We start from the raw sequence: 54,462 nt of genomic DNA, 5'->3' as shown, positions 1-54,462 counted from the left end.
TCTGCGCGCGGCGGTTGTGGTCGTCCCCACTCCGGGGGCCGGGTAAAGTGCTGGGGGGCGCGGGGGGGGCCGGGCCGGCCGTGACGCGGGCGCCCCCGACCGCGGCGGCGACGGCGGCGAGCCATCGCTTCATGCCTACCTCATCCGAACAGTTCGACGTGGACGGCGAACGCGGTCGCGATGTCCGACTGCGCCCAGAACCGGTGGTAGGTGAACGTGGGCGCGGGCCCGCCGTTCAGGTAGGACTGGACCTTGGACCAGTCCGGGTCGTTCTTGTAGAAGGACCGGATCGACAGGAACGTGGAGTTCGAGTTGATCGGGTCGCCGTTGGGCATCGTCCCGGTCCAGCCCGGCGGCACGTACAGGCCCTGGTCCGCGGCCGCGTCGTAGGTGTCGTCGAAGCGGTTGTAGTCGGTGCGGGTCTCGGGCACCGCGATGCCCAGGCTGTCCTCGTGCGCGGTCAGCGCCGTCAGCAGCCCTTCGGCCACGGTCCTGGACTTCGTGTCACCGGAGCCGGCCGCGTAGTACATCAGCGTCTTGGCCAGCGAACCGGCGACACCGACGTCCTGGGTGTAGTTCTTCACGGCCACGTGCAGCCCGGTGTTGCCGCCCAGGCTGGTGGCGTTCCACGTGTCCGGGGCGCCGGTCCAGGTCAGGTCGGACGGGATCTGGAACGAGCCCCCGGCGCCGACGGTGGTGTTGGCGATCGCCCACGGCACCCACTTGTCCAGCACCTTCTTGGCCCGCGGGTCCTTCGTCGTCTGGTAGTACTCGGCGACCCGCTCCATGCCCCAGGTCTGGAAGCCGAACCACTGGTTGCTCGGCGGGTCGTGCCAGACCGGCTGCTGGTCGTAGTACATGCCGTAGAAGGTCGGGTCGCCGGACGGCGGCGTGCCGTACTGGCCGTCCCAGCTGTTCGTGGCGCCACCGGCGATGCCGCCCTCGCTGGACTGCAGCCACTGCAGGAACTCCAGCTGCCGGCCCAGGCTGGTCGCCCAGTCGCTGGAGCCGGTCGCCGACAACGGCTTCAGACCCGGGTCGGTCGACAGCGCGTACGCCGCCAGGGGGTTCTGGTAGCCCTGATGCGCCGCGCCGTCACCGATCCGCCACGCCCACGCGTTGGAGGTGTCGGCCGAGCCGCCCCAGGCGTAGTACCAGGAGATCAGGTAGTGCTCGCTGTCCTTGCCGCTGCCGGCCGGGCAGGTGCTCGGGCCGACACAGTTGCCGATCTTCTTGAAGTACTTGTCGAACAGCGAGTAGCGCAGGTAGTCGCCCATCTTGGACGCCTTCTTGACGACGTCGGCGACGGCCGAGGACTTGCCCTGGGCCTTGGCCCACTGCTCGGCCTGGTAGGCCACCTGCACGGCGCGGGCGTCGGCGTCCGGCGCGTCGGTGTACTTCCACTGCTTGGCGTAGCTGGAATCCCCGGTGAACAGGTCCAGGTAGCCGTTCTTGCCACCGTATTTCATCATGTCGCAGGACGGCTGCGTGACGGTCTCCCACACGGACTCCTGCGAGCCGCGCTGGAAGGTGTTGATGAACGCCGGCGTGGTGTTGGCGCCGTCCTCGCAGTGGCCGAAGCCGTAGATGTTGTCCACGTCGAACAGCCAGTGCATGCCGTAGACACTGCTGGTGCCGTAGGTGGACTTCAGCTCGCCGGCGATGGGGTCGCTGCCGACCGCCACACCGGACTGCAGCTGCGACGGGTACTTGGTCGGGCTCGGGTACTCCGCCGCGTAGGTCGCCGGCTTGCTGGCGTTGTAGCCGGAGTTGGTCGGCTGGTCGGCGTCCGACGGGATGGCGAAGGTCTCCAGCGAGGTCCAGGCCGCGTTGAACGGGGCCCAGTCCTGGGTGATCCGGCCGTAGGAGGCCTCCAGCCACAGGTAGTAGCTGAACGCCTCGGAGGTCGTCTCGTGCCCGTAGTCCGGGGCCTCCACCATCAGCGTCTCCACCGAGTGGTAGGGCACCAGCAGGTTGCCGAACTTGCGGAAGTAGCCGCTGTTCGGATCCTTGATCTTGTTGTACTCCTTGAGGAACTCCACCTGATAGTCCGAAGTGGACTTCGAGACCTCGGTCACGGTGACCGTGCCGGCCGCGTACCCGGTCGACGTCGCGGTGAACACCGCGGAGCCGAGGTCGCCCCCGTTGTCGGCCGAGGTGACGGTCACGTTCTGCGCGGTCTGCCAGTTCGACGGCGTGAACGTGAGGCTGCTCGGGGACGCGGTGAGGTCGGCGCTGCCGGAGGTCCTGGCGACGCCGACCGTGACGGTGCCGGTCGGGGCGCTGGCCAGGCTCACGCCGAAGGTGGCGGTGGCGCCCTGTTTGACGTTGACCGCCGCCGGCGAGGCCACGATCGTCGGTCCGGACAACACCTTCACCGACACCGGGCTGCTGGAGGTCGACGCGCCCTTGTCGTCATACGCCTTGGCGGTGATGGAATACGTGCCGGCGGGCACGGTCGTCCAGCTGCCGGCGTACGGCGCGGTGGTGTCGGTGGCCAGCAGCGTGTCGCCGGCGTAGAACTCGACCTTGCTGATCGTGCCGTCGCTGTCCGACGCCGTGGCGGCCAGCGGAATCGTCGCCGGCGCGTTGTAGGAGTCGGTGGACTTCGGCGAGGTCAGCGACACCGTCGGGGCCTGGTTCGCCCCGGTGCACGCGGTGCCGTTCACGGCGAAGTCCGTGGGCGGCCGGTTGGCCGAGCCCTTGCTGGCGTTGAAGCCGAAGGACGTGGACGCGCCCGTCGGCAGGTTTCCGTTGTAGCCCAGGCTGTTCGCCGTGACCTTGGTGCCGGACTGGGTGACGGTGGCGTTCCAGCCCTGCTGGATCTGCTGGCCGTCCAGGAACGTCCAGCCCAGCGACCAGCTGGTCAGCGCCGGGCCGTTGTTGGTCAGGGCGACGTTGGCGGTGAAGCCGTTGGACCAGTCGTTGGTGGTGTAGACGACCGTGCAGGCCACGGCCGCCGCGTTGGCGGGGGTTGTCGGGGTGATCATGGCGGCGATCAGCGCCGCCGCGGTGCCGAGGGCGACCCGCAGTCGTCGACGCATGCGCAGGGATTCCTTTCCGGGAATGGAAACTCCCGCCCCGGGGTCCGCCCGGGGCGGGAGCGGTCTCTACTGCACGGGCGGATAGGCGTTGGTCACCAGTTGCGCGAACTGGTCCTGGAACCAGTGCCCGGACAGCGGCGCGTTGGGCAGGGCCCCGGTCAGGTTGCCGCCGTTGGCCTGCTGGCTGCCGTGGAAGGTCGGGTCGCACATCGGGTCCGCGCCCTTGCCCTCGTCGTTCGGGATCGAGGCGCTGGCCCCGTCCGACTCACCCGGCGGCTTGATCCACACGTAGGCGTCGAAGTGCGGCGCGGGGCTGGCGGTGGGTCGCTGGCCGAGGCCGGCGCCGTCCTGGTTGCACCAGTTGCCGCGGGCCAGCCGCCGGTCGATCCGCCCGGAGTTGACGTAGGAGTCCACGGTGGACCCACTGGCGCCGGTCGGCCGGGCCGAGCCGCCCCAGCCGTTGCGGGAGGTGTCGATCAGCATGCCGATGCTGCTGGGCATGCCGGCCGCCACGAACGCGTTGTACATCGCGGTGTCGTAGTGGGACTCGTCGAAGTACGGGTTCCACTGGTAGAAGGTCGACGACTTGAGCGGCTGCCCGCCGACGTTCAGGTTCGGGTCGGTCAGGTACGGCTCGGTCACCGGCGTGTCGTTGGCGGTGTCGCTGATGAAGCCGTCCACGCTGTTCACACCGGCCGTGGTGCCCCTGATGGTCTGCGTGATCAGGTTGACCGCCGGCTGGAGGTTGCTGTCCCAGCCCAGCCAGGCCGAGTGCGCGATGTCGATGTAGTTGTAGACGTTGTTGACCGCGTGCAGCTTGTTCAGCGCGTACTGGATGCCCTGCACGTAGGCGCCGCTGGACTGGGCCTCCGCGCACTTGGCCATCGACGTGTTCGTGACCAGGTTGGGCAGCGAGTCCGGCTCGACGATGGCCACGATGCGCAGGGCGGCGTACTTCGGGTCGGCCATGATCGCGGCGATCGGGTCGATGTACTGCGACTTGTACTTGTTCAGACCGTCCTGGGTGACCTGGAGTTCGCCGTTGGACGCCAGGGCCGCGCAGTCACGGTCGGGCAGGTCGTAGATCACGAACTGGGCGACCACCGGAGTGCCGCCGGTGGCCTGCGCGAGCGCCGCGTCCAGGTGCGCCCGCAGACCGCGCTGCGTGTCGGTGCCGGCGATGGCCGCGATCCGGTCCAGCCACACCGCCGTGGAGGTGGTGGCCACCTTGGCCATCTTGCCGCCGAGCGTGCCGCCCGTGGTCGCCGCGGCGGCGGTGACCTCGCCCGACCAGTCCGGGTTCACGTAGCCCTTCGCGCCGGCGTAGGGGTTGTCGACGTGGGTTCCGGGCGGCGGCGGGTTGCCGGTCGTCGTGGTGGTTGTCGTGGTGGTGGTCGTCGTCGTCGTGGTGGTGGGTGGCGCGGTTCCCGTGCAGGTGGTCCCGTTGAGCGTGAAGGACGCCGGGGCGGCGTTCGTGCCGGAGTAGGCGGCGTTGAAGCCGAACGTCGCGGACGCGCCGGTGGCCAGGGACTTCGCCCAGTCCGGGCCGACGGCGGTGACGTGCTGGCCGGACTGCGTGACGGTGGCGCTCCAGCCCTGTTGCACCTGCTGGTTGCCGGCGAAGTCCCAGCCGACGGTCCAGCCGTTGCCGATCGCGTCGCCGAGGTTGGTGACGGTGACCGAGCCGGTGAACCCGGTGCTCCACTGGTTGACCGAGTAGTCGACCTTGCAGGCGGTCGCGGCCGCGGCCGCGCCGCCGGTGGCGACCAGGAAGCCCGCGGTGAGTCCGAGTGCCGTGAGCGCGGACAGTCCGGAGATCAGGCGGGTGCGACGGGAGCCGGGTGATGCGGTTGCAGGCATATGCGGAGTACTCCTCGCGGCGTTGAGGGAGTGCTGACCGATCGCTCTGGAAGCGCTTCCAGTCGGAGCCGACTGTAACGAGCAAGCAACCTGATCGCCAGATTCCGAGCTCACATTCACCACACATACCGCAGACTTCCGTCATTCGTCGGCCCCGTTTTACGCCGTCCGGCCGAGATTCGTTTACAGCCGGTCGTGCCAGCGTTACGCTCTCGCTACTCTGGAAGCGCTCCCAGTCGGTGTCCCCCTGCCACCGAGGAGCAACAATGCGATTGGGCACCACCGCGACAACCCTGCTCGCCGCGACCTTCGCACTGGTCGGCATCTCCGCGCCGACCGCCGGCGCCGACGGCACGCCTGCCTGCAAGGTCGACTACACCGTCAACGACTGGGGCGCCGGCTTCACCGCCTCGGTGACCATCGGCAACCTGGGCGGCTCGCCGATCAACGGCTGGCGGCTGACCTACTCCTACGCCGGCAACCAGACCCTCCAGCAGGGCTGGAACGGCACGTGGTCACAGTCCGGCCAGGCGGTGACGGTCGCCGGCCTGCCCTGGAACGCGACCGTGCCGCCGAGCGGCTCGGTCACCACCGGCGCGAACTTCGCCTACAGCGGCAGCAACGCCGAACCGACCGACTTCGCCGTCAACGGCAGCCCCTGCAACGGAACCACCCCTCCCCCGCCGCCGCCTCCGCCCGACGGTCCCGCCCCGGCGCTGCAGGTGTCCGGCAACCACTTCGTGGACGCCGACGGGAAGACCGTGACGCTGCACGGCGTCAACCGGTCCGGCGCCGAGTTCGCGTGCGTGCAGGGCAACGGCATCTTCGACGGCCCGGTGGACGCGGCGTCGGTCGCGGCCATCAAGAGCTGGCACGCCAACGCCGTCCGGGTGCCGCTCAACGAGGACTGCTGGCTGGCGCTGTCCGACGTGAAGCCCCAGTACGCCGGCGCGACGTACCAGAACGCGATCAAGGACTACGTGAACCTGTTGCACCAGAACGGGTTGGCCGCGATCGTCGAGCTGCACTGGACCCATGGCCAGTACACCGGCAACTCCGCCGGCTGCTCGGACGTCAACGCCACCTGCCAGAAGCCGATGCCGGACGCGCAGTACGCGCCGACGTTCTGGAGCCAGGTCGCAACGGCCTTCAAGGGCGACGACTCCACGGTGTTCGACCTGTTCAACGAGCCGTACCCGGACCGCGCCACCGCCAACGGCTGGACCTGCCTGCGCGACGGCGGAACCTGCCCGGGCATCACCTACTCCGTCGCCGGCACCCAGTCCCTGGTCAACGCCGTGCGGGCGGCGGGCGCCGACAATGTGATCATGGTGGGCGGCCTGGCGTACACCAACGACCTCTCCCAGTGGCTGACCTACGCGCCCACCGACCCGCGGCACAACCTGGCCGCGTCCTGGCACTCCTACAACTTCAACACCTGCTCGTCGTCGTCCTGCTGGGACAGTCAGATCGCGCCGGTGGCGGCCCAGGTGCCGCTGGTCGCCGGCGAGATCGGCGAGAACGACTGCGGTCACTCCTATGTGGACGGTCTCATGAGCTGGCTGGACCGGCACGCCGCCTCCTATCTGGCGTGGACCTGGAACACCTGGGACTGCTCGACCGGTCCGGCGCTGATCACCTCGTACGACGGCACGCCCACGGCGTTCGGCGCGGGCATCCGGGCCCACTTCGCCTCGTTCTGAGCGGGACCGGCCCCGACCGCGACGGTCGGGGCCGAATCCCGTTCAGGCGCAGCGAGTTCCGTTCAGGGTGAAGTCGCCGGGCGCGGAGGTGTTGCCGGTGTGAGTGGCCTGGAAACCGAACGAGACGGAGGCCCCGGGGGCCACGGACCCGTTGTAGCCCACGTTCTTCGCGGTCACCTGGCCGCCGGCCGGGCTGATCGTGGCGTTCCACGCCGAGGTGACCGTCTGGCCGCCGGCCAGGGTGAAGGCCAGCGACCAGCCGCTGATCGCCGCGGAGCCGGTGTTGGTGACCGTGACGCTCTCGGTGAGGCCGGTGTTCCAGGCGTTCACCGAATCCGTGACCGTGCACGTGGAGTTCGGCGGTGGCGAGGTCGTCGTGGTGGTTGTCGTCGTGGTCGTGGTCGAGCCGCCGAGGGCGGTCGACGTCGCATCGTAGGCCGGCTTGGGCTGGTAGTTGTTGTCGTACATGGTCGCCGCGCCCTGGCCCGGGAAGGTCCCGGGGATCCACGAGTCGGCGTCACCGACGCCCCACTGGGACACGCCGACGCACCGGCTGACCGCGAGGCAGTTGTTCACCACCGCCGCGTAGTCGGTGGCCTGCTGGGCCAGGGTGCCGCTGTTGGCCGGCAGCTGGATGCGGTCGTCCAGCTCGGTCACGGCGACGTCGAGGCCCAGCGCGGTGAAGCGCTGCATGTTGGCCCGCATGCTCGACGGCACCTGGCCGACGATGAAGTGGCTCTCCAGCCCCACGCCGTCGATCGGCACGCCTTGGGACTTCAACTGCGACACCAGCCGGTACATGGCGTCGCTCTTGGCGTTCTGGCCCTCGATGTTGTAGTCGTTCAGGTACAGCTTGGCATTCGGGTCGGCGGCATGCGCGGTGCGCAACGCGTCGGCCAGGTAGCCGCTGCCCATGGCATTGGTGAACGCGTCGGACCGCAGGCTGCCGTCCTCGTTGAACGGCTCGTTGACCACGTCCCAGGCGTAGACCTTGCCCTTGTAGTGGGTGGCCTCGGTCGTGATGTGCGCTTCCATGGCCGCCTGCACCTGGTTGCTCGGCAGGCTGCTCACCCAGCCCGGCAACTGGCTGTGCCACACCAGGTTGTGCCCGCGCACCCGCATGCTGTGCGACTGCGCGAAGGAGACGATCTGGTCGCCCGGCCCGAAGTTGTAGCTGCCGTTGGACGGTTCGGTGGTGTCCCACTTCATCTCGTTGCCGGGCGTCACCATGTCGAACTGGGCGCCGGCCACGGCGGTGAGGGTGCTGTTGCTCAGGTTGGACTGGGTGAGCGCGGTGCCGAAGTAGATCCCCTTGGCCTCGGCCAGGGTTTTGAGTCCGGTGCCGGCCGCGCCGGCCGGGTCGGTCACGCCGGCGAGCAGCAGCCCGCCGACGGCCAGCACCGCCGTGGCGGCAAGCACATTGCTGGTTTTGGACACAGTGGTCCCCTCATGCGTGGCGGGATGACGTGGTTATGGGGCGACGGCGCGGCCGGTCTGCGGCGAGATCCGCCCGGCGCACAGGCTACGGCCGGTGAGTCCCTGCGCGATACGGGGAATCGCGGCCAGGGTGTTGGCCGGCCATTCGTGCATCAGGATGATCTGGCCGTTGGTGAGCCGGGCGTTGGCCTGGACGATGGCGTCGACGCTCGCGCCGTTCCAGTCCTGCGAGTCGACGTCCCAGATGATCTGGGTCAGGCCGTACCTGGCCTCGACCGCCCGCAGCGTCGAGTTGCTTTCCCCGTACGGCGGGCGGAACAGCGTCGGCGTGCCCCCGCCGGCCGCGGCGATCGCCTGCTGCGTGCGGGAAAGCTCGCTGTCCATCTGCGCCTGGCTCTCCTGGGTCAGGTGCGGATGGGTGTAGCTGTGGTTGCCGATCCACATGCCGGCCGCGGCCTCGGCCCGGACCTGTGCCGGGTAGGCCGCGGCGTACTGGCCCTCGTTGAACATGGTCGCCCGCAACCCGTTCTGTCGCAAGGCATTCAGCAGGGCCGGGGTATGGGCGTTGGACGGGCCGTCGTCGAAGGTGAGCCCGACATAGCCGTTGCAGGACGCGGCGTTCGCCACGCCGGGGGTGAGCACGGCGGCGGTCAGGACCGCCGCGAGCAGCAGGGAAGTCGTCCGCATCACGGCTCAGCTCACCGTGATGGACGAGTTGCCGCTGCTCTGGTAGCCCTCGGTGGCGAGGATCATGTAGTACTTGAAGCTGCCCAGATTCATGCCGACGCGGGCCCACGCGTCGAAGTGGTTGCCGGTGGTGATGGTGCCGCCGGTCCGCCGGCTCTGCCGCACGCTCCAGTACTGGTTGAACGTGCGCGTGCCCTCGACCGACGGGGCGTTGTACCGGGTCGTCTCGTAGATGTCGTACGTGCCGCCGTCGCTGCTGACCGTGCCCTTGTGCGTGCCCGTCGGCCGGTACGAGCCCCAGTTGTCGACGATGTAGTACTCCACCAGCGGATTGGACGTCCAGCCGTAGAGCGACAGATAGGAGTTGCCGGACGGGGAGAAGCTGCCCGAGTACTGCACGTTGCGCCGGCCGCCGTTGCTCCATCCCTTGCCGGCGACGAAGTTGTTGCAGTTGCTCCAGGTCGTGCGGTAGCTGCCCCCGCCGGACAGTGTCATCGCGACCGAGCCGCCGCCCGCGGTCCAGAACGAGTAGTAGTAGCCGTTGTTGGTGCCGGTCTGGTTGGTGGTGATCGTGGTGTCGGCGTTCGCGGTGACCGGCAGCGCCAGCGCGGAGACGGCCAACAGCGCCCCCGAGGTGAGCACGGCTCGGCGACCGATCGGAAACGGAGGGGTGTGGTCCATGGGCGATGTTCCTCCTCAGTGAGGAAACCGTGTGGTGTCGAGCAGTGTCGACCCGGCCACGTCGCGTGGGCAACAACTTTCGTTGATATTTCGGTAATCCAGCTTTCGTCCACACTGGACTCTGATCGTCCGGCTGGTCGGGCCGGCGATCGAAAGTTTCGACGCTCGTGTCGCGGGTGTCAGCGGCCCGCCGGCGGCGCGGTGCTGTTGCGGACCACCAGCGTGGTGGCCAGGTCGACCCGGGTGACCGCTGGCCGGTGGCCCCGGCCGAGGTCGAGCGCGAGCTGGCAGGCGGTCTCGGCCATCTCCACCAGCGGCTGGCGCACCGTGGTCAGCGGCGGACCGACCCAGCGGGCCAGCGGCAGGTCGTCGAAGCCGACCACGCTGAGCTCGTCGGGGATGCGCAGCCGCAGCTCACGGGCCGCCTCGTAGACCCCGAGGGCCTGCAGGTCGTTGCCGGCGAAGACCGCGGTCGGCCGGTCCGGCAGGGACAGCAGCGCCCGGCCGGCGGCGTAGCCGGCCTCGTGGTGGAAGTTCCCCTCCCGCACCAGCACCGGGTCGACGCCGATCCCGGCGGTCTCCAGCGCCGTGCGGTAGCCGTCGACCCGCGCCCGGCTGCACATCATCCGGGACGGCCCGCCGAGCATGGCGATCCGCCGGTGGCCGAATTCGATCAGGTGCCGGGTGGCGGTCAGGCCGCCGAGCCAGTTGTTGGCGCCGACCGCGGGCACGCCGTCGGCCGGGTCGCCGGCCGGGTCCAGCACCACGAACGGGATGTCCCGGCTGGTCAGCTGGGCCCGCTGGGTCCGGTCCAGATCGGACAGCACCAGCACCACGCCGCCGGGCCGGCGGGCCAGCACTCCGTCCACCCAGGTCTGCCCCGGGGTGAGGCGGCCGGCCGACTCGGACAGCACGATGCTCATGCCCTCGCTGCGGGCCACGTTCTCCACACCCCGGATGACCTCCATCGCCCACGCGCTCTCCAGCTCGTGGAAGACCAGGTCGAACAGCTTCGACGACTGCGCGCCGCCGCGCCTGCGCCGGTAGCCGTGCGCGCGCAGCAGCTCCTCGACCCGGGCCCGCGTGGCGGGCGCGACGTCGGCCCGGCCGTTGAGCACCTTCGAAACTGTCGGCGTGCTGACCCCGGCCGTCCTCGCGATGTCGGCCAGCCTCGGGAGGCCGCCCGAGGCCGCCGAAACCTCGGCTGTGGACCCGGTTTCCTCGACACCCATGGCATCGGATGGTAGGCCATCGACGGCCGGACCGGCCCTCTTGACGCGAACCGGCGATCGGCCTAGTTTCGACGCTGTCCCCGAATCTTTCGAATCGTCCTCCCGCCCTGCCCCGCCCGGGAAGAAGACGTGAGACACGCGGTGCGGCCGCGGCCGACAGCGACTGCCGCACGCCCGACTGTCCACTTGGTACCGATCCGATCGCGGGCGATGGCGGTGCCCGCGCCAGACCTGATGGCTCGCACGGCTTTCTAGCGCGGAATGACCGGCAGCACGATGCGGCTAGGACAGGCGGCCGACGTGTGCCGCCCCAGCCGACCCGCAGCGCGAGCCGGAACGCCGCCCGCGTCGAAAGTGCCCTCCGCGGTGGTGACGAAACGTCAGTGCGGACAACGTTTCGGCCGGGATCGACCGGGGCGTGGTGGCAATGCCGGCGCGGACCGACGGGACAAGGTCCGGTTACGTGCCAGCAGGTTCATGGCCGCCGACGGCGGAGGTCCAGGCCGGTGACGAGCAGCGCGGCGGCCGACGTGGCCAGGGCGCAGATCAGCATCACGGAACCCAGGTCAAAGGACGTACGCAACGCCACCGCAAGAGACTGCGCCGCCGCGAAGGCCAAACCGGTCGCGACGAGAAGCAGAGCGATGTGCAGCCGATACGCGCTCGGCATGACCACGACACGACCGGCGCGCGCCACGAGCACGCAGATCCTGATCCCGCCGAAGAAGAGCGTCGCCCAGTAGCAGCCCACGAGCAGGACGTGCGTCACGCCGGCCGGGTGGTCGAATACGCCGAGATTGGCCAGCAGGCACAGGAAACCGAACAAGAGGGCCGGCGCGGCCAGCGTGCGGATCATGATCTTGACGAGGCGACCGAGCCCTGAGCGACGCGGGAGTGGCGTGGCGAGGGCGAACCCGGCCAAGATCGGGACCAGCCAGGCACTGCTCGCGGGCCGGTCAACGGTCGCGGACAGGGAGCCGACACCGGCCGCGCGCAACCACAGCGTCAGCACCACGCTGACGGCGACGAGCGCAGTGGCCACGACGCGGGACGTTTCCCCCTCGGCGGTCTCCGGCCAGTCACCGGGGTGCAGCCACAGCCTGCCGGCCCCGATGGCACTGTTGACCCATGATCGCGGGCCGGCGCGGCCGACCTCCTCGGCGATGGCGCTGCCCCATCGCTCACGAATCGCCGGCGGGTAAAGCCGGACCAACGCCGTCGACACGCTCATGCGAAGCCCAGTGCGCGTAGGCCGGCCTGGGCGACCCGGGCCATCTGCTCGAGTTCGGCCCGCAGCGTGTTCCGCCCGGCGTCGGTGATGCGGACGGTCCGCCGCTCGTCGGTGTCCGCCGAGTCCGGCTCGATCAGGCCATGGGATTCGAGACGGGCGAGTGCGCCGTAGAGGCTGCCCGCCCCGAGCCGGCTCCCGGTCAGCGCCTCGATCGCCGTGTTGATGGCGTAGCCGTGCCGGGGTTCCGCCGCGAGGACGGTCAGTACCAGCATCTGTGCGTCGTTGCCGCGCATGCGCCTCCTTCGTGCCGGTCCCAGCATAGTACGTGACACGTAGTACGCGGCGCGTACTATGGGTGGCATGAGGCGATGGCTGCGTTACCTGCTCGTGCTGGCACTCGCGGTCGTCCTGGCTGCCGGCGGTTATGTCGCCTACGTCGCCATCAGGTCGGCCCAACCGGTGACACTGCCGGCGCCGACCGGCCCGTATCCCGTCGGCCGAGCCACGGTCGAATGGACCGACAGCGCCCGCGTCGATCCGCTCGCCCCGCAACCCGGCACGCCTCGGCGCTTGTCCGCCTGGCTGTGGTACCCCGCAGCGCCCGGCCCCTCCCCCACTCCCGCGGCCTACGCTCCTGACGCCTGGGCCGGCCTCCACCTGAGCTGGCCGGTCGGACTGGCCGAGACCGGCTTCGACCACGTGCACGCGCACGCGTTCGACGACGCCCCCGTGGCCGAGGGCCGGTTCCCCATCGCCGTGCTCGAACCCGGCATGGGGTTTGCCGCGCCGCAGTACACCGCCCTCGCGGAAAGCCTTGCCAGCAACGGATATCTCGTCGTCGGGGTCACGCCCACCTACAGCGCGAACCTGACCGTTCTGGGCGGCGCACCCGTGTCCACCACCGAGGCCGGCAACCCGAAGGCGTTCGACGGAGCCGATGAGCACGCGGGCCAGGCTCAGGCCGCGGGTGACCGACTGATCGACGTGTGGGCCGCCGACGACCGATTCGCGGCGGTCGAGGCCGACGCCGGCCGCTTCGCCGGACACGTCGACGCCACGAAAGTCGTTTACCTCGGCCATTCCTTCGGGGGCGCCGCCGCGCTCGAGGCCTGCCGAACGGACCAGCGCTGCGTCGGGGCCGCCGACCTCGACGGCACGCAGTACGGCCCGGTCGTCCACACCGGACTGACCAAGCCGATGCTCCTCGTGGCCAGCGAGAACTCGTGCATCACGGGAACCTGCCAACCCACGACCGCATCGGACCGGTCCAGCCTCGACACCGCCCGGACCTTGGTGGCCGCCAGCAGCGGACCGACGTGGTGCTACCAGCTCAACGGCGCCGAGCACTTCAACTTCAGCGACTACGGCGCCTACTACATCGCCGCGCCCGTCCGATCACAACTCGCGCTCGGCGCCATCGACGGCGACGACGCACTGTCCATCACCAACGCCTACCTGGCCGCGTTCGTCCGGCAAGTGACCAGCGGGTGCCCCGAACCCCTGCTCGCCGGTCGGGCGACGCCGTACCCACAGGTGGTCGTCCAGCACACGCCATGACGCCAGGTCAACGTTCCTGGACGGTCCCGACGCCATCGAAAAGGGCATCTCCGGTCCGCTCGACGGCGACCGTCGTCACGGCGCTGCACATCAACAGCACGACCAGCACAGCGGCCAGCCACGGCCGGCGGCCGGGGCTCGGCGCGAGCAGCGCCCGAACCCGTCGAGGCACCTGGCCGCCAGTGGCGGCCGGGACCACCGCGGGGTTGCCGGCGTCGTGGCGGAGCAGAGCGACGCGGGCGATCGTCCGCGCGACAAGTTCGCGATTCCCGACCTCACGCGCGGCGTGTTCGTCGGCCCAGCGCTCGACAGCGTGCCGCACGACGCCAGTGGTCGGACGAAGCAAGGGGTTGACCGCCTCGGCGAGATCGGCCAGCAGCAGCCACCACGTGTGCCCGAGCCGCAGGTGCGCCCGCTCATGGGCAACCACCACCCGCCGCTCGGCCGGAGACAGCGCCTCGGTCAACGCCGAGGTGACGACGATCCGGCCGCCCGGCGAAGGCGTCGCGAAGGCGTCAGGGCGATCGCTGTCCACCACGATCACCAGGGCCGGCGCCCCTCGATGAGCACGCCGCACCTCGATGAGCGCGCGTCCACGTCTGACCGCTCGGATCAGCAGCCGCAGGCCGGCCGCCAGAAGCAGCGCCAACCCACCGACGGCGATGAACTCGGGTATCGGGCTGGAGGCGTCCAACTCGGCCGCCGACCAGTCGGCCATGGAGGCGATCAGCGGCACCTGCCCGAGCCAGGTCAGCGCGAGCACCGCGAGGACGAGCCCGGTCGACCCCGCGACGATCACACTGCCCACGGTCAGCACGACGGTGGCCGCCGCCGGTGGCAGCCGGTCGCCCAGCCTCGGGCCGACGGCCACGAACAGCAGCATCGCCGCGAGCGCGGCCACGACAGACGTGGTCATTGGCTCAGCAACCCGCGCAGCAACTGCTCGTCGTCGGGCTGAAGGCCGTGGACAAACCGGGTCAGCACCGCTTCCCGATCGGCTTCGTCGTCGAGCATCAGCGCCATCCGGCGGGCCGCCAGCTCGGCCGCGTCATACGGCGCGGTGTAGGCGTAGCCGCGGCCGAGCGTCTCGCGAGCGACCTCGCCCTTCTCGAAAAGCCGTGACAGCACGGTCAACACCGTGGTGTACGCCAGGTCGCCGCCGAGGGCGTCCCGCACCTGCCCCGGAGTCAGCGGTTGCGACGCGGCTGTCAGCACGGTGCGCACCTCTCGCTCCAGGCTGCCCTTGGTTCGACGCGGCATGGATCCACCTCCTACTCCACTGTAGTAGCTAACGGGAGGATCGCTCCTTGACCTGGCTGGCCATCGCGCTCGCGGCCGCCGGCGCGTGCTGTTTCGCGGTCGCCGCCTGGCTCCAGCACGGTGGCAGGTCGTCATCGTGTCCCTGCTCGCCGCCGGCCTCGAACTGGGGCGGGCCCGCCGACGTCAGGGCTGGACGAGCGCGAAGTAGCCGAGGCAGCCCAGGCCGGCGAGCACGCAGTAGATCGCGAACGGCGTGAGGGTGCGGGTTTCGAAGTAGCGCACGAGGAATCGCACCGAGAGGTAGGCGGCGACGCCGGCGATGACGCTGCCGACGATCGTGGGGCCGATCGCGTCGTGCATCTCGGGGCGGGCCAGCTCGGGCAGCTTGAGCAGGCCGGCGCCGGCGATGGCCGGCGTGGCCAGCAGGAACGCGAAGCGGGCGGCGTCGTCGTGGCGGAGCCCACGCAGCAGGCCGCCGGCGATGGTGGCGCCGGAGCGGCTGATCCCGGGCAACAGGGCCAGGATCTGGCTGGCGCCGATGCCCACCGCTTCCCACACGCCGAGCTTCGACAGGCGGACGTCGCTCGCGACCTCGCTGGGCACAGTGGCCATCGCCTCGGTCGGCGCCGCGGACATGACCATCGTCGCCTCCGGGTCTCGCGCCGCGCGGCGCTGGCGACGGTAGAGCCGTTCGACGGCGAACAGGATGACGCCGTTGAGCAGGAGGAACGCCGCCGCCGGCACTGGTTTGCCCAGGTGCTCGCGCATGAATTTGTCCAGCACCAGGCCGCCGATGCCGACCGGGACGGTGCCGGCGATGAGCAGCCAGGCCAGGCGTTGGTCGGGGGTGGCGATCCGTCGGTCGCGAACGGAGGTCAGCAGTCCGCCGACGATGCGGACCCAGTCGCGCCAGAAGAGATCACCAGCGCCGCGGCGGTGGCCACGTGCATGGCGACCAGCGTGTCGAGGTAGGCCGAGCCCGGCGTGGACATGTCCAGGTCGGTGGCCCAGTGGCCGCCGATCAGGGCCGGCAGCAGCACGGAGTGGCCCAGGCTGGAGACCGGGAAGAGCTCGCTGACGCCCTGGAGCAGGCCGACGACGGCCATCTCCAGGTAGCTCGGTGCGGACATTGTCCTCGCCTTCGTTCGGGACATAACTACTACATCACTGTAGTAGATCGCGCCCGACGGCGGCCGCGTTAGTCCCTTTGCCGCGTGTAACGCGCGCCCCGACGGGCACCCAGGCGGCATGAATGCCCTCCTCGTCCAAGCTGCCAGCGTCGCCGGTCAGGAGCCGAGCGACTCGTTCCTCGCGGTCATGTACGCGCTGCTGTTCGTCGGCGTGGGCTGCGGCGTCATCGCGTACATGGCGATACGGCACGCCTGGAAGCGTTAGAAGCCGGTACGGACCTCGTTCTCCGCCGCGGCCAGGGTTTCCGCCGATCGGGTTCATCCTTCCGTGTCGTAACTCCGTCGAGATCGCCCGCGATGAGACGGACGCCATCCGCCGGAAGGAGAAGTCCCTGAACACCGACGACCTGGCCGACATGCCCGCGCTGCCCGGCACGAACGACTTCACCCAGCTGGAGGTCCGGTTCGACAAGGAGCGCGCGGCGCTGTGGATGGTGATGCGGGCGCATCCGCGACCGACCTTCAACCCCGGCCTGCTGGACGAGATCCTGCGGCTGGGGCGGCTGGTCCGGGACTCGGGCCTCGACGTGGACTTCTGGGTGACGGCGTCGTCCTGCCCCGGCATGTTCAACGCGGGCGGCGACCTGCCGCTGTTCGCCCGGGCCATCAAGGACGGCGATCACGCGGTGCTGCGCGCGTACGCCCGGGCGGCCGTGGACGTGGTCTGGGAGCTGATGACCGGGTTCGGCATCGGGGCCCTGACCGTGGCCCTGGTCGACGGCGACGCGCTCGGCGGCGGATACGAGTGCGCGCTGGCGCACAACTTCCTGGTCGCCGAGGACGGCGTCACGATGGCGTTCCCGGAGATGCGGTTCAACCACTTCGCCGGCATGGGGGCGTATTCCCTGATCGCCCGGCGCGCCGGCATCTCCGCGGCCGAACAGCTGCTGGTGCACGGCGCGCGTCGGCCCGTGCGGTGGCACGCCGACCGGGGCCTCGTCGACACCGTCGCCGAGCCGGGCGACGGCCACCGCGCCACCCTCGCGCTCCTCGACCGGTTCCGGCCCCGCCTCAACAGCGTCAAGGCGCTGGTGCGCACCCGCAATCGCGTCCTGGCCATCACCCGCGCCGAGCTGATGGACATCACCGAGGACTGGGCCGACGCCGCCTTCACCGTCGGCGACCGCGGCGTCGCCTACATGGAACGCCTGGTCACGCTCCAGAACCGCCGCTTCGTCGCGAGCTGATCACCGATCGAGGCCGGTGAGCGCGGCGAGTTTGAGCCGGCCGCCCCCGTGGTATAGACCGAGCTCATCACTGTCCCGCTTCGGAGGGTGCTCATGCAGATCCAGGTCAACACCGACCACAACATCCACGGTGGCGAGCGACTGGCCGCCTTCGTGACCACCGATCTGGAGGGCAGCCTGTCCCGGTTCGATGGGTGGTTGACCCGGGTGGAGGTGCACCTCAGCGAGGACAGCGGCGGCAAGCCGGAGGACATGAAGTGCGTGATCGAGGCGCGGCCCGGTGGTAAGCAACCGGTCGCGGTCACCCACCACGCGGCCACGGTGGACGACGCGTACTCCGGGGCGGCGCACAAGCTGGGCAAGGTTCTGGACACGCGATACAGCCGGGCCCATGACCACAAGGGCAGCGACAGCATCCGTCACATGCCCGCTCCGGACGAGGTCGGCACGCTCGATGAGGAGCCGCGGGCCTGAGCTCGCCGTTTTGTGCTGGTCATCCGGCGCGCGAGGCGCATCGCTGGACGCTCGACCCAGCGGTGGCTCGCGTGCGCGGCCGACACGGTGGCGGCGAGGCCGACGACCAGCGCGCTCGGGTAGCCGATCACCGGGTACAGCACGTTCATGAGCGCGACAGCGAGCAGACCGTGCAGTAGGTACAGGGAATAGCTGCGGTCGGCCACGTATCCGATCAAGGCGATGGGGCGCAGCTTCGATTCGGCGAGCAACGCGGCCAGGAACACCGCGAAGCCGAGCGCGAGGGTCAGGTTGTAGTGGTAGACGGTGGGTTGGCGCCCCATTCCGGGCAGCCCGGCCCAGACGTACTCCGAGACGGCGACGACGCCGAGCACCGATCCCGCCCACAGGGGAATGCGGCGACTGCGCACCGCCCAGACGACCTGGCCGAGCAGGAGCGCGGGCAGGTAGCCGACGTCGACGGCGAGCAGGGCGTAGGACGGTCCGCCCAGGTGCGCCGATGCCAGCACTGCGGCGACGGCGCCGAGCTCGCCGAGGATGGCCGATGAAGTCGCCCGACGCAGCAACGGAAGGGCCACGAACAGCAGTGTGTAGAACAACACCTCGATGATCAGCGTCCAGCCGACGTCGACCAGCACGACCCGTGGCGTCATGAGGTAGTTGGCCAGCGACATGTTGGTCAGCAGGCTCATCGGGTCGACCGACGTGCCGTCCCCGGTGGACAACGGCTGCAGGCCGACGGTGAACAGCGCCGCGGACACCAGGACCGCGGCCGTCAGCATCGGGTAGATCCGCAGCAGGCGCTTGATCGCGTACTGCCGTGGACTTTCGGCGAAACCGGTGTGCGTCACGATGAAGCCGCTCACCAGGAAGAAGATCACGACGCCGAGGTTGCCGACGTTGAGCGCGACGGCCAGCGGATCGACGGCGAACCCCTCGAACACGGCGGCCGTGACCGAGTGGATGTCGTGCTGGTGCAGCCAGATGCCGACCAGGTGGCAGTACACCACCAGACACACCGCGACGGCGCGAAGCAGGTCGAGCGACCGGAATCTGCCCGGGTTCACGGTGACCTCCTCCTCGCGTGCATGGGCTGTGCCGCTTCACACGGGGCAGGCGATGACCCTGTTCAGCCGTGGGCCTCGGGCCGGCGGAAAGACCACCGAAGGTTGCCCGTGCAGCCGGTCCATCATCCGCCTCGCCGCGGGGTCAGGAGCGGAGGCTGTCCAGGACCAGGTCGAGGAGGCGGGAGGACTGGCGCTGCCCGGCGGGGGTGAGGGGGGTGCGCCAGACCGAGCTCATGAGCATGAGGACGTCGTCGGGGTCGAGGGAGGGGCGGATGGTGGAGTCGGCCTCACCGGCCTGGAGGATGAGGGAGATGGCGCCGATGACCGGAGCGTAGGTCTCGCTGGTGACGGAGTCCTTGGCGGCGGCGCTCAGGGCGTCGCCGAGGCCGTGCTTGAGGCGGATCTGGGAGGCGAGGCGCTCGAACCAGCGGCGGAGGGCGGTGAGCGGGGGCTCGGTGGCCACCAGCTCGGGGGCCCAGTCGACGAGGCGCTGGACCTCGGCGCGGTAGACGGCGAGGACCAGGGCCTCGCGGGTGGGAAAGTGCCGGTAGAGCGTGCCGGGACCGACGCCGGAGGCCTTGGCTATGGAGTTGAGCGATGCGTCGCCGTCGGAGGTCAGCAGATCGCGGGCGACCTCGAGGATCCGGGCACGGTTGGCCTGGGCGTCGCTGCGCTGGGGCATGGCCGTCATCGTACGGCCCGAGCTAGGCGGGGACGCCCAGGGCGAGCAGGCTCTCGGCGGTCTCGACGATGGTCTGCTCGATGGGCCGGGGCTGCCAGCCGAGGAGACGCCGGGCCTTGGCGGAGGTGGCGTCGAAGTTCTTGCCCAGCTGGGGAACGATGAGCCGCAGTTCGGGACTGACCCGGGCCACGGTGCGCGCGAGCCAGCTGGGGAGCTCGCGGGTGGGGACCTTGCTCGCCCGCTCCCCCAACCTTTCCCGAAGGATCCGGGCTATGTCCCGCATCCACAGGCTGGGCCCGGACTGGGCGATGAACCGCTCCCCCACGGCGGCCGGGTCGGTCATGGCGCGCAGGTGAAGGTCGGCTACGTCGCGAACGTCGACGTAGCCGGAGGCGAACTTCAGGCTGGCGGGCACCTCGCCGTCGAGCATGCGCCTGATGAGACCGAGGGACGGCGAGTAGTCGGAGCCGAGCACGGGACCGAGCACGCCGACGGGGTTGACGGCGGCCAGCTCGAGACCGTTGCCCTCGCTGGCGATGAAGGCCCAGGCGGCGCGTTCGGCCAGGGTCTTGGACTTCTGGTACGGCGGGATGCCGGCGTCGACGTCGGTCCAGTCGTCCTCGGTGAACGGTGTGGAGCGATCGGGATGGCCGTAGGCGACGGCGCCGATGGCCGAGGTCAGCACGACGCGCCGAACGCCGCTGTCGCGGGCGGCCCGCAGCACGCGGAGGACGCCGTCACGGGCCGGCACGATCATCTCGTCTTCGTGCCGCGGCACGCTGGTGAGGGTGGGCGACGCCACATGCAGGACGTAGTCGCAGCCGTCGACGGCCTCGCGCCAGCCGGCGTCGCTCTGGAGGTCGGCCGGCAGCACACGAACCGGGCCCTCGGCCCCGCCGCGCGCCAGCATCGCGCGCAGCGCGGGCTCTTTCGCGAGGTCGCGGACGGTGGTGCGCACCGAGTGCCCCGCGGCCAGCAGGTCGAGCACGCACCAGCTGCCGATGTAGCCGGAACCGCCGGTCACCAGGACTTCAGCCATGATCGCTCTCCGTTCGTGTCCACCGTGGACGCCATCAACGTTAGCGGAGAGCTCTCCGTTTAGTCAACGAGCGGCTAGAGTGGCCGGAGTGGATGCTCCCCGCCGCTGGCCGGCGTTGCTCGCGTTGGCGCTCGGCTCGGTCGGGATCGGACTGACGGAGTTCGTGCCGGCGGGATTGCTGCCCCAGATCGCCCAGGACGTGCTCGGGGCGGAGTACACCCAGGAGCCGTCCCGGGCGGTGGCCCACGCGGGCTGGATGATCACGGCCTACGCGCTGGGCGTGGTGGTCGGGGCCCCGCTGATCGCCGTGGTCACGGCGAGGGTGCGCCGCAACCGGCTGGTGATCGGACTGCTGGTGCTGTTCGTGCTCGGCACGATCGGCTCGGCGGTGGCGCCGACGTTCGAACTGGTGCTGGTGGCCAGGTTCGTGGCCGGCCTGCCGCACGGCGCGTACTTCGGCGCGGCCGGGCTGCTCGCGGCGTCGATGATGGGGCCGGGCACCGAAGGCCGGGGATTCGCGATCGTCCTGAGTGGACTGACCGTGGCCAATGTCGCGGGCGTGCCGCTGATCACCCTGCTCGGGCAGAACGCGGGCTGGCGCGTGGCCTACGTGGTGATCGCCGGGGTGTTTGTGCTGGCGCTGATCGCGGTGGCCGCCACGGCGTCGAAGGCGTCGACCGCGGGCGGGTCGCCGGCCGCGGAGCTACACGCGCTTGGAAGGCCGCAGGTGTGGCTGGTCGCCGTGACCGCCGCGCTCGGATTCTCCGGATTCTTCGCCGCGACCAGCTACATCGCCCCGATGACCACGACGGTGACCGGACTGCCGCAAACCGCGGTCGCGTGGGTGCTGGTCGCCGTCGGTCTGGGCATGACGGCGGGCAACGTGGTCGGCGGCTGGTACGCCGACCGACAGCCGCAGCGCGCCATGCTGCTCGGCTTCACGGGCATGATCTTCGCGACGGCGTTCGTCTGGCTGGCCGGCAGTCAGCCTGTGGGCTTGTTCGTCGGCGCTTTCCTGGTCGGCGCAACCACTTTGTTCTTGGCCCCGGCGCTACAGGCACGGCTCATCGCGGCGGCCCCGGGCGCGCAGTTGATGGGCGCCGCCCTGAACCAGTCGGCCACGAACGTGGCCAACAGCCTGGGCGCGGCGGTAGGCAGCGTGGTGATCGGGGCGGGCCTGGGCTACCGCGCCCCGGCGGCGGCCGGTGTCGCCTTCGGCGTCATCGGCCTCGCGCTCACGGCCGTCGGTGTCGTCGTGAACCGCCGCACTCACGACATGGCAGCTACGTAGTTCGCGTAGCGGCTCTGAGCCGGAATGCGGCCAGGGCCGTGACGCCGACGCTGATCAGGGCGGCGGCCAGGATCGCCCCGGCCTCGCCGGGGGCCAGCAGGTGTTGGTCGGTGCCGATCGTCACGGCGGAGACGGGCACGCCGAGCTGGGCGCCGGCCAGCACCGCCAGCGGCAGCGGCTGGCCGGCCAGCCGAGCGGCGGCGTGCACGGCCACCGTGCCCAGCACCAACAACCCGGCCAGAGCCAGCATCAGCGGTCGGTCGCCGAGTTCACGCAGGTCCAGCGACGCGCCCAGCCACACGAAGAACACCGGCCCCAGGAACCCGTCGGCCACCGCGAACAGCTGCCGGGCCAGCCGCCTCGGCTCGCCCTGGGCGGCCAGGGCCAGGCCGCTGACGAAGCCGGCCAGCATGACCGACACGCCCAGCAGCTGGGCCAGGCCGGCCAGCCCGAACAGGCCGATCAGCTCGATCCGCAGTTCCAGCCCGAAGTCGCGGGCCTTGCTCAAGCGGTGCAGCCGGGAGCGCACGCCGAGCACGCCCAGCCGCCGCATCCCCACGTACCAGAGGGCGCCGGCCGCGATCACCGCCAGCACGCCGAGGGCGGCGGGCCCGGCGCGAGCGGGTTCCTCGGCCAGCGGCAGCACGATGATGCAGACGGTGTCGGCGATCGCGACGTGCACGATGGTGGCCAGCGCCGCCGGGGTGCTCGGCTCGTGCTCGTCGAGCACCGGCATCACCAGCGCCGCCGAGCTGGAGGCCAGCAGCACCGCGTAGACGAGGCCGTGGCCGGTGCCGACCAGGGCAGCGATGCCCAACCCGGCCGGCACGGCCAGCACCCCGACCAGGCCCGCGAGCAGCGCACCCCGGCGCAGGCCTGCCCGCATCGCGGGGTTGCGCAGCGGCACGTGGCTGCCGGCGATGAGCATCACCAGGGCGAAGCCGAGGCTGGCCAGGAAGGTCAGCACCGGGTCCTCGGGGTGCACCCATCCGACGCCGGTGCGCCCGATGAGCACCCCCAGCAGGATCTCGCCGACCACGATCGGCAGCCGCCACCGAGTGGGGGTCGCCAGCAGCGGACCGGCCAGGCCGGCCAGCAGGACCAGCGTCAGGGCGAACACGGTCCCCGGCCCTCAGGGAGCCAGCCGTCGGGACAGCTCGGGCGCCCCGTCACCGCCGAGATCGGCCAGGAACGCCGGTCGGTGGGCCATCACCATCACCAACGACAGCAACGGACCTTCGACCTCCGGGCCGGTGCCGGTCCGGAAGTCGGCATCGGTGGCCCGCAGGGCCAGGCCCTTGACCAGGGTCTTGCTCTTGACGGCGAAGTCCCGGCCGGCGAGGAAACGTGCCACCTCCAGCAGGCCGACGGGATCGTAGGCGTGCCGGAGCCCGAGCGGCCGGCGGATGTCCTCGGCGTGCACGACGACCTCGCTCAGCCCGAACGGGGAAGACTTCGTCGGCAGCCTGATGGTCCCGATCCGCCGGAACCGTTCGAGCGTCTCCTGTGGAGTGGAGCCCCGGAACTCCGCCAGGCGCCGTCGATTGTGGACATCCGCGTCGAACCGCGCCCCGAGCATGCTCCGCAACCAGGTCACCAGGGTGAACCTGGTCGCCGCGCCGAGGTGGGCGACGACTTCCTCGACGTCCCAGTCGGCGCACAACGTCGTCGCCCGCCACTGCTGCGGGTCGAGCCCGCCCAGGTCTTCGGCGAGCGCGCCGAGTTCACGCCGCTGGATCTGCCCGAAGTCGGTCACGCCGCGACAATACCCAGCCCGTCTGACAACGGCCGCTACTTGGCCCCGTCAGGGAGGATCTCGGTGGGAGGAGTCCCCTTCGCCTTGACGTAGAACACGGCCAGCTTGGCCGGCTCGGAAGCGCTGGCGTTGCGGCTCACGACGTGGATGTCGGTCGGCGACTCGGAGAACGTCCCTCCCGTGTGGACGGTCTGGAGCCGTCCGCCCTTCAGTTGGGTCTCCACGGTTCCCGACAGCACGTAGACGAACAGGTCGCAGTTGTGGCGGTGCACCTGCGAGGCCTCGCCGGGCGCGAAGTCGACGATCTCGACCATGCCCTCCTTTCCTTCGACATCGGGCAGGCTCTGCGTGATCAGGCGTGTGACCGCGCCGGCCTTGGTCTGCGTGCCGTTGGGGGAAGCCGGCGAACCGCCGCACGCCACCACGCTCCCGAACGCCACCAGCGCAGCCAGGCCGATCTTGACCTTGAAGTTCATCGCGTCAGGCGCCCGGGGTGTAGTGGCCGGGGACCATGCGCGTGCTGACGCCGAAGCGGTTGAAGGCGTTGATGGCGGTGATGGTGGCGAGGAGGTGGGCGAGCTCGGTCTCGTCGAACTGCTCGGCTGCGGCGGCGTAGACGGCGTCGGGCACGAAGCCGTCGGTCAGCACGGTGACGGCTTCGGTGAGCTCGATCGCGGCGATTTCCCTTGCGGTGTAGAAGTGCCGCGACTCCGTCCACGCGCCGAGCTGCACGATCCGCTCGACGGTCTCGCCCTCGGCGATGGCGTCCTTGCTGTGCATGTCCAGGCAGAAGGCGCAGTGGTTGAGCTGCGAGGCCCGGATCTTGACGAGGTTCACCAGACCGGGGTCGAGGTTCTTCTTCGCGGCGGTGTCCAGGCGGAGCAGCGCCTTGAACACGTCGGGGGCGAGCTTCATCCAGTCCAGACGCTGGCTGTGCTCGGGAAGGTGCGTTGTCATGCCCTCCACGCTAGGGCGACAACGTCCCATGAGCTTGGCCCAATTCTCGGCCACGAGCTTGGGCCAATCAGCGCGGCAGCACCTGGCACAACGTGGCCAGGGCGCCGGACCAAGCGCTGTCCGACGGGGTGGCGTAGCCGACGACGAGGCCATCAGAACCCGCCGCATCCACCGAGGGATGAGTGAAGTCCCCCAAGCCATCGAGGGCCAGCCCCAGCTTGGCGGCGGCGCCGATCACGGAGCGCTCGGTGCCGGGCGGAAGGTCGAGCACGGCATGGAGCCCGGCGGCGATGCCCGACACGCGGATGCCGGGCGCCTGCGAGGCGACGGCCTCGACCAACTGGTCGCGGCGACGGCGGTAGCGCAGGCGCATGGCCCGGACGTGCCGGTCGTAGTCGCCGGACGTGATGAACTCGGCCAGCGTCAGCTGATCGAAGGAGCCCGGCGCCCAGTCGACGTGCCCCTTCGCGGCCACGACCTCCTGCACGAGCGACCGCGGCAGCACCATCCACCCGGTGCGCAGGCCCGGCGCCAGCGACTTGCTCGCGGTGCCGAAGTACACGACCTGCTCGGGGTCGAGTCCCTGGAGGGCGCCGACGGGCTGCCGGTCGTACCGGAATTCGCCGTCGTAGTCGTCCTCCAGCACCAGACCGCCGGTCGACCGCGCCCAGTCGACGACCGCGGCCCGACGATCCGGCCGCAGCGCGCCCCCGGTCGGGTACTGGTGGGCCGGCGTGAGCAGCACGGCGCCGACGCCGAGGTCAGCGAGCTCCTCGGTGCGGGTGCCGTCCTCATCGAGCGGCAACGCGGGAGTATGCAGGCCGCCGTCGGTCAACAGGTCGTAGTACTGCGGAACGCCGTAGGACTCGACGGCGACGGACCGAACGCGACGGCCCCTCAACACCGCGCTGATCAGCCGCAGGCCATGGACGAAGCCGGCGCAGATCAGGATCCGGTCGGGCGTCGCGTGCACGCCCCGAGCGCGGGCGAGGTAGTCGGCCAGGGCCGTGCGCAGCTCGATGCGACCGCGCGGATCGCCGTAGCCGAGGGCATCGTTCGGGGCCGCCGTCAGCGCACGCCGGGCGGCCGAAAGCCATTGCGCCCGGGGAAAACTCGCCAGGTCGGGGTTGCCGGGCAGCAGGCTGTACCTGGCCTCGGGCGGACGGATCGGCGTCGGACGGGCGAGCACGACACGCTCGGGCCCGCCGGCCGGCTTCCGCGGTTCGGCCCGCCGAGCGACGCGGGTGCCCGAGCCCTGCTTGGCGGTGAGCCATCCCTCGGCGACGAGTTCGGCGTAGGCCTCCGCGACGGTGTTGCGGGCGATCGACAGGTCGGCGGCCAGCGCCCGTGACGAAGGCAGCTGCACGCCGGGCGCGAGGCGGCCCGACCGCACGGCCTCGCGCAGCGCGTCCATGAGGGACGAGCGCAGCCCGTGCTGGCCGCGAAGGCCCAGGTGATCGAGGTGGAGATCGACCCCGAGCGTGCTCGGCTCTTCCGGCGAATTGGCCCGCGCTCCCGGCATGAAAATGGACCATACCCTCGATCCACTCGCGACCTAGCGTTGACCTCGTTCCCAGCACGCCGTCCTTCTCGGGGAGAGTCATGAGTTCGCTCGACGTCCGGCAGCAACCGGCCGGGATCAGCACGAGGTTCGCCGTGCTGCTGGCCGTCGCCTGCGGCATCGCGGTCGCCAACATCTACTACGCCCAGCCGTTGCTGGCGGAGATCGGCCACGACCTCGGCGTCGCGCAGGCCGACCTCGGCCTGGTCACCACGGTCACGCAGGTCGGATACTTCCTCGGGCTGATCCTGATCGTGCCGCTGGGCGATCTCGTCAACCGACGGATGCTCATACCGATCGGATCCGTCATCACGGCGGCCGCGCTGCTGGCCACCGCCGCCGCCCCGACGGCCGTGACCTTCTTCATCGCCAGCGGCGTCGTCGGGCTGGCGACCGTGGTGCAGCAGGTGATCATCGCCTATTCGGCCGTGCTGAGCAGCCCCGAGTCGCGCGGCCGGGTGCTCGGCATTGTGACCAGCGGTGTCGTGATCGGCATCCTGCTCGCCCGGACGATCGCCGGTCTGCTGTCCGACGCGCTCGGCTGGCGTTCGGTGTTCGTCGTGTCGGCGGGGCTGATGCTGGGCGTCGCCCTGGTCCTCGGCCTGAAGCTCCCGCCGGAACGCCCGGACCGGCCTCAGGTCTCCTACCGACGCCTGGTCACGTCGGTGTTCACGTTGACGGTGCGGGAGCGGGTGTTTCGCGTCCGCAGCCTGATCACGTTGTTCATGTTCGCGGGATTCGGCGCCCTGTGGGGCTCCATGGCGCTGCCGCTGAGCGGGCCTCCGTGGCACATGTCGACGTCCACCGTGGGCCTGTTCGGTCTGGTCGGGGCCGCCGGCGCGTTCGGCGCGGCACGGGCCGGGGCGCTGGCCGATCGCGGCCGGGCGCAGCTGGTCAGCGGGGTCACGCTGGTCCTGTTCACGGTGTCGTGGCTGCCGATCGCATGGTTGCCTCAGACCCTGATCCCGCTGTTGGTCGGCATCGTCGTCATCGACTTCGCGGGCCAGGCCATCCACGTGACCAACCAGCACCTGATCGTCGGCCTCGACCCGAACGCCAGCAGCCGGCTCATCGGCAGCAACATGGTCTACTACTCGATCGGCTTCGGCGGCGGCGCGGTCGCGGCGACCTTCACCTACAGCGCCTGGGGCTGGGCCGCGGTCTGCGTGCTCGGCGCCGGCTTCAGCGGGCTGGCCCTGCTCGTCTGGGCCGTCGACCGGATCTCCCCCGCGGCCAAGGCTTTCCCGTGACCGTCCACCATGGATCGGCCAACTCGACTGCCAGGCACAACGCGAAGGTCACGGGGAAGCCGACAACCGGCCGCGGCACATGATCGTCATCCCGGTGCAAGCACCCACCGAGAAGGAGATCGGATGCCTTACCGCGCAAAGCATTACGTGGTCGGCGCAGTGGCGGTCACGATGCTCGCCGGCCTGAGCGCGACGACCGCCCAGGCCGCACCCGACCGGTCCACCTGCTCGTGGACCGTTCGGACGCTGCCGCCCGCACCCGGCTTCGCCCAGTCGCTCAGCTACGGCACCGACCACGGGTCCCACGTGTTCGGCATGGCGACCAACGACAGCGGCATCACGGAAAGCCCGGCGGTGTGGAACATCGACGGCAACTCGCCGCCACGCCTGCTCGGTTCCGCCCACGGTTCACCCACCAGAATCATGGGTCTGAACGCGGCCGGGGTGGCCGCCGGCTACTACCGCGACAGCACCGGCGCCCACGCGGTGCGCTACGTCAACGGCGCCTACCAGGACCTGCCCGTTCCGGCCGGCACGAGCTACGCCGAGGCCGTGGACATCAATGCCGGCGGCGACATCGTCGGCACGGTCGACAACACCAGCATCATCGTGTGGCCGGCCGACAAGCCGGGCACGTACACCCTCCTGCCCAGGGCGGCCGGCGACAACGACGAGGCCACGGGCATCGACAACGCGCGCAATGTCGTCGGCATCGTCGCGCAGGGCGACAAGCTCGCCGGCTACATCTGGAACGCGGCCGGCAGGGCCACCGCCCTGCCGGCCGCCGAAGCGGACGCCTGGGTGGATCCCGTGGGCATCCGCAACGGCCGCGTGATCGCCACCGAGAAGGGGTTCAGCAACGACTCCGCCGTCGTCTACGACCTGACGGGCCGCCCCCAGTGGCGTCTGGCCCAGCACTACGCCGAGTCGATGAACGCCGCCGGCCTCGTGTCCGGCTTCCACGGCGTGCCCGACGGCGCGATCCAGCGGTTGCTGCGCAACGGAAAGGTGGTCGCCCCACTGCCGTCCGAGCAGGGCTTCGGCGCCACCGGGTGGCCGTCCGCGCTCACCGACAGCGGTTGGCTGGCCGGTGACATCGACTCGCACGTGACGGTGGCTCGCTGTAGCTGACGCACCAGGGTGAGGCGGCCCCGGCCGCTTCACCTGTCACTGCGCCAGAACGGACAGCCCCGATCCGTGCAGGGCGTCGAGCGCCGCCGCCAGGCGTCCGGTGGACAGCAGCAGAAGGGCGAGCGCCGGGCCGGCGACCTCCGGGCCGGTTCCGACGGTCCAGTCGGTGTCGGTGGCCGTGAGGGTGACGCCGGCCAGGCGGCGACGCGCGTGGAACGGCCAGCCCATGGCCCAGACGCGCTCCAGGCCGGCGTGGCTGAACTCGGCCGGCACGGGGAATTCGCGCTTCAGCGGCCTCGCGATGTCCTGGCTGTGCACGATGATGTCGAACAGCGAGTTCCTGGTGTCCAGGGCCTTCGCCGTGCGTCGGTCGGCCGCGTGGTCACGGATGCTCGTGACGATCTGGGCCGCGCCGCGCGAGCCGTACCTGGTGGCCAGCACGGTGTTGATGCGGTTCGGGTTGAAGCCGGCGCGCGGCCCCGCCGCGATCAGCTCCCATGTGGTGATCGTCGGCACGAGCGACAGGTGGCCGGCGACCTCTCGGACGCGCCACCCCTCACACAGGGACGGCGTCTCCCATTCGGCCGGACTCAGCGTGTCCAGCAGGTCGGCGACGGCCAGCCGCAGGGTGCGGACCGCCGTCCAGTACTCGTCTTCCCGCACGCGGCACCTCGCCCATTAGTCCGAACTTCGGACCAAGAGTAGTCCGGAGTTCGGACTTCTGCAATGGTGGGCCCATGACGCCCGACGACGAGCCGCTGAACCTGGGGCTGCTGCTGTTCATCCCCTACCGCCACCTGGAGTCGGCCGTGCTGGCCGAGTTGAAGGCGCACGGACACGACCTTCCGCTCAACCAGGCCCGCGTGTTCCAGCGGATCAACCCGGAGGGCTCGCGCCTGAGCGAACTGGCCCAGGCCTCCCAGCTCAGCAAGCAGACCGTCGGCTCGATCGTCGACCAGCTGGAGGCCGCCGGCTACGTGCGACGCGTCCCGGACCCCGACGACGCCCGCGCCCGCCTGGTCACCGTGACGGCCAAGGGAGAAAGCCTGGTGGAGATCGGCATCCCGGTGATCCGCGAGATCGAGGCGGCGTGGGAAACCGCCCTCGGCCGGGCCCGCATGCTTGAGCTCAAGGAGACCCTCGCCGCGCTGCGGGCCGTCACCGATCCGTACGGCTGAGTTTCGCCGCGGGCGTTTGTGGCTATATCTGTCGACTATGACCTCTGAGACGCCCGAAAGATCTCCCGAAGTTCTCGACTTCCGCCGGGAGACCGTTGGGCAGAGCACGGTCCTCCAGGTCATCGGAGAGATCGACACCGACACCGCTCCCCTGTTCCGCGAGCATCTGGCGGCGGCGCGCCGTGACACCACCGAGCGGCTGGTCGTCGACCTCAGCGGCGTCACCTACATGGCCTCGCCCGGCCTGTCGGTGCTCATCGAGGCCCACAACGAGCACCGGCGCCTGAACACCCGCCTGCTGGTGGTCGCCGGCTCGCGGGCGACCCGGGTCCCGATCATGACCACCGGCCTGCACGCTCAGCTGGACGTGGTCATCACTCTGGAGCAGGCGCTTCCCTTATGACGTATGCGGCCAGGTTGGCCAGCGAGGACGCCAGGCCGACGGCGTGGTCCGCCGCGGAGATGCCGTCCGGCACGTCGTCGGCGCGGATCTCCACCTTCGTGCCGTCGCCGTCGGCGGCGACCTCCCAAGTCATGATCATCGTGCCGGCGTAGGCGGGGTCGTCGGAGACGAAGTCGACCGCCTGCACCACCCGTACTCCGGGCACGATGTCGACGAAACGCGCCTCCACGACATCGGAGTCGGCCGTCGCCTTGCCCGGCGCCCGCGACGCGTCCGCGTAGGTCAGGGTCAGCCGATACGACCCACCCGGCCGCGCGTCGAACCGCTCGAACCGGCCGCTCATCCCTTCCGGCGGCAGCCAGACCGCCAGCGCCTCCGGGTCGACGAAGGCGGCGTACACGCGGTCCGGCGTGGCGGCGATGACCCGAGATGCGGCGTCGGTCCTGGGCATGGCGCCCAGGCTAGCTCAGCTCGTCGATCAGTCCACGGACCTCGTCGGCCTCGGTGGTGGCACCGGTCTGCACGAAGGCGGCGAGCGCTTGTCGCTGCCCGGCAAGGGCTTCCTCCGTCCGCCCCTGCCGAGCGTGGATCCGCCCGAGCTGGGTCAGGGTCAGGCCTTCGCCGTGCCGGTCCCCGACCTCCCGGCGCAGCGGCAGCGCCCGCAGATGGCAGGTCAGGGCGTCACCCCACCGCCCGAGATCCTGGTACGCCAACGCCATGTTGTGCAGGGCGCGGCCGGCGCGCAGCCGGTCCCCGCTCTGGAGCAGCAGTTCGAGCGCCTGCCGGTGCAAATCGACGGCCTCGGCCGCCCGTCCGGTCTGCTGGAGGACAGCGCCGAGATTGGTCAGCACGCCGCCCTCGGCCTGCGGATCGCCCAGCTCATGCGCGCAGATGAGGGCCTGCCGGTAGCGGGCCTCGGCCACCTCGTGCCGGCGTTGCTCGGCGGCGAGGAAGGCGAGATTGTTCAGGCTCCGGGAGATCAGGTAGCGATCCTCCCGCTCCGTCGCGATGGCCAGGGACTCCTCCCACGCGGCCTCGGCCTCCTCGAACCGCCCGAGGTGGTAGCCGACCGCGCCGAAGTTGTGCAGGGCCTTGGCCAGCCCGAGCCGGTCGCCGGTCTGCCGGCAGATGGACAGCACCCGCCCGTGGAAGTCGCGTGCCTCGGCGAACCACCGGAGTTCCTGGTGGGCCAGGCCCAGGGCGGTGAGGCTCTGCGCCTCGGCCGTCCGGTCGCCGAGGCGCAACGCCGCGGCCAGGCCGAACTTGGCCAGGGTGATCCACTCGTCCGGATGGTTGCGCAGCTCGAAGAACGGATGCAGCGCCGCCACGACCTCGCTGGTCAGGTTGTCGAGCCCGGTGCGGGCCGACAGGCTCACCACGGGAATCAGGTTCGGGCGTTCGCCCTCCAGCCACGCCAGCGCGTCGCCGCGCCCGGCGAACAGCCACGACCTCTGCTCGGCCGGCGTCCGGGAATAGAGATGCGTGCCCACGGCCGCGGTCGCCGCCCGGTAGTACGCCAGCAGCCGGTTGACCGCCTCCGCGCGGTCGGCCGGCCGTTCCTCGTTCTCGCAGCATTGCCTGGCGTGAAAGCGAACCAGGTCGTGGAATCGGTAGTTGTCGGGCACGATCGACGGCTCGATCAGGTGCGCTCGGCACAGCCTCTCCGCCAGCCGCTGAGCCTCCGGCTCCGGCACGTCGGCGAGCGCCGCGATCGCGCCCGGGCCGATGTGCGAGCCGGGATGCAAGGACAGCAGCCGGAACAGCCGCGACAGGGCGGACGGCAGCTGCCGGTAGGACGTGTCGAACGCGGCCCCCACGGCGATCGAATCGTTGTAGTGGAGCGGATCGAGCCGGTTCGTGGCCGCGCCGACGGTCCGCGCCAACCGACCGATGCGCTGCCCGGGTTGGTCGGTGAGCCAGTAGGTGGCGATCCGCAACGCGAGCGGCAGGCCCTCACACAGCTGCGCCAGCCTGATGGCTTCCCGCGGCTCGTCGGCGACCCGCGTGTCGCCGGGTAGCGCCGCCTCCAGCGCCTGGGCCACCAGGCCGACGGCGTCGGCATCCCGCAGCACGCCCAGCTCGACCCGGCGTGCCCCGGGCACCGGCAGGTTGTCCCGGCTGGTGGTCAGCATCCGATGCGCCGGGCTGCCCGGCCGCAGTGCCTCGACCTGCGCCGCGTCCAGGACGTTGTCGGCCAGCACCAGCACGCGCCGTCCCCGGCCGGCCAGGTCGGAAAGCAGTGAGCGGTAAAGGATCGCCCGCTCGGCCTGCCCGGCCGGCGGTCGTTCGACCCCCAGCCCGACCAGCATCGCCAGCAGCGCCGCGTTCGCCGAGACAGTGCCGTCCGGGCCGTAGCCGAGCAGGTCGATGACCAGCACCCCGCCCGGGAACCACCCGGCCGCCACCGCTTCGTGCGCCACGCGCGTCGCCAGCGCCGTCTTGCCGACGCCGGCCAGCCCGGTGATCGTCGCGACGGTCGGCTGCCCTTGGGTCGCCGGATCGAGCAGCGCGGCCAGCGCGGCGCGTTCGGCCTCCCGGTCCGTGAAGCCCACCTCGCCCGGCAGTCCGGCCATCGCCACCGGCACCTTGGACCCGAGGTTCACCACGCCGATGTGACCGGCTTGGACGACGTTTCCCTCGACATGCCCGGTGATCTGGTTGTTTACGGTGTCGTCCCGGTCCTCTTCGTGGTCGTCGGCCACGCACACCGCCTCTGCTCCGGCTCCGCTGCCCGCGGTCCCGGAGCAATAGATCGCTCGCGGCGGGAAAACGTAACCAGCCGAGCTCAGGCCGTGCGGCCGTAGAACAGTTGCTGGGTCAGCTGGTTGAGTTTCATGTCGGGGCGTTCGCCGTAGGTCAGGACCGAGTTGATCCGGGGCGTGGCGCCGCGGACCGGGGTGACCCGGTGCAGGGCGTGCTCACCGCGGAAGAAGGCCAGGGTCCCCGGCGCGCTCGGCAGAACTCGGATCCCGGTGCGGTCGCCGAGCAGCACCCGCCGCACGCCCGGGTGGTTCTCGTCGTCGGCCGACCGCAGGCCGGGGACGTACTCGAAGTCGCCGCCCGCGTCGGCCTGCTGGCACATGACGGTGACGGAGAACTCGCTGCGGTCGAAGTGCCAGCCGAGTTCCTGGCCGGGCCGGAACGTGGTGATCTGCAAGGCGTCGAGCGGGTCGGCGCTGCGGTGCAGGACCGGCTTGTCCAGCACGGCGGCGATGAACGCCGTCAGGTCGTCGGACTCGTAGAGCCGACGCAGCGGGGCGTCGGCCGGGATGTGGTCGTAGGCGATGCCGTTCTTGGCCGACCGGACCCGGTGCGCGCGAGGGTGATCGGCCGGCACGGACTCGTCGACCGGTTCGAAGTAGACGGTGTGCGGGCGGTCGGTTTCCCACGCCTTGTCGGCGATCCGCTCGGCCAGGGCCACCATCGCGGCCACCGCCGTGTCGGTGACGAAGCCGGGCAGGTTGCAGACGCCGGTGTCGACGAGTTCGGCCCGGCAGTCGAACACGAGCGGCCGCCCGCGATCGCTGTCGAGTTCGTGGATCGGGTACCGGCCGAGGTCGACAACGTCGGCGTGGTCCATGGTCGGGATCCTCTCTCCGGGTGTGCCCAGCCTGGCCACGCCGCGTTATCAGCACAAATCTGGTTTGTGCTTGTGTCCATCAGCAGCGCTTCTAGAGTGAGGTCGTGGGACTGGATCCGCTCGGTGTCGAGCTGCGCCACCTGGTGGCGCTGGCCGCGGTCGGCCGGCATGCGTCGTTCAGCCGGGCGGCCGAGGAGCTGGGGTACACCCAGTCCGCGGTCAGCCAGCAGATCGCCCGGCTCGAACGGCTGGTAGGCCAGCCGCTGGTCGAGCGGCCCGGCGGGCCGCGCCCGGTGCGGCTCACGCCGGCCGGCGAGGTGCTGCTGCGGCACGCCGAGGCGATCCGGGCTCGGCTGACCAGTGCGGCGGCCGACCTGGACGCACTGGCCGGCGGGACGTCCGGCACGCTGCGGGTCGGCTGCTACCAGAGCGTGGGCGTGCGGATCCTGCCCCGCGTGCTGCGGGAGTTCCGCGCGCGGTGGCCGGCGGTGCGGGTCGAGCTGACCGAGAACGAGGATGACGGCTGGCTGCTGCAACAGGTCGAGCGCGGCGAACTGGACGTCACGTTCGTGGTGCTGCCGTTGCCGGACGGACCGTTCGCGGTGATGGAGCTACTGGCCGATCCGTACGTGGTCGCCGTCCGGCCCGATTCGCCGCTCGGGCGCGACGGCGGTCCGGTGTCGCTGCGGGACCTGGCGACGCAGCCGTTGATCAGCTACGCCCGGATGCGTGACGTGCACGCGATCGAGAACCGGCTCGGCGATCCCGCGCTGCGGGACCAGATCGTGTTTCGCTCCCACCACAACGGCACCATCCTCGGCCTCGCCGCCGAAGGTGTTGGCGCCGCCGTCATCTCGTGGCTGTCGGTCGACCCGCACCGTCCGGGGCTGCGGGTCGTCCCGATCGCCGGGGTGAGCCCGCGGGTGGTCGCCATCGCCTGGCACCGCGACCGCTACCAGCTGCCCGCGGCGGCCGCCTTCGCCGATCTCGCCCGCACGGTCGCCTTGACGGAACGCTCGCTGATGCAGGACACCCTGGGCAGCTGACATTCCGTCCGGACGAACCGCCCTGGAGTGGCGCCAGGCTCCAGAGAGAACGGCCGATCCACAAAGGACGGCGTGCGGTGACGGAGCGGAGTGATCGGGTCAGTCGTTTGGCCGATGCGGGGCGAGCGGCGGAGTCGCGATCATGCTGCTGTCCGATCCGCCCAGCCTGGGGAGTCCGATGTCGAAGCTGGTGCGGGTCGTTCTGGCCCTGCTCGCCCTGTTACCGGGGGTAGTGGTCGTGCAGCAGCATCCCCACCCGTTCACGGTGCTGGCCTTCTACACCGGACGCCCGGACGCCGCGCACATCGCGTTCGACAACGAGTCGGCGATCTGGTTCCCCCAGGCGGCGAAGCGCTACGGCTTCAGCTACCAGCAGACGAAAGACTGGTCACAGCTGACCGATATCACCAAGTCCCGGGCCGACGTGGTGATGTTCCTCGACGACATTCCCACGGATCCCGCCCAGCGGGCGGGCTTCCAGCGCTATGTGGAGCACGGCGGCGCGTACTTCGGCTTCCACTACTCGGGTTACAACGACGAGGACATCACCTGGCCCTGGTTCAACACCACGTTCATGGGCGCCGGGCGGTACGCCGCCAACACCTGGTCCCCGACCACCGCGGTCCTGCACACGGACGCACGTCATCCGTCCACGCGGCGGCTGCCGACGACGTGGACCGCGGCGGTCAGCGAGTGGTACAGCTGGCAGTTCGACCTGAGCAAGAACCCGGACATCGAGGTGCTGGCGTCGGTCGACCGGTCGAGCTTCCCGGTGGGCACCGACCCGGCCCAGTCCTGGTACAGCGGCTACTACCCGATCCTGTGGACGAACAAGCGCTACAAGATGCTGTACGCCAACTTCGGCCACAACGCGATGAACTACGCGGCGAACACGCCGCTGTCGTCGACGTTCGCGGACCCGGTGCAGGACCGGTTCATCATCGACGGCCTGCTCTGGTTGGGCGGCGGCACGCCGACCGACGCGCCCACCGACCAGATCGACCCGAACGCGTGGCTGCGAGTGGTGAACCAGGGCAGCGGCCTCTGTGTGGACGGATCCCCGGTTCAGACGGACGCCTGCGGCAGCTCGGCGGCGCAGCGGTTCCGGTTCCGCTGGCTGGACGGCCCTTATCTGCGGATCGACAACGGCGGCCGGTCCCTGGGCTGGACCGCCGACGGCATTCAGGCGACCCGCTTCGACGGCAGTGACAATCAGCAGTGGCAGGCGGTCTTCGAGTCGACCGGCGCGTGGCACATCGTGAGCAAGGTCGGCCAGAAGTGCCTGACCGCCGCCACCGGGGCGGCGCCGTTGACCCTGGCCACCTGCACCGGTTCCCCGACGCAGTCGTTCGACCTCGCCCGGACCTGATCTACCGCTGGGCCTTCAGCACGTCGACCTCGCAGCCGGGCGCCGACGGGTCGAAGCCGTGCTCGACCAGCCAGCGGATGGCCGTCAAGCTGCGCAACGACCACCACGCGCGGATCACGTCAGGGTCGACGTCGCCGCCGTAGCCGGCGATGACGTCGCCAAGGTGCTCCTCGTGTCCCAGCGTCAGGATGGCGAGGTCGAACAGGGCGTCGCCCTGGGCCGCCTCGGACCAGTCGATCACGCCCGTGACCTCGTCGTCGGCGACGAACACGTGGCAGAGCTGGAGGTCGCCGTGGATGAACGCCGGCGTCCACGGGCGGAGCGCGGCCTCGGCGATCCGCTGGTTGCGGGTGACCAGGTCGGTGGGAAGGACTTCGTTTCCCACGAGCCAGGCGCATTCGACGTCGAGCTCCGTGGCGATCTCGTCATGGCTGCGGCCGGGCCATGGCGGCAGCGGTGCGTCGTGCAGCTTCCGGATGGCGGCGCCGGCCGCTGCCCACGCCGCCGGCGACGCCGTCAACGGCTGGCCGAGGCGGCCGAGTGCTGTGCCGGGCACGGCGGCGATCGCCAGCACGGGCGGCGTGCGCCACAGGACCTCCGGCGTCGGGATCGGCGCCAGGGCCATCGCTTCGACCTCGACGTCGATGCGCGCCTGATCGGCGTCGATCTTGAGGAACACGTCGCCGACGCGCAGGGTCGCACGCTCCTGATGGGCGACGACAACCTCGACCTCTGTCACGCCGGCCAGTATCGCGGCGATGGCCGTCGACGTCGCCCGGTTTATCGCTCAGTGCCGCAGGGGTTGCGCCGGCACGGCCAGCAGGTCATCCCTGAAGTCCACGGCGACAACGCGTGGCCGTCGACGCGCTTCGTACGGTCCGACCCGCGTCCGCCGCCGCCACGCGTGCGCCGACCGCGGCGGCCATACGCAGTTCTACGAATGGTCCGCGCCGTTCGGGCTTGAAAGCCTCTGCTGTGGCAGCGAACCATCGCTGTTCCCGGCGAAAGGACCACGTAGGTGTCTCGACTGAGACGACTGGGTTTGCTCACCTTGCCATTGGTGGCGCTGGTGCTCGGCCTGACGGCCGCGCCCGCCAGTGCCGACACGGACTGGTACCAGTTCTCGAGCAAGTGGAGCGGCAAGTGCATGGATCTGCGTGATCAGGAGGCGAACAGCGCCACCCCGCACGTCCAGCAGTGGTCGTGCAAGAACAACGTCTCCAACCAACTGTGGTCGCCGGTGCTGCAGACCAACGGCACCGTCCAGCTGGTCAACAGCCGCACCGGCAAGTGCCTGAGCGTGGACGGCCATGCCGACTTCGCGGGCGCGCTGATCGTGACGGCGTCGTGCTTCACCGCCGACGCCTGGCAGCAGTGGCGCTTCCAGACCAACCCGTTCCCCAACGCGACCGGCTCGGCCTGGCTGGTGAACTCCCACAGCGGCAAATGCGTCGAGCTGCCCGGCTGGAACACCGACGACGGCCTGCTGCTGGCCCAGTCCGACTGCGTCGGCGGCTGGAAGCAGTACTGGGACATCATCGCCCACTGACCCTGTCCGGGGCCGGCCGCGCGCGGCCGGCCCCGCTCTGTCAGCGGCGCAACGCCTCCCGCTTGACCCAGCCCACCACAGCCGTGACGACGAACAGCACGGCCCCGAGGACCAGCAGCCAGACCAGGCCCTTCACCACGGCGCCGACCACGGCGCAGACAAGCCAAATCACCAGCAGCAGGCCGATCACAGCAAGCATCACGCACCTCCGGGGGCGTAAGAGAATCCTGACCCTCCATACCCGCTGGACGCCCTCGTCAAACCGGGCTGGACACTCCGCTCCACACCGCCGGCCGGTTCCCAGATGCTCCACGGCACGGCCTGACCAGGACCGCCCGCTTGCATCGGTTTGTCGCCGGCGAAGTCCATCGGCGTGCGCACTCCCTCACGTCGGCGCCGGTCACTGCGAGACCGCCACGAATGTCCGCACGCCCGGTGGAGGCTGCCCTCGATCACCTGGACGGCGTACGCGGGAGCTGAGCGGCGTCACGCCGTGTCTACACTGCGGCAGGTGCATGATCACGGCCGTCCGAGCATCGTTCCCCAGCGTTACCGGCATCTGTTGCACCCCAGGCACGACGGCACACCCGGCCCGTCGGCCGAGGTCGACACGGCGGCCGTCGAGCGGGCCCGGCAACTGCTGCGGGATAGGCAATCCGTGCTCGACCGTGTGCTCGCCTCCCCATACAGCGAACCCGATCTGGTAGCGGCAGTGAAGGCGCAGACTCCGCTCGGGTCGGCGGCGGTCGCCACCGTGGTGCACCTGGGCGAGAACTTGCCTGGGCTGGCCGACATGTGGATGGCGGAACACGGCATCGTGCACGCGGCGGTCGCCGCGGCCGAGCTCGGCGGGCTGGAGATGAGCCACCAGATGCTGCGGCGCGGCGACCCGGCGCGGCCGCCGTGGGACCGGCAGAACGCGTACTGGATCGAACCCGTCATCTACCGGGTGCGTGCCCTGCTCAGCGCGGTCAGCGAGGACGACCATCGGGCAGCGGAGCAGGCCCTGGCCGAGTGCCGCGCCACGATCGGGTCCCGGCTGATCGTCACGTACCTGATGCCGCACCGCGAGGACTGGGTGCAGCAGAGCCTCGACGAGGCCATCGACGACCGTTTCAGCGCCCACACCCCGCGCGCGACCTTCCTGCTGTGTTCGCTGGCCACCATCGACCAATTCGAGCGTGTGCTGCGGGACGACCGGTTCGCCGCACACGACCGGCGAGGACTGTGGGATGCCGGTGCCGTGTGGACACTCGTCGACCAGATCGGGGCCGAAGCCGTGCCCCTGCTCGTCAAGTCGTTCGACGAATCCCTGTACGACACGGGAAACCGCGCGGTCCTGGACGTCCTCGCCGCCGTGGACACCGATCAGGCGTTCCAGGCGTTGCTGACCCGCTTCAAGCCGGAGTACCGCGCCCTGATCGGCGAGGCCATCGACCGGTTCCCGGCCAACTCGATCACGCGGCTGGCGGCGATCGCGGCCCGGCCGTCGAGCACGGCTGTCAACGCGAAGCAGTTCCTCGCGGAGCAGCGGCTGGCCCGTCCCGACCTCGTCGCCGAGATCGTGGGCGCGCAGGTGCGGGTCGCCGAAGCCGACGACGCTGGCCTGCCTTCGCTGCTGGTCGAGCCGCCATGGACCCGAGCCAGGCGAAAGACGGTCAAGCCCAAGGTCATCGCCGGCCTCACGCCCACCGTCGCGCCGACCGTGGCCTGGCAACCCGGCCAACGCGAGGAGTGGTTGAACCCCAAGAACAACTGGCGCTGGGAGCACTTCGCCGACCGGGACGCGGAGGGCTGGGCGGCCATCGCCACCGAGCTGCACGGTCACGACAGCGACAGCCGGCACGACAGCGACAGCCGGCTGATGCTGACCATGCTGAGCATGGGGCCGGTGGAACTGGCCCGACCGTTCCTCGAACGGTGGCAGCCCACCGTGTTCTGGCGCATCGGGGACGACGAGCTCCGCGCGATGGTCGCCCGCTTCGGCACGGAGGCGCTCCCCCAGCTGCTCGGCATCCTCCGGTACAAGTCGGACTGCGTGGACGTGCTTTTCCCGCTCCTGCACGAGGATCTGGCAAGGGTGATGGCGAAGTGGGTGGCCACCGCGCGCACGTTGCGGCCGGTCGCCCTGCGGTGGTTCGCGCTGCACGGTGTGCCCGCCGTCGCGCTGGTGGTGCCGGATGCGGTGGGCAAGGCCGGGGTGACGCGACGGAACGCCGAGGCGGCGTTGCGGGCGCTGGAGCCCGAGATTGTCCTTGCGGCGGCGCGGAGTTACGGCGGCGAGGTGACGGCGGCGGTCGAAGCGATCCTGGCCGTCGACCCGATCGACATCGTGCCGAAGACGGTGCCGACGCCGGGCCCGTGGGCCGATCCGGCGCTGCTGCCGCAGATCCTGCTCGCCGACGGCGGGCTCGCTTTGCCGGCCGAGGCGACGAAGCACGTGCTGACGATGTACGCGCTGTCCACTGTGGATCAGCCGTACGCCGGCCTTGACGTGGTCGGCGAGATCTGCGATCCGGCCTCGCTGTCGGCCTTCGTGGTGGAGACGTTCCGGCGCTGGGTCTTCGTCGGCATGCCGATCGAGGACACGTGGGCGATGACGGCGCTGGCCCTGCACGGCGGTGACGACGGGGCGCGGGTGCTGACGCCGTTGATCATGGCGTGGTCCGGCACGGACGGGTACGCCCGCGCGGTTCGCGGCGTGGAGGTGTTGGCGCGCATCGGAACCGACATGGCGTTGGTCCACCTCCAGGGCCTTTCACGCAGCGGCCAGTACGCCAAGCGCAAGAAGCTCGCCCTGCGCAAGCTCAACGAGGTGGCCGCCGACCGCGGCCTGAGCGCCGACGAGCTGGCCGACCGCCTCGTCCCCGATTTCGGGCTGGACGAGGCCGGCACGATGACGTTGGACTACGGGCCGCGCCAGTTCACCGTGGGCTTCGACCACCAGCTCAAGCCGTTCGTGCTGGCCGCCGACGGCAAGGTGCTCAAGTCGCTGCCCAAGCCGTTGGCGAGCGACGACGAAACCCAGGCGGCACAGGCTCGGGCCCAGCATGCCGGCCTCACCAAGGATGTCCGCACGGTGTCCGGCGCGCTGATCAAGCGGCTGCGGTCGGCCATGCGCCACCAGCGCAGCTGGACGCTGGAGACGTTCCAGCAGCTGTTCGTGCACCACCCGCTGGTGTGGCACATCGCGCGGCGGCTGGTGTGGCTGGGCGGGGACACCACGTTCCGGCTGGCCGAGGACCGCACCTTCGCCGACGTCAACGACGACCAGGTGACGCTGCCGCCCGGCGCCACCGTGCGGGTGGCCCATCCCGCGCTGCTGGAGCCGCAGTGGGGCGAGGTGTTCGCCGATTACGAGATCCTGCAACCCTTCCACCAGCTGAACTACCCCGTGTTCCGTTATGTCGGGGATGCGACGTTCAGCAAGTTCGTCGGCGCGCACGCGTCGATCTCGAAGGTGGAAGCCTTGCAGTACCAGGGATGGGACCGGGAAGGCGCGCGAGCCGTGCTCCCGTTGCCGGCGGGCGGGGCCGTCGTCGTCGACTTCGGTCCGGGTGTCGTGCAGCTGGCCGGCGAGTACTTCCATGTCATCGACGGGATTTCGATCGACGGCCGGGAGTTCGCCGACCTGGACCCGGTGACCATGTCCGAGCTGCTGGCCGATCTGGAGGGCCTGACCGAGAAGTGAGACCGGTTCGCTCATGAGGATCCGCGGGCCCGCCGAATATACAAGATGTGGCTGTTCCCGGTGCCGCTGATCGTCGCCGTCCTCGGCTGGAGATCAAGGAGATCAAGGAGGAGTTCCTCACGGCGTCGACACCCTGAGCAGTTCGCCGAAGCCCATGCGGGTGACAAAGCGTTGCTGCGCCTCGAACATCACCTCGTTCACCGCCTCCACGCCGGCGTCGGTGAAGTCGACGACGGCGCGGTGCGGGCGGGTGCCGGCGGGCAGGGCGAGGATGCGGGCAATCTCGGCGGCGACGGCGCGGGGGTGGGCGTCGACGCCGGCCGGGAACAGGGACTCGGTGGCTTCGCCGTAGCGCGCCACCAACGGGTCCAGCTTGGTGTAGGCCCGGTTCCGTTCCTCGTCGCCGGCATGGCCGGCCTGGGCGAAGTGCTCGGTGCCGACGGTGAACGGTCCGGGCATCACGACGCAGGTCTCGATGCCGAACTGGCCGACCTCGTAGGCGGTGGTCACGGCCAGAGAGTCGGCGGCGACCTTCGAGGCCGCGTAGGGACCCAGGAACGGCGGCGCCACAACGGAAGTGGTGCTGCCGACGTAGAGCAGCGTGCCCGAACCACGGGCCCGCATGTGCGGGAGGACCGCGCGGTTGACCCGCTGGACGCCGAGCACGTTGATGTCGAACAGGTGCTCGATGTCTTCGGGCGTAAAGGCTTCCGCATAGCCGACGGAGAGGTGCCCGGCGTTGTGCACGACGGTGTCGAGCCGGCCGGCCTCGCCGAGGATCGTGGCGACGGCCGCGTCGATCGAGGATTCGGACTGAACATCGAGCTCCACCACGCGCAGCTCCTGGCCCTCGCGGTGGCCCAGGTTGATCAGTTCACGGGTGCGGACGGCGCCAGCCCCGGCGACGTCGCGCATGCTGGCGTAGACGGTGTGCCCGTCGGCAGCGAGGGCGCGGGCGGTCAGGTTGCCGATGCCGGTCGCGGCACCGGTGATCAGGACGACAGAGGACATGGTTGTTCTCCAACACGAACGGGGAAATGAGTCAGGCGTCGAAGGTCTGCTCGCCCAGCACGTCGAGGAACTCGAAGTGGGCGGCGGTGGCCGAGCCCGGCTGCGGACGGAAGACCACCAGGCGGTGCCCGGTGGCGCTGCTGAGGACGATGTCGCACTGCACGTCGAGCGGACCGGCGTGCGGGTGGACCAGCTGCTTGCGGGCCGACCGGAGCGGCTCGACGGCCATGGCGGCCCAGTACCGGCTGAACTCCGGGCTGGCGGCCAGCAGGTCGGTGACGAGGCGGTCGGCGTCGGCCCCACGGCGCGCGGCGGCGGCACGAAGATCGGCGGCATAGGCCCGCCCGACCGCCTCGTGTTCCCCGGCGATGTTCAGCGACCGCGAGGCCGGATCCGTGAACCACCGCCAGGTCACGTTGCCGGCGCGGTCGTCGCCGATCTGCCACGAGCCGATCAGGGCCTGGCTGAGCCGGTTCTGCGCGACCACGGTCGTGAGGTCGTCGATGACGTGGGCGGGCACCGTGGTCAGCGCGTCGAGCAGGAACATCAGCGCCGGGTCGACATAGCCGCCGGTGGCCCCGGTGAGCGGCGGTGAGAAGCCCGCGAGCCGGTAGAGGTGGTCGCGCTCGTCGACGGAGAGCCGCAGCGCGCGGGCCAGACCGGCCAGCATGGCCTGGGACGGGTGGGCGTTGCGGGACTGCTCCAGCCGCTCGTAGTAGTCGACGGAGACGTTGGCCAGCATCGCCACCTCGGACCGCCGGAGTCCGGGCGTGCGGCGGCGGCCGCCGGCCGGCAGCCCGACGTCGGCCGGCCGCAGCGCCTCGCGGCGGGCCCGCAGGAAGCTCCCCACGTCGTTGTGTCTCATGGCCGGTTACTCCTGGATGGCCTGCATCGCCGCTGGCACGTACCGCTCGCCCGCCACCTCGCCGGCCGGGATCGCCTCGGCGAGCTCGGCCACCGTCGCGGCGTCCACGGCCAGCGTCGCCGCGGCGACGTTCTCCTCCAAGTAGGCGCGCCGCTTGGTGCCGGGAATCGCCGTCACGCCCTGGGCCAGCACCCAGGCCAACGCCAGCTGCCCGGCCGTGACGCCGCGCCGCTCGGCGATCGCCCGCACCCGGTCGGCCAGCACGAGGTTGTGGGCGAAGTTCTCGCCGCTGAACCGGGGCGCGGTGCGGCGCCAGTCGTTCTCGGGCAGGCTTTCCAGCGAGCGCAGCTCGCCGGTGAGGAATCCTCGGCCGAGCGGGGCGTAGGCGACCAGCCCGATGCCCAGCTCACGCACGGTGTCGAGCACGCCATTGGCTTCCACCGTCCTGGTGAACAGCGAGTATTCGGTCTGCACGGCCGACAGCGGCGCCGCGTCGTGAGCGGCACGGATGGTGTCGGCCGAAGCCTCGCTGATGCCCAGGTAGCGCACCTTGCCCTCGGCCACCAGCTCGGCCAGCGCGCCGAAGGTCTCGGCCACCGGAACGTTGGGGTCGACCCGGTGCTGGTAGCACAGGTCGATGCGATCGGTGCCGAGCCGCCGCAACGAGCCTTCGACCGCTTGCCGCACGTAGTCGGGGCGGCCGTTCGGGCCGCCGACGATCTTGCCGGTCTCGTCGAGCGTGACCCCGCCGAACTTGGTCGCGAGCACCACTCGGTCCCGGTGCGGGGCGACCGCGCGCCCGAGCAGCTCCTCGCCCGTGAACGGGCCGTACATGTCGGCGGTGTCGAACAGGGTGACCCCCAGCTCGATCGCCCGGTGGATGGTGTCGACCGACTCGGCGTCGTTCGGGGTGCCGTACATGGCCGTCATCCCCATGGTGCCCAGGCCTTCGACCGACGTCGTCAAGCCCTGGCTGCCGACCTGGTGCGTCCTGATGCCCATCCGCTGACCTCCTGTCCGGCGGCCGTTCGCCACCGCCCGGTCAGCGTGCGCCGGCGTCTGAGACGGGTGAACGCCCGACCTAGCCCCGTCTTGCGAGGACGACGCTGGGCGAGGCGCCCACGGCCCGGATCGGGTGCTTGTCGGCCCCTGTTCCAGCAGGTCAACCGCGTCGTAGCCGAGCGGCAGGTGGACGCAGGCCTTCGACCGGCGGCTGCCCTGCTACGTTTCGCCGGTGATCGAAATTCGACGCCTGTTCCAGGGGTTCGGCAAGACCAGGGCCTACGCCGCCATCGGCCGGGTGCTGGCGCCGATGGACCGGGCCCTGCTGCGCGCCACCAACGGCAAGGTCGGAGTGGGCACCGCCCTCGGCGTGCGCACGCTGCTGCTGACCACCACCGGCCGGCAGAGCGGGGTGGCCCGGCAGGTTCCGCTGGTCTACGTGCGTCACGGCAAGGGTTTCTTGGTCGTGGGCTCGAACTGGGGCGGCGAGCAGCACCCGGCGTGGACCGGCAACCTCCTCACCGACGCGGACGCGACGGCGGCCATCGGCGGACGGACCGTTCCCGTGCGCGGGCGGCTGCTCGACGGCGACGAGCGGGAGCGGGCGTGGCTGGACGTCGTGGCCTACTGGCCGGCCTACGACACGTACAAGAGCCGTGCCGGGCACCGCGAGATCCGGCTTTTCCTGTTGGAGCCGCGATAACGGGCGTCGGCACTGTCACAACCCGGCGGTCCGTCCGGTCGTAGCGGCATCCGCAGCGAAGGGACCCCGATGGCCGACCGCGACAACACCGACGCACCGCGACCCGACGAGGTTGAGGAGCGCATCCACCGGTTCGTGGCCGAGGTCATCCGGGTCGCCGGTGTGCTCGACGACCCGCCCGGTGATCACGAGCACAGAACAGGTACGACCGATACCTCTTTTGGCTAGCCTGGCCGCGTGCACCTCAGCCGAGCCACCGACATCGCCCTGCGGATCCTGATGTTGGCGGCCGCCCAGCGCCGGCAGTTGACGATCGACGAGCTCGCCGCGGCCCTCAACGTGCCGCGCAACCACGTCGCCAAGGTCGTCCAGCGACTGCAGCGCCCCGGCTGGCTGACCACGACGCGCGGTCGCGGCGGCGGCATCTCGCTGCCCGACGCCACCCTGCGGACCACCGTCGGTCGCATCGTGCGCGACTTCGAGGGAACGGCCGAGGTCGTCGACTGCGAGTCGCCACCGTGCCCGCTGAGCGCGGCCTGCCGGCTGCGCGGCGCGCTGCGCACGGCGCAGGAGGCCTTCTTCGCCTCCCTCGACGAGGTGGTCCTGCAGGACCTGATCGCGCCGCCAACGGGCGCCACTCTGCTGTCACTCACCTAGGGGTACGACGATGCTGTCCTCGTCATCGGCCACGATCGTGGCCGCGACGCTGCCTGCCGTCCGCGCGGCGGCGGTCGACATCAGCACCACCTTCTACGCCGGCATGTTCGCCGAGCACCCGGCGCTGCTGGACCTGTTCAACCGCGGCAACCAGGCCAACGGCGACCAGCAGCGGGCCCTGGCCGGCGCGGTCATCGCCTACGCGGAAAGCCTGCTCGACGGCGTGGACGTCGACCCGGTCGTGCGGCGCATCGCGCACAAGCACGCCTCGCTGGGCATCCGGCCCGAGCAGTACACCATCGTCGGGCGGCACCTGCTGTCGGCGGTGGCCCGTGTCCTGGGGCCGGCGGTGACGCCGGCGGTGGAAACCGCCTGGGACGAGGTCTTCTGGCTGTTCGCCGTCCGGCTCATCGCCGCCGAAACCCGCCTGAGCCAACAGCAGGGCGTCGATCCGGCCCAGCCGCTGGAGCCGTGGCGGGTCGTCGGCAAGTACGCCGAGGCGCACGACGCGGTGTCGTTGTTGCTGGCGCCGGAATCCGGCGGCGTGCCCGAGCACCGACCCGGTCAGTACGTCACCGTCGCGGTCGACCTGCCCGGCGCGGGAAGACAGGCCCGTCAGTACACGATTTCCCATGGCCCGGGGCATTCCGCGCTGCGCATCACGGTCCGCCCGGTGCGTGGCACTCCCGACGGGCTGGTGTCGGGCCACATCGCGGATCGGCTGACCGTCGGCGACACCGTCGCCGTGAGCCGGCCGTTCGGCGATCTCACGCTGGATGACGACATGACCCCGGTGCTCCTGGTCAGCGCCGGCATCGGCATCACGCCCATGGCGGCGATGATCGAGCACATCGCGAAGGAGCAGCCGCTGCGCCCGGTCGTGGCCGTGCACGCCGAGCGCGAACCAGGCCGGCACGCGCTGCACGGGCACATGGTGCGGCACGGCGCCCGGCTGCATTCCTTCGAGCACATCAGGTACTACGAGTACGAGGCCGGCCCGAACGCCCGCGCGGGTCTGGTCCGGCCGGACGAGGTCCCCATCCCGGCCGGCGCGTCGGCCTACCTGTGCGGCCCGCTGCCGTTCATGCGTGACGTCCGCGCTTCGTTGCTGCGTAGGGGAATGCCGGCCGAGCGCGTGAACTTCGAGGTGTTCGGGGCCGACCTGTGGTCCACCGACGCGGACCGCCTGCCCAGCGGCGACCAGGCTCCCGTCGGCTGACCTGGCACGGCCGGTGCGCAGTGGTGCGCACCGGCCGTGTCAATACAGTGTCGGCAGGAGGTGCGGCCTGATGACCTTGGAGTTCCCGACCCCGTCGACGGCACGGGAGCGGCTGCGTCGGCTCGGTGTGCCGGAGGCCGACGTCGAGCCGGCCGTCGAGGCGATGGCGGTCATGGAGCAGTCCCCCGAGCTGAGGGCTTCGTTGGCTCGCCGGCATCAGGAGCTGTTCGCCGACGCGTACCCGGCCGACTGGCCGGTTCTGCCGCCGGACGCCGTCGGCCGCTACTTCTACCTGATCCTGTTCATGCTGGCCGTTCCCACCGCCCTGAAGCGCCTCCAGGATGTCTCGGACACCGTCCTCCAGGACACCTTGGCCGATGTCGGCGCCAAGGCCCTGTCCTACCGGCTGGGCCACGGCGTCGGCGGCCTCGACGAGCAGAACTGGCTGGTCCGGCACTTCCGCGGCCTCCTGTTCCGCCTGGGCCGGCTGCAGTTCGAGCCCACCACGATGCCGGCCGACGGTCCCGAGGCCGGACAACGTGTGCTGGACGTGCACATCGCCGCCGACGGCCCCCTCACGCCGGCCCTGGTCAGCGCTTCGCTGAAGGAAGCCGCGGAGTTCTTCCCGCACTACCGCCACGCGATCTGCCGGTCCTGGCTGCTGGATCCGCAGCTGGGCGAGTACCTGCCGGCCGAGGCCAACATCATCCGGTTCCAGCGCCGGTTCCAGCTGTTCGGGCCGGCCGAGGAGAGCGACGCGGACGTCCTCTACTTCGTGTTCAACGCGCCTAAGGACGTCGTCACCGATCTCGACTCGCTGCCACAGCAGAGCACCCTGCAACGCGCGATCGTCTCCCACCTGAAGGCCGGCCGGCACTGGCAGCTGCGTTCCGGCTGGCTTCCCTTGTCCTGAAACAGAACCAGGAGTCGCGGATGCGCATCGCCGAAGCACGGGTCGTCGTCACCTGCCCCGACCGGAACTTCGTCACCCTGAAGCTGGTCACCGACGACGGCCTGACCGGTGTCGGCGACGCCACCCTCAACGGCCGCGAGCTCGCCGTTGCCGCGTACCTGAACGAGCACGTGCTGCCGGTGCTGATCGGGCGCGACGCCGCCAGGATCGAGGACACCTGGCAGTTCCTGTACCGGGGCGCGTACTGGCGGCGCGGGCCGGTCACCATGACGGCCATCGCCGCCGTCGACACCGCGCTGTGGGACATCAAGGGCAAGGCCGCCGGGCTGCCGGTCTACCAACTGCTCGGCGGCCGCTGCCGCGACGGCGTCACGGTGTACGGCCATGCCAACGCCGAGACCGTGGACGACGTGCTCGCCGAGGTCGGACGGTATGTGGACATGGGCTACCGCGCGGTGCGGGTGCAGACCGGAATCCCGGGCCTGGCCAGCACCTACGGGGTCAGCGGCGACAAGATGTTCTACGAGCCGGCCGACGCGGCGCTGCCGAGCGAGAACGTGTGGTCCACGCCGGCCTACCTGAACCACGTGCCGACGGTGTTCGAACGGGTCCGCGCCGAGTTCGGGCCCGGCCTCGCGCTGCTGCACGACGTGCACCACCGGCTGACACCGATCGAAGCGGCCCGGCTCGGGCGCAGCCTGGAGCCGTACGCGCTGACCTGGATGGAGGATCCGGTGCCGGCCGAGCTCCAGGAGGGCTTCCGGCTGATCCGCCGGCACACCACCACGCCCATCGCCGTCGGCGAGGTGTTCAACAGCATCTGGGACTGCCAGCAGCTGATCAGCGAGCAGCTGATCGACTACGTCCGGACGACGGTGGTGCACGCCGGCGGCATCAGCCACCTGCGGCGGATCTTCGATCTGGCCGCGCTGTACCACGTGCGCAGCGGGTCGCACGGCGCCACCGACCTGTCGCCGGTGTGCATGGCCGCCGCGCTGCACGTGGATCTCAGCATCCCGAACTTCGGGCTCCAGGAGTACATGCGGCACACGCCGGCCACCGACGCCGTTTTCCCGCACAGCTACCGGTTCGCCGACGGCTACCTGCATCCCGGCGAGGAGCCGGGGCTGGGCGTGGACATCGACGAGGACCTGGCCGCGCAGTATCCGTACCGCCCGGCGCAGTTGCCGGTGAACCGGCTGGTCGACGGAACGATGCACAACTGGTGAAACGCCTGCTACGACTCGGTTCGTGAGGCGACGATCAACGTGGTGGTCAGCTCGATGTGGGCGGCCAGCGCCGCCACGGCCGCGTCGGCGTCGCCGTCGATGGCGTGCTGCGCGATGGCGGCATGCTCCGCGGCCGGATCCCTTGCCGCGTCCGAGGAATCGATCGCCTCCGACCACCGGCGGTACAGGCGGGCGCTGGTGCGCAACGCGGTGGCGATGGCGTAGAGGCGCGGGCTGCCGCAGCCGGCCAGCAGCACGTCGTGGAACTCCTCGTGGACGACGTCCCACTCCGGCGTGACAGTGGTGGGATCGGCCGGGTCCCGGCGGGGCGTGTTGGCCAGGGTGAAGTGGGCCGCCACCAGCCGGGCACGCCAGGCCATGTCGTCGCGCTCGACGCCTCGGCGCAGGGCCAGGCTCTCGACGTCCATCCGCGTGCGGGTGAGGTCTAGCAGGTCGTCGACGGAGATCGGCGTGACCTGGAAGCCGACCTGCGGGCTGGCCTGCACCAGGCCCTGCTCGGCCAGCCGGCTCAGCACCTCGCGGGTCAGCCCGGCGCTGGCGTCGTAGCGCTGGCACAGCACGGTGAACTTCAGCCGCTCCCCCGGCGCGAAGAGGCCGGTGAGGATGTCGGCCCGCAGCCGGTCGTGCACCTCGTCCGTCCTGGTCTTCGCGCTCGTCGCCACGCCGGACAGGATACCCAACTTCGACATGATCTCAGATTTTCGAAGATAGCTTGACACCTCGAACATTTGGGACCGAGACTTCCGGCCATGACCTCTGTTCTCATCACCGGCGGCGGCACCGGGATCGGCGCCGCCGCGGCCGAGCTGTTCGCCAAGGCCGGGCATCACGTGACCATCACCGGCCGCCGCGCGGACGTGCTGGCGGCCACCGCCGAGCGGCTGGGCGTGGACCACGTCGCGTTCGACGCCGCCGACCCGGCCGCGCTCCAGGCCGCGCTCGACCGGCTGCCGACCAGCGTCGATGTGCTGGTCAACAACGCCGGCGGCAACACCGACCGCCGCCGCCCCGCCGCCGAGCCGGGCGACCTGGCCGGCATCGCCGACGCGTGGCGCGCCAACTTCGAGGCCAACGTACTGACCACGGTCCTGGTCACCGAGGCGCTCAAGCCGCGGCTGGCCGACAACGCCCGCATCGTCACGGTCGGGTCGATCGCCGCCAAGCTGGGATCGGGCTCCTACGGCGCGGCGAAGGCGGCGCTGGAGGCGTGGAACGTCGACACCGCGCGGACTTTGGGCGCCCGGGGCATCACCGCCAACCTCGTGGCACCCGGCGTCACCGTGGACACCGAGTTCTTCGCCGGCACCGCGACGCCGGAGTGGATCGCCAGCCGGGTGTCGGCGGCGTTCAACAAGCGGGCCGGCACCCCGGACGAGGTCGCGGAGACCATCTTCTTCCTCGCCCGGCCCGACTCAGGCCATCTGACCGGGCAGGTCATCCACATCAACGGCGGCGCGTTCACAGCTCGCTGAAGCCCAGTCGCCGTTGGCGCTGACCACCAGGTCGTCCAGCTCCACGACCTTGCCGGACGGCGTGACCGCCGTGATCACGACCGGTTCGCCGGTGGCGCGGTCGGACAGCTGGAAGGGACCGTCGTCCGGCTGCAGATGGGCGTTGCCCCACTGCATCAGCCCGAACACGACCGGCAGCAGCTCCTTGCCGCGGTCGGTGAGGTGGTACTCGTAACGGGTGCGCTCTCCCGGCTCGCGGTAGGGCTGCTTGGCCAGCACCCCGAGCTCGGTCAACCGCTTGAGCCGGGACGACACGATCGCGTCGGTGCTGTGGGTCCGGCGCACGAAGTCGTCTAACCGGGTCGTGCCGTAGAACGCCTCGCGCAGCAGGCCCAGATCATGGCGGACACCGGGGCCCCGGCCGGCCCGATCTCCGGCGGCTGCTTCACCGCCATCGTCTCGCCGTCGGGCCAGCTCCTCGGCTCGCCGATCCGGGACGGCGAGAGGGCGAGGTCGTCGCCGAGCTCGACTTCGCCCTGATCGACCAGCGCAAGCTCCAGATGGACATGCGCCGCCACTACGCCCGGCCCGATCTGCTGAGCCTGGCCGTCGACCGCCGTCCGGTGCAACACGTGCACTCACAAGCTGATCTCGTGAGGGGCTGACACCGGGCCCGTTCTCGGTACAGTGCGAGGCATGCTGGCGAGCCCCGACGACGCGGTCCGGCGCCATGCCCGGGCCTGACACGCCGACCGTCACCGACCTGTTGCTGGCCCGGGCGGAGGATGATCGACCGGGCCTGCGGTTCGAGGACAGCACCTGGTCCTGGGCCGACCACATCCGGTGCGGGGCCGCCTACGCGGCGGCCCTCGCCGCGCTGCGGCGGCCCGGAGTGCCTTTCCACATCGGCATTCTCGCCGACAACGTGCCCGAGTTCTCCTTCGCGCTGGCCGGCGCCGCGTTCGCCGGGGCCGTCCTGGTCGGGCTGAACCCGACCCGGCGCGGCGAGGCCCTGGCCCGGGACGTGCGGCTGGCCGACTGCCAACTGATCCTCACCGAGGAACGGCATTCGGACCTGCTGACCGGGTTGGATCTCGGCTTCGGACCCGACCGGATCGTCGATCTGCACTCCCCCGCCTGGCTGGACATCGTTGCCGCGCATGCGAATGCACCACTGGAGCCGGTGGCCGCCACCCCCGACGACCTGCTGATGCTGATCTTCACGTCCGGCACCAGCGGCGACCCCAAGGCGGTGCGCTGCACGCACGGCAAGATCGCGTTCCCCGGCTGGATGCTGGCCGACCGGTTCGGACTGTCCACATCGGACACCGTCTACCTGTCGATGCCGATGTTCCACTCCAACGCCGTCATGGCCGGCTGGTCGGTCGGGCTGGCCGCCGGCGCCACCCTCGCGCTGCGCCGCCGGTTCTCCGCCTCCGGCTTCCTGGGCGACGTGCGCGCCTTCGGCGCCACCTACGCCAACTACGTCGGCCGTCCGCTGTCCTACGTGCTCGCCACTCCGGCCCGCTCCGACGACGCCGACAATCCCTTGCGCGTCGTCTACGGCAACGAGGGCGCCGAGGCCGACATCGCCCGCTTCGCCGAGCGGTTCGACTGCCGCGTGGTCGACGGCTTCGGCTCGACCGAGGGCGGCGTGGCCATCGCCCGCGACCCCGGCACCCCGCCCGGGGCGCTCGGCCGGCTCACCGACGGCACCGTTGTCCTCCACCAGGACACCGGAACCCCTTGCCCACCAGCCGAATTCGACTCCGACGGCCGGCTGCGCAACCCCGAGCAGGCCATCGGCGAACTGGTCAACACCGCCGGCTCCGGCTGGTTCGCCGGTTACTACGGCGATCCCGCGGCGACCTCGGACCGGCTGCGCAACGGTTGGTATCACAGCGGCGATCTCGGCTACGTCGACCGGGACGGCTACTGCCACTTCGTCGGCCGCACCGGCGACTGGCTCCGGGTCGACGGCGAGAACCTCGGCACCGCCCCGATCGAGCGGATCATCGCCCGGCATCCCGACGTCGCCGAGGTCGCCGTCTACGGCGTGCCCGACCCCTCGGTCGGCGACCAGGTCGTGGCCGCCCTGGTCCTTCGCCCCGGCGTCGCCTTCGATCCCGGCGCCTTCGCCAAGTTCCTCGCCGCGCAGCCCGACCTCGGCCCCAAGCAGCTGCCCCGCTACGTCCGCATCGCCTCTGTCCTGCCCCGCACCGCCACCTACAAGGTCGTGAAGCGCACGCTGTCCGCCCAGGGCCTCGCCTTCGCCGGCGACCCGACCTGGCACCGCCCGGATGCTGCCTTGGACTTCACCCCGCTGACCCGGTGATGCGCTTGGAAGGGGGCTTTCCTCTACTCGGAGTGGAGGAAAGCCCCCTTCCCACACTGAATATTTTTCACTTCAGGTGGCGGTGACGGCCGGGGGTGGTGCCGACGAGCTTGGCGAAGGCGGCGATGAAGTGGCTGGGGTTGGCCCAGCCGCAGGCGTGGGCGACGTGCGTGGTGTCGTGGCCGTCGGCGAGCAGGACGAGGGCGTGGTAGACGCGCAGCTGGGTGCGCCACTCGTAGAAGGTCATGCCGAGTTCGGTGTGGAACAGGCGGCTGAGGGTGCGGGCGCTGGCGCCGATGGACCGCCCGAGTTCGGCCAGCGCGGAGTTGTCCGCCGGGTGTTCGCGCAGCAGACGGGCGACGGCGCGCAGGCGGTCGTCGACGGGTTCCGGCAGCTGCAAGGGCTGCTCGGGTGCCTCGTGGAGTTCGTCGACGAGCACCCGACGGAGCCGGGCGCGGGCGGCGGGGTCGAGGGGCCGGGTGGCCGGGTCGTAGTTGCGCGGGCCGGTGAGGACGAGCAGGACTTCGCGGGCGAGGTCGGAGGCCGTGAAGACCGCGGGATGGTCGGGCACCAGCCGGGCGAGTGACGGCGGCAGGAACACGATCCGCATGTCGGTGTCACCGTGCGCACGATGGTGGTGTTCGCACCCAGCCGGGGTCCACGCGACCCGGTTCGCGGGAACGATCGAGGTGCCCCACGAGGTGTGCACCGACAACACGCCACGGGCCGCGTACACGAGGTGTCCCTGGGCATGGGACTGAGCCCTGCTCGCTCCCCCGGACGGCCAAAAGTGCGCCCCTCCGGAGGGCCAGACGTGCGACGCCGCGATTTGGCGGCCGATGGGCATAGCTTGGCATTATATCGGTGGCCGGCCAGACCAGCCCGAGACGACAGTGCAGGCATGGGTACGACGATGCGTGCGGTGGTCTGTGTCCGGGCCGGTGGCCCGGAGGTGTTGGAGGTCCAGCGGGTGCCGGTGCCGGCGGTCCGGGAGGGCTGGAGCCTGGTCCGGGTACGCGGCGCGGGCCTGAACCGGTCCGAGCTGAGGACCCGCCAGGGGCACTCGCCGAACGTCGTGTTCCCGCGCGTGCTGGGCATCGAGTGCGTGGGAACCGTTGCGGCTTCTACCGATCCGCGGCTGCCGGAGGGAATCTCCGTCGCGGCGGTGATGGGCGAGATGGGTCGGGCCTTCGACGGTGGCTACGCCGAGTACGTGTTGTTGCCCAACGACCTCCTGATGCCGGTCACGACGACGTTGCCGTGGGACGTCCTGGCCGCATTGCCCGAGACCTACCTGACCGCGCGGGGCGCGCTGGATGCGTTGGGGGCCAAGGCCGGTCGGCTACTGATCCGCGGCGGCACCTCGTCGGTTGGCATGGCGGCCGCATCGATCGCCGCCGGTCACGGCCTCGAAATCGCCGCCACCACCCGCCGTACGGACAAGATCTCCGCGCTCACCGCCGCCGGCGTCCACCACGCGCTCCTCGACACCGACACAGTGCGCTCGATCTGGCCCGAAGGCCCGGACTACGTCCTGGATCTGATCGGGGCGGACACGGCGGTCGACTCGCTGCACCTGGTCCGTCGCGGCGGGACGGTGTGCGTGGCGGGTTCGCTCAGCGGCTGGCTGATCCCGAATCTCGAACCGATCGCCATGATCCCGTCGGGCACCAAACTCACCGCCTTCCACAGCGACAACCTCCGCGGCAGCGCGGGCACCGCCGTGTTGCAGCGAGTGATCCACGAGGTCGAGGCCGGCGCCTATCGCCCCAACATCGACCGCGTCGTCGGCCTGGACAGCATCGTCTCGGCCCACCGGCACATGGAGGACAACGCCGCCGCCGGCAAACTCGTGCTGGTGCCCTAGTTGTACTGACTCGTGAGGTTAGGAACGCGGCTGGCTGGCGGTAGGCCGTTGAGTGCGGTGTGGCCGCGGTGGTGATTGTAGGTGTGGAGCCACCGT

At 70.6% G+C, this 54,462-nt stretch carries 54 protein-coding genes and 1 pseudogene; 23 read left to right on the top strand and 32 right to left on the bottom strand.

What is annotated here, in order from left to right; translation table 11 throughout:
- Positions 1–140 precede the first annotated feature (140 nt).
- Together AB0M73_RS23035 and AB0M73_RS23030 are read right to left on the bottom strand one after the other, a co-directional pair.
- Entirely contained in the window at positions 141–3,044 is a 2,904-nt protein-coding gene (locus AB0M73_RS23035; protein WP_363893640.1) for a glycoside hydrolase family 48 protein, read from the bottom strand.
- A gap of 66 nt (positions 3,045–3,110) precedes the next feature.
- Positions 3,111–4,904, bottom strand: coding sequence for a glycoside hydrolase family 6 protein (locus AB0M73_RS23030; protein WP_363893637.1), 1,794 nt, complete (start codon positions 4,902–4,904; stop codon positions 3,111–3,113).
- A gap of 266 nt (positions 4,905–5,170) precedes the next feature.
- On the opposite strand from AB0M73_RS23030, the gene AB0M73_RS23025 reads away from it, so the two are divergent.
- Positions 5,171–6,607: a cellulase family glycosylhydrolase gene (locus AB0M73_RS23025; RefSeq protein WP_363893634.1), complete on the top strand. Its 1,437-nt coding sequence runs from the start codon at positions 5,171–5,173 to the stop codon at positions 6,605–6,607.
- Between the two features lie 42 nt (positions 6,608–6,649).
- Here the strand turns inward: AB0M73_RS23025 and AB0M73_RS23020 are convergent, their stop codons facing one another.
- The 6 genes from AB0M73_RS23020 to AB0M73_RS22995 all read right to left on the bottom strand — a co-directional run bounded on the left by AB0M73_RS23020 (position 6,650) and on the right by AB0M73_RS22995 (position 12,168).
- The gene (locus AB0M73_RS23020) at positions 6,650–8,044 is read right to left on the bottom strand and encodes an endo-1,4-beta-xylanase (protein ID WP_363893631.1); all 1,395 of its coding nucleotides are present in this window, start codon (positions 8,042–8,044) and stop codon (positions 6,650–6,652) included.
- Between the two features lie 33 nt (positions 8,045–8,077).
- Entirely contained in the window at positions 8,078–8,731 is a 654-nt protein-coding gene (locus AB0M73_RS23015; RefSeq protein WP_363893628.1) for a polysaccharide deacetylase family protein, read from the bottom strand.
- 6 nt (positions 8,732–8,737) lie between these two features.
- The gene (locus AB0M73_RS23010) at positions 8,738–9,412 is read right to left on the bottom strand and encodes a glycoside hydrolase family 11 protein (RefSeq protein WP_363893625.1); all 675 of its coding nucleotides are present in this window, start codon (positions 9,410–9,412) and stop codon (positions 8,738–8,740) included.
- Between the two features lie 179 nt (positions 9,413–9,591).
- Positions 9,592–10,644: a LacI family DNA-binding transcriptional regulator gene (locus tag AB0M73_RS23005; protein ID WP_363893622.1), complete on the bottom strand. Its 1,053-nt coding sequence runs from the start codon at positions 10,642–10,644 to the stop codon at positions 9,592–9,594.
- A 475-nt stretch (positions 10,645–11,119) separates the two neighbouring features.
- A complete protein-coding gene (locus tag AB0M73_RS23000; protein ID WP_363893619.1) occupies positions 11,120–11,875 on the bottom strand; it encodes a hypothetical protein in 756 nt (251 codons plus the stop codon).
- Positions 11,872–12,168, bottom strand: a complete 297-nt coding sequence (locus AB0M73_RS22995; RefSeq protein WP_363893616.1) for a helix-turn-helix transcriptional regulator — start codon at positions 12,166–12,168, stop codon at positions 11,872–11,874. The genes AB0M73_RS23000 and AB0M73_RS22995 overlap by 4 nt, the downstream gene beginning before the upstream one ends.
- A gap of 67 nt (positions 12,169–12,235) precedes the next feature.
- Between AB0M73_RS22995 and AB0M73_RS22990 the strand changes: the two genes are divergently transcribed.
- On the top strand, positions 12,236–13,432 hold the full coding sequence (locus AB0M73_RS22990) for an alpha/beta hydrolase (RefSeq protein ID WP_363893613.1): 1,197 nt from the start codon (positions 12,236–12,238) through the stop codon (positions 13,430–13,432).
- Between the two features lie 7 nt (positions 13,433–13,439).
- On the opposite strand, the gene AB0M73_RS22985 is transcribed toward AB0M73_RS22990, so the two are convergent.
- The 3 genes and pseudogenes from AB0M73_RS22985 to AB0M73_RS22975 form a co-directional block, all read right to left on the bottom strand.
- The gene (locus AB0M73_RS22985) at positions 13,440–14,348 is read right to left on the bottom strand and encodes a M56 family metallopeptidase (RefSeq protein WP_363893610.1); all 909 of its coding nucleotides are present in this window, start codon (positions 14,346–14,348) and stop codon (positions 13,440–13,442) included.
- Complete coding sequence (locus tag AB0M73_RS22980) at positions 14,345–14,692, bottom strand: BlaI/MecI/CopY family transcriptional regulator (protein ID WP_363893607.1); 348 nt, start codon at positions 14,690–14,692, stop codon at positions 14,345–14,347. The genes AB0M73_RS22985 and AB0M73_RS22980 overlap by 4 nt, the downstream gene beginning before the upstream one ends.
- A gap of 183 nt (positions 14,693–14,875) precedes the next feature.
- Positions 14,876–15,822: pseudogene (locus AB0M73_RS22975) on the bottom strand (undecaprenyl-diphosphate phosphatase).
- Between the two features lie 118 nt (positions 15,823–15,940).
- On the opposite strand from AB0M73_RS22975, the gene AB0M73_RS22970 reads away from it, so the two are divergent.
- The 3 genes from AB0M73_RS22970 to AB0M73_RS22960 all read left to right on the top strand — a co-directional run bounded on the left by AB0M73_RS22970 (position 15,941) and on the right by AB0M73_RS22960 (position 17,543).
- Positions 15,941–16,087, top strand: coding sequence for a hypothetical protein (locus AB0M73_RS22970; RefSeq protein WP_363893604.1), 147 nt, complete (start codon positions 15,941–15,943; stop codon positions 16,085–16,087).
- Between the two features lie 151 nt (positions 16,088–16,238).
- Positions 16,239–17,069 carry a crotonase/enoyl-CoA hydratase family protein gene (locus AB0M73_RS22965; RefSeq protein WP_363893601.1) on the top strand — a complete coding sequence of 277 codons (831 nt, stop codon included), beginning with the start codon at positions 16,239–16,241 and terminating at the stop codon, positions 17,067–17,069.
- A gap of 93 nt (positions 17,070–17,162) precedes the next feature.
- Positions 17,163–17,543, top strand: coding sequence for an HPF/RaiA family ribosome-associated protein (locus tag AB0M73_RS22960; RefSeq protein ID WP_043714925.1), 381 nt, complete (start codon positions 17,163–17,165; stop codon positions 17,541–17,543).
- Here AB0M73_RS22960 and AB0M73_RS22955 read toward each other — a convergent pair.
- The 3 genes from AB0M73_RS22955 to AB0M73_RS22945 form a co-directional block, all read right to left on the bottom strand.
- Complete coding sequence (locus tag AB0M73_RS22955; RefSeq protein ID WP_363893598.1) at positions 17,489–18,610, bottom strand: acyltransferase; 1,122 nt, start codon at positions 18,608–18,610, stop codon at positions 17,489–17,491. The genes AB0M73_RS22960 and AB0M73_RS22955 overlap by 55 nt on opposite strands.
- Before the next feature lie 142 nt (positions 18,611–18,752).
- Entirely contained in the window at positions 18,753–19,292 is a 540-nt protein-coding gene (locus AB0M73_RS22950; RefSeq protein ID WP_363893595.1) for a TetR/AcrR family transcriptional regulator, read from the bottom strand.
- 22 nt (positions 19,293–19,314) lie between these two features.
- Positions 19,315–20,331 (bottom strand): aldehyde reductase, encoded by a 1,017-nt coding sequence (locus AB0M73_RS22945; RefSeq protein ID WP_363893592.1) that lies wholly within the window; start codon positions 20,329–20,331, stop codon positions 19,315–19,317.
- 88 nt (positions 20,332–20,419) lie between these two features.
- On the opposite strand from AB0M73_RS22945, the gene AB0M73_RS22940 reads away from it, so the two are divergent.
- Positions 20,420–21,622: an MFS transporter gene (locus tag AB0M73_RS22940; protein WP_363893590.1), complete on the top strand. Its 1,203-nt coding sequence runs from the start codon at positions 20,420–20,422 to the stop codon at positions 21,620–21,622.
- Here AB0M73_RS22940 and AB0M73_RS22935 read toward each other — a convergent pair.
- The 5 genes from AB0M73_RS22935 to AB0M73_RS22915 form a co-directional block, all read right to left on the bottom strand.
- Positions 21,615–22,742: a cation:proton antiporter gene (locus AB0M73_RS22935; protein ID WP_363893588.1), complete on the bottom strand. Its 1,128-nt coding sequence runs from the start codon at positions 22,740–22,742 to the stop codon at positions 21,615–21,617. The genes AB0M73_RS22940 and AB0M73_RS22935 overlap by 8 nt on opposite strands.
- A 12-nt stretch (positions 22,743–22,754) precedes the next feature.
- Complete coding sequence (locus AB0M73_RS22930) at positions 22,755–23,378, bottom strand: maleylpyruvate isomerase family mycothiol-dependent enzyme (protein WP_363893585.1); 624 nt, start codon at positions 23,376–23,378, stop codon at positions 22,755–22,757.
- A gap of 35 nt (positions 23,379–23,413) precedes the next feature.
- Positions 23,414–23,854 carry a cupin domain-containing protein gene (locus tag AB0M73_RS22925; protein ID WP_363893582.1) on the bottom strand — a complete coding sequence of 147 codons (441 nt, stop codon included), beginning with the start codon at positions 23,852–23,854 and terminating at the stop codon, positions 23,414–23,416.
- 4 nt (positions 23,855–23,858) lie between these two features.
- Positions 23,859–24,335, bottom strand: a complete 477-nt coding sequence (locus AB0M73_RS22920) for a carboxymuconolactone decarboxylase family protein (RefSeq protein WP_363893579.1) — start codon at positions 24,333–24,335, stop codon at positions 23,859–23,861.
- A gap of 67 nt (positions 24,336–24,402) precedes the next feature.
- Positions 24,403–25,857: a PLP-dependent aminotransferase family protein gene (locus AB0M73_RS22915; RefSeq protein ID WP_363893577.1), complete on the bottom strand. Its 1,455-nt coding sequence runs from the start codon at positions 25,855–25,857 to the stop codon at positions 24,403–24,405.
- An 80-nt stretch (positions 25,858–25,937) separates the two neighbouring features.
- Between AB0M73_RS22915 and AB0M73_RS22910 the strand changes: the two genes are divergently transcribed.
- The gene (locus AB0M73_RS22910) at positions 25,938–27,146 is read left to right on the top strand and encodes an MFS transporter (RefSeq protein WP_363893574.1); all 1,209 of its coding nucleotides are present in this window, start codon (positions 25,938–25,940) and stop codon (positions 27,144–27,146) included.
- 123 nt (positions 27,147–27,269) lie between these two features.
- A complete protein-coding gene (locus tag AB0M73_RS22905; RefSeq protein ID WP_363893571.1) occupies positions 27,270–28,277 on the top strand; it encodes a hypothetical protein in 1,008 nt (335 codons plus the stop codon).
- Between the two features lie 36 nt (positions 28,278–28,313).
- On the opposite strand, the gene AB0M73_RS22900 is transcribed toward AB0M73_RS22905, so the two are convergent.
- Positions 28,314–28,940, bottom strand: coding sequence for a maleylpyruvate isomerase family mycothiol-dependent enzyme (locus AB0M73_RS22900; RefSeq protein WP_363893568.1), 627 nt, complete (start codon positions 28,938–28,940; stop codon positions 28,314–28,316).
- A gap of 74 nt (positions 28,941–29,014) precedes the next feature.
- Here AB0M73_RS22900 and AB0M73_RS22895 point away from each other — a divergent pair, with 74 nt between their 5' ends.
- Both AB0M73_RS22895 and AB0M73_RS22890 read left to right on the top strand, forming a co-directional pair.
- On the top strand, positions 29,015–29,455 hold the full coding sequence (locus AB0M73_RS22895; RefSeq protein WP_363893565.1) for a MarR family transcriptional regulator: 441 nt from the start codon (positions 29,015–29,017) through the stop codon (positions 29,453–29,455).
- 37 nt (positions 29,456–29,492) lie between these two features.
- Positions 29,493–29,858: an STAS domain-containing protein gene (locus tag AB0M73_RS22890; RefSeq protein ID WP_363893563.1), complete on the top strand. Its 366-nt coding sequence runs from the start codon at positions 29,493–29,495 to the stop codon at positions 29,856–29,858.
- Here AB0M73_RS22890 and AB0M73_RS22885 read toward each other — a convergent pair.
- From AB0M73_RS22885 to AB0M73_RS22875, 3 genes are all read right to left on the bottom strand, one after another.
- Entirely contained in the window at positions 29,830–30,309 is a 480-nt protein-coding gene (locus tag AB0M73_RS22885) for an SRPBCC family protein (RefSeq protein ID WP_363893560.1), read from the bottom strand. The two genes, AB0M73_RS22890 and AB0M73_RS22885, sit on opposite strands and share 29 nt — an antisense overlap.
- 10 nt (positions 30,310–30,319) lie before the next feature.
- Positions 30,320–32,560: a tetratricopeptide repeat protein gene (locus tag AB0M73_RS22880; RefSeq protein WP_363893557.1), complete on the bottom strand. Its 2,241-nt coding sequence runs from the start codon at positions 32,558–32,560 to the stop codon at positions 30,320–30,322.
- A gap of 83 nt (positions 32,561–32,643) precedes the next feature.
- Positions 32,644–33,438: a hypothetical protein gene (locus tag AB0M73_RS22875; RefSeq protein ID WP_363893554.1), complete on the bottom strand. Its 795-nt coding sequence runs from the start codon at positions 33,436–33,438 to the stop codon at positions 32,644–32,646.
- Between the two features lie 104 nt (positions 33,439–33,542).
- Here AB0M73_RS22875 and AB0M73_RS22870 point away from each other — a divergent pair, with 104 nt between their 5' ends.
- Complete coding sequence (locus tag AB0M73_RS22870; RefSeq protein ID WP_363893551.1) at positions 33,543–34,484, top strand: LysR family transcriptional regulator; 942 nt, start codon at positions 33,543–33,545, stop codon at positions 34,482–34,484.
- A gap of 142 nt (positions 34,485–34,626) precedes the next feature.
- Complete coding sequence (locus AB0M73_RS22865) at positions 34,627–35,853, top strand: ThuA domain-containing protein (RefSeq protein WP_363893548.1); 1,227 nt, start codon at positions 34,627–34,629, stop codon at positions 35,851–35,853.
- A 1-nt stretch (position 35,854) separates the two neighbouring features.
- Here the strand turns inward: AB0M73_RS22865 and AB0M73_RS22860 are convergent, their stop codons facing one another.
- The gene (locus AB0M73_RS22860) at positions 35,855–36,592 is read right to left on the bottom strand and encodes a phosphotransferase (protein ID WP_363893546.1); all 738 of its coding nucleotides are present in this window, start codon (positions 36,590–36,592) and stop codon (positions 35,855–35,857) included.
- Positions 36,593–36,871: 279 nt separating this feature from the next.
- Here AB0M73_RS22860 and AB0M73_RS22855 point away from each other — a divergent pair, with 279 nt between their 5' ends.
- The gene (locus AB0M73_RS22855) at positions 36,872–37,402 is read left to right on the top strand and encodes an RICIN domain-containing protein (protein ID WP_363893544.1); all 531 of its coding nucleotides are present in this window, start codon (positions 36,872–36,874) and stop codon (positions 37,400–37,402) included.
- A 40-nt stretch (positions 37,403–37,442) separates the two neighbouring features.
- Here AB0M73_RS22855 and AB0M73_RS22850 read toward each other — a convergent pair whose 3' ends face one another.
- On the bottom strand, positions 37,443–37,601 hold the full coding sequence (locus AB0M73_RS22850; protein WP_363893541.1) for a hypothetical protein: 159 nt from the start codon (positions 37,599–37,601) through the stop codon (positions 37,443–37,445).
- Positions 37,602–37,913: 312 nt separating this feature from the next.
- Between AB0M73_RS22850 and AB0M73_RS22845 the strand changes: the two genes are divergently transcribed.
- Entirely contained in the window at positions 37,914–41,093 is a 3,180-nt protein-coding gene (locus tag AB0M73_RS22845) for a DUF4132 domain-containing protein (protein WP_363893538.1), read from the top strand.
- A gap of 117 nt (positions 41,094–41,210) precedes the next feature.
- Here the strand turns inward: AB0M73_RS22845 and AB0M73_RS22840 are convergent, their stop codons facing one another.
- Genes AB0M73_RS22840 through AB0M73_RS22830 form a run of 3 tightly spaced genes read right to left on the bottom strand, consistent with a single transcriptional unit; the run spans position 41,211 to position 43,971 of the window.
- Positions 41,211–42,104, bottom strand: a complete 894-nt coding sequence (locus AB0M73_RS22840; protein WP_363893535.1) for an SDR family oxidoreductase — start codon at positions 42,102–42,104, stop codon at positions 41,211–41,213.
- 31 nt (positions 42,105–42,135) lie between these two features.
- The gene (locus AB0M73_RS22835; RefSeq protein ID WP_363893532.1) at positions 42,136–42,969 is read right to left on the bottom strand and encodes a helix-turn-helix transcriptional regulator; all 834 of its coding nucleotides are present in this window, start codon (positions 42,967–42,969) and stop codon (positions 42,136–42,138) included.
- 6 nt (positions 42,970–42,975) lie between these two features.
- Complete coding sequence (locus tag AB0M73_RS22830; RefSeq protein WP_363893529.1) at positions 42,976–43,971, bottom strand: aldo/keto reductase; 996 nt, start codon at positions 43,969–43,971, stop codon at positions 42,976–42,978.
- Between the two features lie 232 nt (positions 43,972–44,203).
- Between AB0M73_RS22830 and AB0M73_RS22825 the strand changes: the two genes are divergently transcribed.
- The 6 genes from AB0M73_RS22825 (at position 44,204) to manD (ending at position 48,692) form a co-directional block, all read left to right on the top strand.
- Positions 44,204–44,674 (top strand): nitroreductase family deazaflavin-dependent oxidoreductase, encoded by a 471-nt coding sequence (locus AB0M73_RS22825; RefSeq protein WP_363893527.1) that lies wholly within the window; start codon positions 44,204–44,206, stop codon positions 44,672–44,674.
- A 69-nt stretch (positions 44,675–44,743) separates the two neighbouring features.
- Positions 44,744–44,902, top strand: coding sequence for a hypothetical protein (locus AB0M73_RS22820; protein WP_363893524.1), 159 nt, complete (start codon positions 44,744–44,746; stop codon positions 44,900–44,902).
- A 9-nt stretch (positions 44,903–44,911) separates the two neighbouring features.
- Positions 44,912–45,331, top strand: a complete 420-nt coding sequence (locus AB0M73_RS22815; RefSeq protein WP_363893521.1) for an Rrf2 family transcriptional regulator — start codon at positions 44,912–44,914, stop codon at positions 45,329–45,331.
- Between the two features lie 10 nt (positions 45,332–45,341).
- Positions 45,342–46,550, top strand: coding sequence for a globin domain-containing protein (locus tag AB0M73_RS22810; protein WP_363893518.1), 1,209 nt, complete (start codon positions 45,342–45,344; stop codon positions 46,548–46,550).
- A 70-nt stretch (positions 46,551–46,620) separates the two neighbouring features.
- Entirely contained in the window at positions 46,621–47,463 is an 843-nt protein-coding gene (locus tag AB0M73_RS22805) for an acyltransferase domain-containing protein (protein ID WP_363893515.1), read from the top strand.
- A gap of 20 nt (positions 47,464–47,483) precedes the next feature.
- Entirely contained in the window at positions 47,484–48,692 is a 1,209-nt protein-coding gene (gene manD / locus AB0M73_RS22800; RefSeq protein ID WP_363893512.1) for a D-mannonate dehydratase ManD, read from the top strand.
- Positions 48,693–48,700: 8 nt separating this feature from the next.
- On the opposite strand, the gene AB0M73_RS22795 is transcribed toward manD, so the two are convergent.
- Positions 48,701–49,402, bottom strand: coding sequence for an FCD domain-containing protein (locus AB0M73_RS22795; RefSeq protein ID WP_363893509.1), 702 nt, complete (start codon positions 49,400–49,402; stop codon positions 48,701–48,703).
- A gap of 60 nt (positions 49,403–49,462) precedes the next feature.
- Here AB0M73_RS22795 and AB0M73_RS22790 point away from each other — a divergent pair, with 60 nt between their 5' ends.
- Positions 49,463–50,185: an SDR family oxidoreductase gene (locus AB0M73_RS22790; protein ID WP_363893506.1), complete on the top strand. Its 723-nt coding sequence runs from the start codon at positions 49,463–49,465 to the stop codon at positions 50,183–50,185.
- On the opposite strand, the gene AB0M73_RS22785 is transcribed toward AB0M73_RS22790, so the two are convergent.
- Together AB0M73_RS22785 and AB0M73_RS22780 are read right to left on the bottom strand one after the other, a co-directional pair.
- Positions 50,126–50,509 carry a helix-turn-helix domain-containing protein gene (locus AB0M73_RS22785; protein WP_363893503.1) on the bottom strand — a complete coding sequence of 128 codons (384 nt, stop codon included), beginning with the start codon at positions 50,507–50,509 and terminating at the stop codon, positions 50,126–50,128. The genes AB0M73_RS22790 and AB0M73_RS22785 overlap by 60 nt on opposite strands.
- 8 nt (positions 50,510–50,517) lie before the next feature.
- Positions 50,518–50,796, bottom strand: coding sequence for a hypothetical protein (locus AB0M73_RS22780; protein ID WP_363893500.1), 279 nt, complete (start codon positions 50,794–50,796; stop codon positions 50,518–50,520).
- A 98-nt stretch (positions 50,797–50,894) separates the two neighbouring features.
- Between AB0M73_RS22780 and AB0M73_RS22775 the strand changes: the two genes are divergently transcribed.
- Positions 50,895–52,499: a long-chain-fatty-acid--CoA ligase gene (locus AB0M73_RS22775; protein ID WP_363893497.1), complete on the top strand. Its 1,605-nt coding sequence runs from the start codon at positions 50,895–50,897 to the stop codon at positions 52,497–52,499.
- A gap of 67 nt (positions 52,500–52,566) precedes the next feature.
- Here the strand turns inward: AB0M73_RS22775 and AB0M73_RS22770 are convergent, their stop codons facing one another.
- Positions 52,567–53,109: an AraC family transcriptional regulator gene (locus AB0M73_RS22770; protein WP_363893494.1), complete on the bottom strand. Its 543-nt coding sequence runs from the start codon at positions 53,107–53,109 to the stop codon at positions 52,567–52,569.
- Positions 53,110–53,400: 291 nt separating this feature from the next.
- Between AB0M73_RS22770 and AB0M73_RS22765 the strand changes: the two genes are divergently transcribed.
- Entirely contained in the window at positions 53,401–54,366 is a 966-nt protein-coding gene (locus AB0M73_RS22765; protein WP_363893491.1) for a zinc-binding dehydrogenase, read from the top strand.
- Positions 54,367–54,462: the final 96 nt, after the last annotated feature.

Origin of the sequence: Kutzneria sp. NPDC051319, from assembly GCF_040682195.1 — a bacterium.
Classification (GTDB): Bacteria; Actinomycetota; Actinomycetes; order Mycobacteriales; family Pseudonocardiaceae; genus Kutzneria.
The sequence above is the reverse complement of the archived record's forward strand: the minus strand, read 5'-3'. Positions and strand labels throughout refer to the sequence as shown.

What these genes read in the sequence shown, in the direction of transcription:
- AB0M73_RS22775 (WP_363893497.1), top strand. Translation starts at nt 50,895, where the DNA reads ATGCCCGGGCCTGACACGCCGACCGTCACCGACCTGTTGCTGGCCCGG.
- AB0M73_RS22810 (WP_363893518.1), top strand. Translation starts at nt 45,342, where the DNA reads ATGCTGTCCTCGTCATCGGCCACGATCGTGGCCGCGACGCTGCCTGCC.
- AB0M73_RS22875 (WP_363893554.1), bottom strand. Translation starts at nt 33,438, where the DNA reads ATGGACCACGCCGACGTTGTCGACCTCGGCCGGTACCCGATCCACGAA.
- AB0M73_RS23010 (WP_363893625.1), bottom strand. Translation starts at nt 9,412, where the DNA reads ATGGACCACACCCCTCCGTTTCCGATCGGTCGCCGAGCCGTGCTCACC.
- AB0M73_RS22820 (WP_363893524.1), top strand. Translation starts at nt 44,744, where the DNA reads ATGGCCGACCGCGACAACACCGACGCACCGCGACCCGACGAGGTTGAG.
- AB0M73_RS23025 (WP_363893634.1), top strand. Translation starts at nt 5,171, where the DNA reads ATGCGATTGGGCACCACCGCGACAACCCTGCTCGCCGCGACCTTCGCA.
- AB0M73_RS22795 (WP_363893509.1), bottom strand. Translation starts at nt 49,402, where the DNA reads ATGTCGAAGTTGGGTATCCTGTCCGGCGTGGCGACGAGCGCGAAGACC.
- AB0M73_RS22945 (WP_363893592.1), bottom strand. Translation starts at nt 20,331, where the DNA reads ATGGCTGAAGTCCTGGTGACCGGCGGTTCCGGCTACATCGGCAGCTGG.
- AB0M73_RS23015 (WP_363893628.1), bottom strand. Translation starts at nt 8,731, where the DNA reads ATGCGGACGACTTCCCTGCTGCTCGCGGCGGTCCTGACCGCCGCCGTG.
- AB0M73_RS22990 (WP_363893613.1), top strand. Translation starts at nt 12,236, where the DNA reads ATGAGGCGATGGCTGCGTTACCTGCTCGTGCTGGCACTCGCGGTCGTC.
- AB0M73_RS22960 (WP_043714925.1), top strand. Translation starts at nt 17,163, where the DNA reads ATGCAGATCCAGGTCAACACCGACCACAACATCCACGGTGGCGAGCGA.
- AB0M73_RS22910 (WP_363893574.1), top strand. Translation starts at nt 25,938, where the DNA reads ATGAGTTCGCTCGACGTCCGGCAGCAACCGGCCGGGATCAGCACGAGG.
- AB0M73_RS22905 (WP_363893571.1), top strand. Translation starts at nt 27,270, where the DNA reads ATGCCTTACCGCGCAAAGCATTACGTGGTCGGCGCAGTGGCGGTCACG.
- AB0M73_RS22915 (WP_363893577.1), bottom strand. Translation starts at nt 25,857, where the DNA reads ATGCCGGGAGCGCGGGCCAATTCGCCGGAAGAGCCGAGCACGCTCGGG.
- AB0M73_RS22830 (WP_363893529.1), bottom strand. Translation starts at nt 43,971, where the DNA reads ATGGGCATCAGGACGCACCAGGTCGGCAGCCAGGGCTTGACGACGTCG.
- AB0M73_RS22840 (WP_363893535.1), bottom strand. Translation starts at nt 42,104, where the DNA reads ATGTCCTCTGTCGTCCTGATCACCGGTGCCGCGACCGGCATCGGCAAC.
- AB0M73_RS22920 (WP_363893579.1), bottom strand. Translation starts at nt 24,335, where the DNA reads ATGACAACGCACCTTCCCGAGCACAGCCAGCGTCTGGACTGGATGAAG.
- AB0M73_RS22995 (WP_363893616.1), bottom strand. Translation starts at nt 12,168, where the DNA reads ATGCGCGGCAACGACGCACAGATGCTGGTACTGACCGTCCTCGCGGCG.
- AB0M73_RS22770 (WP_363893494.1), bottom strand. Translation starts at nt 53,109, where the DNA reads ATGCGGATCGTGTTCCTGCCGCCGTCACTCGCCCGGCTGGTGCCCGAC.
- AB0M73_RS23030 (WP_363893637.1), bottom strand. Translation starts at nt 4,904, where the DNA reads ATGCCTGCAACCGCATCACCCGGCTCCCGTCGCACCCGCCTGATCTCC.
- AB0M73_RS22985 (WP_363893610.1), bottom strand. Translation starts at nt 14,348, where the DNA reads ATGACCACGTCTGTCGTGGCCGCGCTCGCGGCGATGCTGCTGTTCGTG.
- AB0M73_RS22950 (WP_363893595.1), bottom strand. Translation starts at nt 19,292, where the DNA reads ATGCCCCAGCGCAGCGACGCCCAGGCCAACCGTGCCCGGATCCTCGAG.
- AB0M73_RS22965 (WP_363893601.1), top strand. Translation starts at nt 16,239, where the DNA reads ATGCCCGCGCTGCCCGGCACGAACGACTTCACCCAGCTGGAGGTCCGG.
- AB0M73_RS22885 (WP_363893560.1), bottom strand. Translation starts at nt 30,309, where the DNA reads ATGCCCAGGACCGACGCCGCATCTCGGGTCATCGCCGCCACGCCGGAC.
- AB0M73_RS22790 (WP_363893506.1), top strand. Translation starts at nt 49,463, where the DNA reads ATGACCTCTGTTCTCATCACCGGCGGCGGCACCGGGATCGGCGCCGCC.
- AB0M73_RS22970 (WP_363893604.1), top strand. Translation starts at nt 15,941, where the DNA reads ATGAATGCCCTCCTCGTCCAAGCTGCCAGCGTCGCCGGTCAGGAGCCG.
- manD (WP_363893512.1), top strand. Translation starts at nt 47,484, where the DNA reads ATGCGCATCGCCGAAGCACGGGTCGTCGTCACCTGCCCCGACCGGAAC.
- AB0M73_RS23000 (WP_363893619.1), bottom strand. Translation starts at nt 11,875, where the DNA reads ATGAGCGTGTCGACGGCGTTGGTCCGGCTTTACCCGCCGGCGATTCGT.
- AB0M73_RS22835 (WP_363893532.1), bottom strand. Translation starts at nt 42,969, where the DNA reads ATGAGACACAACGACGTGGGGAGCTTCCTGCGGGCCCGCCGCGAGGCG.
- AB0M73_RS22890 (WP_363893563.1), top strand. Translation starts at nt 29,493, where the DNA reads ATGACCTCTGAGACGCCCGAAAGATCTCCCGAAGTTCTCGACTTCCGC.
- AB0M73_RS23005 (WP_363893622.1), bottom strand. Translation starts at nt 10,644, where the DNA reads ATGGGTGTCGAGGAAACCGGGTCCACAGCCGAGGTTTCGGCGGCCTCG.
- AB0M73_RS22865 (WP_363893548.1), top strand. Translation starts at nt 34,627, where the DNA reads ATGCTGCTGTCCGATCCGCCCAGCCTGGGGAGTCCGATGTCGAAGCTG.
- AB0M73_RS23035 (WP_363893640.1), bottom strand. Translation starts at nt 3,044, where the DNA reads ATGCGTCGACGACTGCGGGTCGCCCTCGGCACCGCGGCGGCGCTGATC.
- AB0M73_RS22850 (WP_363893541.1), bottom strand. Translation starts at nt 37,601, where the DNA reads ATGCTTGCTGTGATCGGCCTGCTGCTGGTGATTTGGCTTGTCTGCGCC.
- AB0M73_RS22895 (WP_363893565.1), top strand. Translation starts at nt 29,015, where the DNA reads ATGACGCCCGACGACGAGCCGCTGAACCTGGGGCTGCTGCTGTTCATC.
- AB0M73_RS22805 (WP_363893515.1), top strand. Translation starts at nt 46,621, where the DNA reads ATGACCTTGGAGTTCCCGACCCCGTCGACGGCACGGGAGCGGCTGCGT.
- AB0M73_RS22765 (WP_363893491.1), top strand. Translation starts at nt 53,401, where the DNA reads ATGGGTACGACGATGCGTGCGGTGGTCTGTGTCCGGGCCGGTGGCCCG.
- AB0M73_RS22925 (WP_363893582.1), bottom strand. Translation starts at nt 23,854, where the DNA reads ATGAACTTCAAGGTCAAGATCGGCCTGGCTGCGCTGGTGGCGTTCGGG.
- AB0M73_RS22980 (WP_363893607.1), bottom strand. Translation starts at nt 14,692, where the DNA reads ATGCCGCGTCGAACCAAGGGCAGCCTGGAGCGAGAGGTGCGCACCGTG.